The organism is Ruegeria sp. BHSA191 (assembly GCF_059613325.1).
In genome coordinates, this window is sequence record NZ_JBXWSH010000012.1 from 56,785 (window position 1) to 108,913 (window position 52,129).

The window sequence follows — 52,129 nt, forward strand, 5'->3', positions numbered from 1 at the left end:
CTGGCCGCAGTCCTGATCCAGACCAGCGCCGAGGAGATTCTGTTCCGCGGCTACCTGCAACAGTCATTGGCGGCACGGTTTCGTTCACCCGTGATCTGGATCGGCGTTCCCGCGGTTCTGTTCGCGGCCGGCCACTATGCGCCCAATGCCGCCGGCGAAAACGCGGCGCTGGTTGCGGTCTGGGCCTGCGTGTTCGGTGTGCTCAGCGCCGATCTGACCGCCCGCGCCGGAACCTTGGGGCCGGCCATCGCCCTGCATTTCGCCAACAATGTCACGGCATTGCTGATCGTGTCCCTGCCCGACAGCCTTGGGGGGCTGGCGTTGTTTCACCTGCCGTTCGACATGTCCGATACCGGGTTTCTCCGGCAATGGCTGTTTGTCGACTTCGGCGTGATGATCGTCGGGTGGCTGACGGCTCGACTTGCGCTCAGGCGCTGATTGCATTTCCTTCCGTAGCGTCTTATTTGACTGCAACCCGCATCAGCAAGGTTCCGACATGAACTGGATCACGAACTACGTCCGCCCCCGGATCAACTCGATTTTCTCCCGCCGTGAGGTGCCCGAGAATCTCTGGCACAAATGCGACGAGTGCGGAACGATGCTGTTCCACCGCGAACTGGCGGACAACCAGAATGTCTGTACCCAGTGTGGACACCATATGCTGATCACCCCGCGCGAACGGTTCAAGCATCTGTTCGACGGTGGCATTTTCTCCGAGGTCGCGGTGCCCGCGCCCAAGGATGACCCGCTGCAGTTCCGCGATCAGAAGAAATACCCCGACCGCATGAAGGCGGCGCAGAAAAAGACCGGCGAGAAAGAAGCGATGCTGGTCGCCACCGGCGAGATCGGCCGCACGCCGATCGTGGCTGCGGCGCAGGATTTCTCGTTCATGGGCGGGTCGATGGGCATGTATGTGGGCAACGCCATCATCGCCGCCGCGCAAGAGGCGGTAAAGCTCAAGCGCCCGCTGATCCTGTTTTCCGCCGCCGGCGGCGCCCGGATGCAGGAGGGCATCCTCAGCCTGATGCAGATGCCGCGCACCACGGTCGCGGTAGAGATGCTGAAAGAAGCCGACCTGCCCTACATCGTGGTGCTGACCCATCCCACCACCGGCGGCGTGACGGCCTCCTACGCGATGCTGGGTGACGTGCATATTGCTGAGCCGAACGCGTTGATCTGTTTCGCCGGCCCCCGCGTGATCGAGCAGACGATCCGCGAGAAACTGCCCGAAGGCTTCCAGCGCGCCGAATACCTGCTGGATCACGGCATGCTGGACCGCGTCACCAAACGGACCGAGCTGCGGGACGAGCTGATCACGATCACCCGGATGCTGATGGGGCTTCCCCCGGCGGTCAAAGGCGATCTGCCCGCCCCGAAAGAGGGCGCAACCGAACAGCCCGATGCGCAGGCCAAGCCTGCCGAAAACAAGCCCAAGAAATGACCGCGCCCACATCCGACGTCATCCTTGACCGGATGATGGCGCTGCACCCCAAGATCATCGACCTGACCCTGGACCGCGTCTGGCGTCTGCTCGAGGCCTTGGGCAACCCGCAGGACAGGCTGCCCCCGGTGATCCACATCGCCGGCACCAACGGCAAGGGCTCGACCCAGGCGATGATACGCGCCGGGCTGGAAGGGGCCGGGCTGACGGCCCATGCCTATACCTCGCCGCACCTGGCGCGCTTTCACGAGCGCATCCGCTTGGCGGGCGAGCTGATCTCGGAGCCCGACCTGACCGCCGTTCTGGATGAGTGCTACACCGCCAATGGCGGCGAGAACATCACCTATTTCGAGATCACCACCTGCGCAGCCCTGCTGGCGTTTTCCCGCGTACCCGCCGACTACACGCTGCTCGAAGTTGGGCTTGGCGGACGGCTCGACGCCACCAACGTGATCGAAAAACCCGCCGTCACGGTCATCACCCCAGTCTCGATCGACCACGAACAGTTCCTGGGCAACACGCTGGCCAAGATCGCCGCCGAAAAGGCCGGCATCATCAAACGTGGCGTGCCCTGCATCGTCGGCCCGCAGCCGGACGAAGCGATGGAGGTCATCGAGGCCACCGCCGCCCGCCTCGGCGCACCGCTTCTGGCTTACGGACAGCACTGGCACGCTCACGAGGAACATGGCCGCCTGATCTATCAGGACGAAACCGGCCTGCGCGACCTGCCGCTGCCGAACCTGCTGGGCGCCCACCAAATCCAGAACGCCGGCGCCGCACTGGCGGTCCTGCGCCACCTCGACCTGGGCGACGAGGCCTACGAGGCAGCGGTCACCCGGGCCGAATGGCCGGCCCGGATGCAGCGCCTGAAGACCGGCCCGCTGGTCGAACAGGCGCCCCGGGCCGAACTCTGGCTAGACGGCGGCCATAACGCCGCCGCCGGGCACGCGCTGGCGGATGTCCTGGCCAAACTGCCGCCGCGCCCGACGCACCTGATCTGCGGCATGCTCAACACCAAGGACGTAACCGGCTACCTCGCGCCTCTGGCCGAAAGGGCAAGCTCCCTGACGGCCGTGTCCATCCCTGGTGAAGCCAACACGCTCCCTGCCGCGGAAACCGCCGCCGCCGCGACTGCCGTGAACCTGCCCGCCACCACCGCCGACAGCGTGGCCGAGGCGCTGGCCGCGATCACCGCCCGCGATCCACAGGCCCGGGTCTTGATCTGCGGCTCGCTCTATCTCGCGGGGAACATCCTGCGCGAAAACGGCTAAGGCTTCATCTGGCTGAAAATATCCCGGGGGAGTCGCGGCCCCGCCGCGACGGGGGCAGCGCCCCTATTTCCCCCAATCCTTGTCTTGCATTTCCCGCAGACGCGAAGCCGTGCGCTCGAACTCGAACGTTCCCTCGCCCTCGACGTACAGCATCTCGGGCTCCGCCGCCGCGGAACAGATCAACCGCACTTCCGCCTCGTACAGCGCGTCGATCAAGGTCACGAACCGCTTGGCCTCGTTGAAATTGTTGCGCGACAGGCGTGGAATGTCCTCGAGCACCAGCACCTTGACCGCCTCGGCAACTGCCAGGTAATCCCCCGGCCCCAGCATCCGACCGCACAGATCATAGAATGAGGCGCGTGCCACACCGTTGCGAAACGCAGGCAACACCACCTCGCGCCCCTTGACGTGCAGGGTCAATGGTTCGGCCGGTCCACCTGACAGGTCGGCCCATACGGCCCGGATCTTCTCCCGCGCCTCGGGTCCGATGGGTGTGAAATAGACCGGCGAGCCTTCGAGCCGGTTTTGCCGGTAATCCGTGGGCGACGTCAGCTCCCACACTTCGAGCTGCTGCTTGATGTGGTGGATGAAAGGCAGGAACAGCTGCCGGTTCAGGCCATCCTTGTACAGATCGTCGGGATGACGGTTCGAGGTGGTCACAACGACGACGCCCCCCGCATGTAGCAGGTCGAACAGCCGCCCGACGATCATCGCGTCGGTGATGTCGGTGATCTGCATCTCGTCAAAGGCCAGCAGCCGCACGGATTTCACGACTGAGGCCGCCACCGGCGCCAGCGCATCCTGCACGCCGGTTTCGCGCGCCTGGTGCATGCCGGCGTGGATTTCCTGCATGAAGGCATGGAAATGGACGCGCCGGGCCGGAACATCGCCCAGCGTTTCGACGAACATGTCCATCAACATGGACTTGCCGCGCCCCACCCCGCCCCACAGGTACAAGCCCTTGGGCGCCGGCAGTGCCTTGCGGAACAGCCCGCGTTTCACCGGCGCGGCCAGTGCTGCCCGGATACGCTCGAACTGAGGCAGAACGGCCTCTTGCGCGTCGTCGCGGTTCAGGGTGCCATCGGCAACGCGGGCCTCGTACAACGAGATCATGTCGGTCATGGCCCGAGCCATAGCGCCCGCCCGCGCCGTTGAAAAGAAGGCATCCTCCGGCACGCATCAATTTTGGTTAATCGTGACCGCAAAACTCCTGAATTGACGAGCGAGCCCAAGCGGATACTGTCGGCGGGCTGAACCCGGAGGCCCCATGACCCCAACCGCCCGTCTGCTAAACCCGGTGCTGATTGTCGGATGCGTGATCATCACGGTCAGCTTTGCCGTGCGCGCTTCGTTCGGCGTGTTCCAGATTCCGATCGCCGAGGAGTTCGGCTGGCTGCGCACCGATTTCTCGCTGGCCATCGCGATCCAGAACCTGGCCTGGGGTATTGGCCAGCCGATCTTTGCCGCCATCGCCGAAAAGATGGGCGACCGGCGGGCGATCATTCTTGGTGCGCTGACCTATGCGGCGGGGATGGTCCTGTCGGCCTGGTCCGTCACGCCCTTCGGGCATCAACTCTATGCCTGGCTGGTGGGCTTCGGTATCGCGGGCACAGGCTTTGGCGTCGTGCTGGCGGTGGTCGGGCGGGCCTCGACGGACCAGAACCGCTCGATGTCGCTGGCGATCGTGACCGCGGCGGGCAGCTTCGGGCAGGTGATCGGCGCGCCCACGGCTGAATGGATGCTGACCTTCCTGCCCTGGCAGCAGGTGTTCATCATCTTTGCCATTGCAATTCTGGCCCTTGTGCTGACGCTGCCTTTCATGCGCGCGCCCGCGCAGGTCAGCAAGGCCGAGTTGGAGGAAAGCATGGGCCAGATCCTGGGCCGTGCCTTCCGCGACCCGTCCTATGCGCTGATATTCCTGGGTTTTTTCAGCTGCGGGTATCAGCTGGCCTTCATCACCGCGCATTTCCCGGCCTTCGTGACCGAGATGTGCGGCCCGATCCAGCCCGGTGGCGTGCTGCATTCGATGGGCATCACCACCACCTCGGCGTTGGGGGCGGTGGCGATCTCGCTGGTCGGGTTGGCCAATATCGGCGGCACCCTGTTGGCCGGGTGGGCGGGTAACCACTTCCCCAAGAAATACCTGCTGGCTGCGATCTATTCGGCGCGTACCGTCGCGGCCGCTGCTTTCATCCTGCTGCCGATCACGCCCATGTCGGTGATCGTGTTCTCGATCGTGATGGGCTCGCTTTGGCTGGCGACGGTGCCGCTGACATCGGGGCTGGTGGCGCATCTTTACGGCCTGCGTTACATGGGCACGCTTTATGGCGTGGTGTTCCTCAGCCATCAGATCGGAGGGTTCCTGGGCGTGTGGCTGGGCGGCCGGATGTATGACATCTACGGCGATTACACCGTCGTCTGGTGGATCGGGGTCGCGGTCGGCGCCTTCAGCGCGATCGTTCACCTGCCGATCCGCGAAAACCGCCCCGCGCAGCCCGCGGCCGCATAGGATCAGGCGGCCTCGTCCGGGGTCAGCAGACCTTCGGCCACCAGCCTTTCGGCCCAGCCCTGCGGACCGTTGAAATGGTGGGTCTGCCAACCACGGCTACTGGCGGTTTCGATGTTGTCGATCCGGTCGTCCGTGAACAGCAGCGTCTCGGGCGGCAGGCCGCAATCCTGTTCGACCATCTGGTAGATCGTGGCATGCGGTTTCACCATCTTCATCCGCCCCGAGACATAGTGCCGGTCGAACTCGTTCAGGAACGGATAGACGGTGGTGGCATAGTCGAAATTCTGCACCCCGAAATTGGTCAGCGCAAAGACCGGCACGCCTTTGGCCCGCAGCGCGCGCTGCAGCCGGACCGAATGCGGGATCTCGGGCGCGGCCAGTTCGATCCAGTTGTCGTGCCACATGCGGATCTCGTCGCGCCATTCTGGGTGTTTCTCGGCCCAGGCATAAATCGTTTCGGTGAAATGATGCCCCTGATCGACCAGGTCGTTCATCCCGTGGAGGTCGACGGCCGAGAACATCTCGCGGCGCCGATCCTCGCCGATCACGCGGTCATAATACCGCTCGGGCTGCCATTCGATCAGAACGTTGCCGATGTCAAAAACGACCGCTTCTACGGGCATGAGATTTCCTGTTCGCTTGTGTTGCGTTCGGGGCCGACTGAACCAACCCGCCGGGCGGGATGCAAGGCCAAACTCAGGTCCGCAGGGCGGCGCGCATCTCGCGCTCGAGTGCGTCCAGAAACCGCGACCGGTCGGCCTTGGAAAACGGTTTGCCACCGCCCCTGGCGCCCAGCGGGTTGGCGGCGCGCAGATCCGCCATCAGATCGCGCATCGCCAGTTGCTGGCCGATATTGGCGGCGGTGAAGGCCTCGCCATTGGGGCGCAGCACCCGCGCGCCGGCCTCGACGCATCTGGCGGCCAACGGGATGTCCGAGGTGATGACGATGTCGCCCGCGCAGCACCGCTCGGCGATCCACTTGTCGGCCTCGTCCGCGCCTTGCGCCACGGTCACGATCTGAACCAGCGAATTGGCCGAAGGGCGCAGCCCGCCATTTGCGACCACCACCATCGGCACCTTGTGCCGCGTGGCGACGCGTTCGGCCTCGGCCTTCACCGGGCAGGCGTCGCCATCGACATACAAGGTCGTCACGCCTGCTTGGCCTTTTTGGGCGCCAACTTTGCTGGCTCGGGCGTGTCCGGTTTGCGCACCTTGAACTCTTCCGGGATCGGCATCCGGTTGAAGGCGTCGAGCCCGGCGATCTTGTAGGCCTCGGCCAGGGTCGGATAGTTGAAGGTGTTCTGCACAAAATAGTCCACCGTGCCCTTCAGGTTCAGCACCGCCTGGGCGATGTGGATCAACTCGGTCGCGCCTTCGCCGACGATCTGCACGCCCAGCACCCGGCGGGTTTTCAGCGAGAACAGCATCTTCAGCATCCCATGCTCGAGCCCCATGATATGCCCGCGCGAGGTCTCGCGGAACCGGGCGACGCCCACCTCGTAGGGAATGCCGCGTTCCTGCAGCTCTTCCTCGGACATGCCGCAGGTCGAGATTTCGGGCACCGAGTAGATGCCATAGGGGAACCACGGGCTTTCGGGCAGGGTGGGGGTGTCCAGCGCGTGGCATGCGGCCACGCGGCCCTGCTGCATCGAGGTCGAGGCCAGCGAGGGATGGCCGATCACGTCACCGGTGGCATAGATATGCGGTACCGAGGTCTGATAGGTCTTGCGGTCGACCGAAATGCGGTTGCGGTGGTCGGTCTTGATTCCAACCGCTTCGAGGTTCAGCGCTGAGGTGTTGCCCATGCGGCCCGCCGCAAACAGCAGCATCTCGGCCCGGACATGGCGGCCATTGGCCATGGTGACCTCGACATGCTTGCCGGCGTCCTCGATCTTCTCCACGGCCGAGCCCAGGCGCAGGTCCACCCCGTTTTCGCGGATCTGGTGGGTGAATTCTTGGATGAGGGTCTTGTCGATGAAATCCAGGAAGGTCTCGCGCGGTTCGATCAACGTCACCCGCACGTCGAGCGCCGAGAACATCGTGGCGTATTCCACCCCGATGACGCCTGCGCCGATCACGCAGAGCGAGCGCGGGATCTCGGCCATTTCCAGGAACTCGTCGCCATCAACGATGGTCTTGCCGTTGAAGGGCACGTAATCGGGGCGATAGGTCTTGGTGCCGGTGGCGATCAGGAATTTCGCGGCCGTCAGGCGGGTGGTGTCGCCCGCATCGGCGGTGACCTCGATCTCGTGCGGGCCGACAAAACGGGCCACGCCGTCCATGGTTTCAACGTGGTTGCGGTTGAACTGGTGTTCCAGCACGTCAACCTCGTAGTCCAACGTCATGTGCAGCCGGGCCTTGAGGTCCTCGGCGCGGATCTGGTCCTTGACCCGGTACGAACGGCCGTAAAAGCTGCGCTCGCGCCAGCCAGACAGGTTCAGTACCGTTTCGCGGAGTGTCTTCGACGGGATCGTGCCCGTGTGCACCGACACGCCGCCCAAACGGTCACGACGGTCAACCACCAGAACCTTGCGTTTCAGCTTGCCCGCCTGAATCGCCGCCGCGCGGCCCGATGGACCCGAGCCGATGATGATCAGATCATAGTCGTATTCGCTCATCCCTTAGTCTCCGTACAGGGCTTCGGCGTGGAAGGTGACGTGGTCCTCCATGAAGGTGGACACGAAAAAGTAGGAATGATCATAGCCCGGCTGCAGCCGGACCGTCGCCTGTTGACGGCGTTTGGCGATGGCTTGGGCCAGGGCCTCGGGGCGCAGCAGGTCGATGAACTGGTCGTGGGTGCCGGTATCGATCAGGATTGGGCCGTCAAAGCCCTTTTCCTTCATCATCAGCGCCGCGTCATGTTTGGCCCAGGCGGCCGGGTCGTCGCCCAGATAGGCGTTCAACTGCTTGCGGCCCCAATCGCTGGCCGTGGGGTTCGAGATCGGCGCGAAGGCCGAGACCGACCGAAACCGGCCCGGCAGGTTCATCGCTAGCGTCAGCGCGCCGTGGCCGCCCATGGAATGTCCGGTGATGGCCTGGCGGTCGCCGTCTATGGCGAAGTTTTCGACCAGCAGCGCGGGCAACTCGTCGGCCACATAGTCCCACATGTTGAAATGCGGGGTCCAGGGGGTCTGGGTGGCGTTCACATAGAACCCGGCACCCTGGCCCAGATCGTAATCCTCGTGGTCGGCGACCCCCTCGCCGCGCGGCGAGGTGTCGGGGAAGACCAGTGCGATGCCCTGTTCTGCGGCCCAGCCCTGCGCGCCCGCCTTGACCATCGCGTTTTCATGGGTGCAGGTCAGTCCCGACAGATACCACAAGACTGGAACCGGGCCGTCCTTGGCCTCGGCCGGTAGGAACAGGCCAAAAGTCATGTCGCACTGGCACGCCGCTGAAGCGTGGCGGTACACACCCTGCACGCCACCGAAACAGGCGTTCTCGGAAAGGGTTTCCATCTGGCATCATCCTTACGTTGGCTTTGCGCCATGGCTAACGGGCAAGGGACGCCGCGTAAAGTGCAGCGGGCCGGGAACGCGGCTTTTTTGTCCTGCTTCAGGGGGTCCCGACCCAGGCGATCACCAAGGGAATGGTCAAAATGCTGACCAGGGTCGACAAGAAGATTGCCGCCGAGGCCCGGTGCGGCGCCACCCCGTAGTGCGCTGCCAGCATGTAGACGTTCCCGGCCACGGGCAGGGCGGCAGCGGAAATGGCCACCGCGGCGGCAAAAGGATCGGTCGGTAGCAGCCACAGCAGCACTACGGCCACACAAGCCGGATGCACGGCCAGTTTGCAAAAGCTGAGCCATAACGCGATCTGAACCCGCTCGGCCGATTTGGTGGCCAGCGAGGCGCCGATGGCGAACAGCGCGCCCGGCGTGGCGGCGCCGCCCAGAATGGTCAGAAAATCGTTCAATGGGGCCGGCACCGGCATCTGCAGGGCCGACCAGATCAACCCGGCCGAGATCGAGACGATCATGGGGTTCTTCAGCAAACCGAGCCCGATCAATCGCAATGTCCCGACGCTCAGCCGACCATCCCGCCCGCCATTGATCAGGATCACGATCAGCGAGGAAAACACCACCAGATCGACCGTCAGAACCAGCATGACCGGCCCGATGGCGGCCTCGGAAAACAGCATGGCCAGCATCGGCAGACCCAGAAAGCCCACATTGCCGATGGCCGCGCATTGCGCTTCGACCGCCGCGGTGGGGATGTCGAGCCCGCGCAGCCAGGCCACCAGCGTCGCCAGCGCGTAAACGCCCGCCGTGCCTATCAGATAGCCCAGCATCAGCCGCGCATTGAAGATTTCGGCAAAGGGCAGCGTGGCGGCAAAGCGGAACAGCATCGCCGACAGCGCGAAGTAGAACACGAACTTGGTCAGATAGGCCGTGGCGTCCTCGGTGAAGAACCGGCTTCGCCCGGCCCAGTATCCCAGGCCGATGATCGCAAAGAAGGGCAGGGTGCGCAGAAAGATATCGACCATGGGCGAAGTGGTAACATGATTTGACCGCTTCGCAAGTCGCGTGTCACCCGCTGCCGATCAATATCCCCGCCGCCAGTACCATCGCCCCGCCTAGAACCACTTGGAAGGCCGCACGGAAGAACGGCGTTTCCATGTACCGGTTCTGAATCCATGCGATGGCCCACAATTCGACGAACACGATGAAGAAGGCGATGATCGTCGCGGTCCAGAAGTCCGGAATCAGATAGGGCAGGGCATGGCCCAGCCCGCCCAGCGTGGTCATCACCCCCGAGGCCAGCCCGCGCTTGACCGGCGAGCCACGGCCCGACAACTCGCCATCGTCCGAGGCGGCCTCGGTGAAGCCCATCGAGATGCCCGCCCCGACCGAGGCGGCAAGACCCACCAGAAAGGTCGTCCACGGATCATGGGTGGCAAAAGCGGTGGCAAAGATTGGCGCCAGGGTCGACACCGATCCGTCCATCAGCCCCGCCAGCCCCGGCTGCACCCAGGTCAGAATGAATTGCCGATGCGCGATGGCCTTCTCGGCCTCTTTCTCGTCATGGCCCAGATGGGCCTGTTCCAATTCGTTTGCCGTGGCCTGATGCCCGGCCTCGGCCGCCGCCAGATCGCCCAGCAACTGACGGGTCGCGGCGTCGGTCGTGCGCGCGGCGGCGGCCAGATAGAACCGCTCGGCGTCGCGCTCCATCATCTCGGCCTCTTCGCGGATGCGCTCGATACCGAGGTTCTCGACCAGCCATATGGGGCGGCGGGCATAGAACCCGGCGACGTGTTCGCGACGGATCAGGGGAATGACCGGGCCGAATCGCTTTTCATGCAACGCGATCAGGCGACGGCGGTGCTCGTCCTCTTCGGCGGCCATGCCGTCGAAGATCTTCGCCGTCGCCGGATAGTCCTGGCGCAGCATTTCCGCATAGGACCGATAGATTCGCGCGTCGTCCTCTTCGGACGAAATCGCAAGCGCGAGGATTTCCTGCTCGGTCAGATCCTTGAAGTGTTTGCGTTGGGTGAAAAACCGCATCTCTGCCCCATTTTTAGAATGGTTCTAATATATCCGGTGCGATCGGGCATTCAACCCTTGTCGAAAACCGTTGAAACTGAACTGTACGGTTTATAGATTTGCAGCACCACCCAGCCAAGGAGACACCATGACCCAAGCCGCCACCATCGTGCGTACCGGACGGAAATTCGACCAGGTTCTGAAAGGCGCCCGTGAGGTTTTCATGGCGGACGGGTTCGAAGGCGCCAGCGTCGATGACATCGCACGCGCGGCGGGCGTATCGAAGGCCACGCTCTACAGCTATTTCCCCGACAAGCGGCTTCTGTTTTCCGAGGTGGCGCAGACCGAGTGCTGCCGTATGGCTGAAAACGTGTTGGCCATGATCGATGAGACCAAGCCCGTGCGCGAGGCGTTGATGATCACGGCAACCCATCTGACCCGGTTTCTGGTGTCGGATTTCGCGCAGCAGGTGTTCCGCATCTGCGTGGCCGAGCGCGACCGGTTTCCCGAACTGGGCAAGGCGTTCTACGAGGCAGGCCCCGCCAACGGCCAGCGCCAGATGGCCGAATACCTGGAAAAAGCCGTGGCCAAGGGCGAACTGGCGATTGATGACGTGCATTTTGCCGCCGAACAATTCGCCGAACTGTGCAAGGTGCGCCTGTGGACGCTGGCGGCCTTGGGGATCCAGACCCGGTTCTCGGACGAGGAAATCGACGAAGTGGCCAGGAACGCGGTCGAGATGTTCATGGCGCGGTACGGCACCTGACGGATCGGCTCAACCCGGCAGCCCAACCAGCGCCACACCGCCCGCCATCAGAACTGCGGCCCCCAGCCTGCGCACCCAATAGCCTTCGTGCAGGAAGACGAAGCCGATCAGGGCCGCAAAAATCACCGAGGTTTCCCGCAACGCCGAGACCGCCCCCAGCGGTGCGAAATTCTTGGCATAGAGCACCAGCCCATAGGCCAGCATCGATACGAAACCGCCCAGGATGCCGATCGCCCAGGTGCGCACCGGAAGCTGTGCCAGAACCTGGCGCCGTCGAAGGCCCACAAATCCGGCGATGAACAGATGCAAAAACGCTCCCCAAGCCCAGTAGCTGAGCGTGTTTCCAGACAGCCGCACCCCGATGCCATCCACAACCGAATAGACCGAGATGCAAAGTCCGGTACCCACCGCAAACCCCAGCGCTGCGCCGCCGACCCCTTGCCGGAGCGAGCTCCAACTGCTGAGCTGGATGCCGACCGCGATCAGGCCGATGCCGATCCAGGCTTGCAGGGGCAGAACCTCATCCAGCAAAAGATAGGCCCACAGCGCCACCAACGCAGGAACGATGCCCCGCGCGATCGGGTAGACGACGCTGAGGTCCCCATGCTGATAGGCTTTGCCCAGCATGTAGTAATAGCCGAAATGCACCACCGTGGACAAAAGGATGTAGACAAAGCTTTCGCCGCCCGGAAAGGGCAGGATAAGGATCATGACGCTGGCCGGGATCACATGCCCGAAGGCCACAAGGCCCAGCGTGGTCGTCCGGTCGCCCGCGGTTTTGACGATGGCGTTCCAGACGGCGTGCAGGATGGCAGCCGACAGAATGATCGCGATGACGAATGGGCTCACCGGCAGTCCTCAGGTGATGGGGCGGCCCCAAGCAGGATCGGCCCGGCTGCAACTTTCTCGCACCGGGCTGTCAGCGGGGCCGCGCCGGTGGTCGATTCCGGTTACATCGGATTGGCCTGCGCGCGCAAGGTTCCTAAGTCTGGAACAGCAAAAGTCCAAAGGCGCGTTGCTGGTCTTAAGCCGTTGCACGCCGTCCGGCGTCGATGCCGGCGATCTTGTCCAACAGGTCGATGATTTCACTCGTTCCGCTACCGCTCCGCAGGTTGGTGAATACGAATGGCCGATCACCGCGCATCCGGGCCGCATCGCGCTGCATCACCGACAGATCCGCTCCGACATGCGGGGCAAGGTCGATCTTGTTGATGATCAGGATGTCCGACCGGGTGATCGCGGGGCCACCCTTGCGGGGGATCTCTTCGCCCGCGGCCACGTCGATCACATACATCGTCACATCGGCCAGTTCCGGGCTGAAGGTGGCCGACAGGTTGTCACCGCCGGATTCGATCAGGACGATCTCGACCTCGGGGTGACGGCGCACCATCTCGGCCACCGCGGCCAGATTGATCGAGGCATCCTCGCGGATCGCCGTATGCGGGCAGCCTCCGGTTTCCACCCCGATCACCCGGTCCTGCGGCAGGATCTGCATGCGCATCAGCGCCTCGGCGTCTTCTTGCGTGTAGATGTCATTGGTGATCACCCCGATCGAGTGGGTGTCGCGCAGCGCGCGGGCGAGGGCGGCGGTCAGGCTGGTCTTGCCCGCACCGACCGGGCCGCCGATGCCCACCCGCAGAGGGCCGTTCATGCTGCTCATGTGCGGAATATCCTCGGTTGTTGAGTTTCATGTTGCATGGCCGCGATCTCGGCCAGAAAGGCGGTGCCGGACAGGGCGGACAGATCGGCCTCCATCGCCGCGTGCGCCTGATGTGCGCACAAGGGCGCCATGTCTCGGACTACCCCTTGCGCAGCGGTCTGGCCGAGGGGCATCAGCCGCTGCGCGGCCGAAACGAGATTGCTGATGAACGCATGCAAATACAGCCGCGCGGTCGGTTCCACCGGCAAACCGGCGTAGCGCGCGGCGCAGCCGACGGCGACGGGATAGGTCAGATCCGTCAGTTCGATGTCCCAGACCGCTGCCGTCACACCGCAGAAGGCAGCGCCCTGTTGCGCGGTCTCGAACCTGCGCTCGAAGGGGCCGGCGAAGGCGCGGGCCATATCGTCAAGTTCGGCCACGGCCAGCTCGGATTTGGCGCGCCAAGCGGCGGTCAGAAACAGGGCATCCGACCATCCGGCACCGTATTCCAGCACGTCGTGCAGCCAATCCCGCAGGCTGGCCGCATCGTGCACCGCGCCCGATTGAACCAGACGTTCCAGACCGTGCGAATAGGCAAAAGCCCCGACAGGGTAGGCGGGTGACAGCCACTGCGTCAGCGTCAGCAGATCAAGGTCAGTGGCTGTGGCCATGCGTCCGCCCGTGCCCATATGCGCCGCCTTCGGGGCTGAAGGGTGCGCGGATGTCCTGGACCGTCGCGCCAAGCTTCAGCAGCATGTCGCGGATCACGTGGTCGCGGCGGATCATGAGGCGGTCGGGCTCGATCTGGCAAGGGGTGTGGCGGTTACCGATATGCCAGGCAAGCCGAGTCAGATCGGGGCCGGTGACGGCGAACAGGTCCTCTTCGGCGGCAACCACCTCGATCAGGCGGCCATCGGCCAGTTCGAACGCGTCCCCCCCGTCCAGCGAGGTCGTCTGCGACAGATCCACCAGGAACTCCTCGTTCTGGGTGGTGCGTAGCATCCGGCGGCGCAGAAAGCGGTCTTCGTAGTTCAGCGTCACGGTGCCATGGGTTTCGTCCCACTGACCGTTGCGGCGGATTTTCTGTGATGTGGCAAGCATCGAGGGCATCCCTTTTCAGAACAGGAAATAGCGTTGCGCCATGGGCAGGGTTTCGGCGGGTTGGCAAGTCAGCAATTCACCGTCGGCGCGTACCTCGTAGGTTTCGGGGTTCACGTCGATTTCGGGCAAGGCATCGTTCAGTCGCAGATCGCGCTTGCCGATCGCGCGGGTGTTGCGCACGGCGACGGTCTGCTTGGCTAGGCCCAGACGCGCGGCGATGCCGTCCTCTTGCGCGGCTTCCGACACGAAGGTCGCCGCGCCCTGCTCGACCGAGCGGCCATAAGCCCCCCACATCGGCCGGGAATAGACCGGCTGAGGCGTGGGGATCGAGGCGTTCGGATCGCCCATCTGCGCACAGGCGATGGTGCCGCCCAGCAAAACCATCTCGGGCTTCACGCCGAAAAAGGCGGGGTTCCACAGCACCAGATCGGCGCGTTTGCCCTCCTCGATGCTGCCGATATGGGTACCCAGCCCGTGCGCGATGGCCGGGTTGATCGTGTATTTCGCGATATAGCGGCGCACGCGGAAATTGTCGTTTTCGCCCGTTTCTTCAGGCAGGCGCCCGCGTTGTTTCTTCATCTTGTCGGCGGTCTGCCATGTGCGGATCAGCACCTCACCCACGCGGCCCATCGCCTGACTGTCGGACGCGATGATGCTGAAGGCGCCCATGTCGTGCAGAATGTCCTCGGCCGCGATGGTCTCGCGCCGGATGCGGCTCTCGGCAAAGGCCACGTCCTCGGGGATGGATTTGTCGAGGTGATGGCAGACCATCAGCATGTCCAGATGCTCTTCGACCGTGTTCACCGTAAAGGGCCGGGTCGGGTTGGTCGAGGAGGGCAGCACATGCGTTTCGCCGCAGATCTTGATGATGTCGGGGGCGTGGCCACCGCCCGCGCCCTCGGTGTGGAAGGCGTGGATCGTGCGGCCTTTCATGGCGGCCACGGTGTTTTCGACGAATCCGCTTTCGTTCAGCGTATCGGTGTGGATCATCACCTGCACGTCCATCTCGTCGGCCACCGACAGGCAGCAGTCGATGGCGGCTGGAGTGGTGCCCCAGTCCTCGTGCAGCTTCAGGGCGCAGGCCCCGGCCAGGACCTGTTCGCGCAGAGCAGCCGGCTGCGAGGCGTTGCCCTTGCCCGCAAAGGCCAGGTTCATCGGAAAGGCGTCGGCCGCCTGCAGCATGCGCCCGATATGCCAAGGGCCGGGCGTGCAGGTAGTGGCTAGCGTGCCATGCGCCGGGCCGGTGCCGCCGCCCAGCATGGTGGTCAGGCCGGAATGCAGCGCATCCTCGATCTGTTGCGGGCAGATGAAATGGATGTGGCTGTCGAACCCGCCGGCGGTCAGGATGCGGCCCTCGCCGGCGATGGCCTCGGTGCCGGGGCCGACAATGATATCGACGCCGGGCTGCGTGTCGGGGTTGCCCGCCTTGCCGATCCGGGCGATGCGTCCGTCCTTCAGGCCCACATCCGCCTTGTAGATGCCGGTCCAGTCAACGATCAGCGCATTGGTGATCACGGTGTCCACCGCCCCTTCGGCGCGGGTTGCCTGAGACTGGCCCATGCCATCGCGGATCACCTTGCCGCCGCCGAACTTTACCTCTTCGCCATATGTGGTCAGGTCGCGCTCGACCTCGATGATCAGGTCGGTATCCGCCAGCCGCACCTTGTCGCCCTTGGTGGGGCCGTACATGGCAGCATAGTCGGAACGTTTGATCTGGGCTGGCATCAGAGGTCTCCCATGACTGCGCCGTTGAACCCTAACACGCGCCGCGCGCCGCCGATCGGGATCAGCTGCACTTCGCGCCGCTGGCCGGGTTCGAAACGCACGGCCGTTCCGGCGGCGATGTCCAGCCGCATGCCATGGGCGGCGGCCCGGTCGAAGTCCAGCGCCGGATTGGTTTCGGCGAAATGATAGTGCGAGCCCACCTGCACGGGCCGGTCGCCGGTATTGGCCACCATCAGGGTGATCGCCGTCGCGCCCGCGTTCAGCTCGATCTGGCCGGGGGCGGTGATGACCTCTCCGGGGATCATTTGCGCGCCTTCAGCCAGATCGCGACGCCGCCGATCGCCAGCAGCAGGACCAGCACCAGCCAGGGGCCCGAGTCATGCGGGTGCAGGTGTGGCCCGTCATGCGCCAGCGCGGGTGCGGCCATCAGGGCGAAGGGCAGGGAAGCCAGGTATTTCATCGTCATCTCCTTCAGCGGATGGGGTTGTGCACGGTGACCAGCTTGGTGCCGTCGGGAAACGTCGCCTCGACCTGCACCTCGTGGATCATCTCGGGGATGCCGTCCATGCACTGGTCGCGGGTGACGACCTGCGCGCCGGCCTCCATCATGTCGGCGACCGAGCGGCCGTCGCGGGCGCCCTCGACCACGGCATCGGTGATCAGCGCGATGGCCTCGGGGTAGTTCAGACGCACGCCCCGGGCCAGGCGCTTGCGCGCCACCTCGGCGGCCATGGCGATCAGCAGTTTGTCTTTTTCACGCGGCGAGAGTTGCATGTCAGATCATCCAGGGTCTTGGTAGGGAATTGCGGGTCAGCCGGTTCAGGATCGGCACAAGGGTCTGGCGCAGCGCGAAACCGTCGGGCGCCAGCAGGCGCATCAACAGCATGTCATCACCCACAAGGCTGACGCCGCCGGTGTCAGGCAAGGTCGCGCGGATCGGGTCCAGATGCGCAGCGGCATCCGGGCGGATCAGTATCAGGCTGCTGAGCGCGCCCGCGCCGTCGCCAACGCCCGGCCGGGCCATTTCTGCCGCCAGATCACCGGTCAAACGCAGCGCGTCCAGATGCGCCAGTCGGCCCGCGCGCCAGATTTCGATGCGGTCTTGGAAGTGAGCCGATGTGACCTGCTCGCCCATCGCCGCGCGGCCGAAGATCAGGGATTCCACCAGCAGTATGCTGGCATCGGGGGCCAGATCGACACGCAGGCGGCGGTCGATCGCGCAACCATCGAACAGGATGGTTTCCTGCGGCAGCCAGTTCAACTGGCCGCCCGTAGCCACGGTCAGATGTGTCCGAAGCTGGCCCGGAGCTGCTCCGGACGCGCGATAAGCGCGCTCGGCCGCCTGCGTGGTTATGGTCAGACGCGAATCTGCCCCTGCGGTGGCAGACAGGTCAAATCTGTCTCCGCCGGTGACGCCGCCGGCGGTATTGACAAGCACGGCCTGCATGTCAGCGCCATCGCGCCGTGGAAACAGCAACTTCAGCGACCCTTGCTGGCGCAGGTCCTGCAACTTGGTCCGGCTCGCGCGCCCAACCACGGACACCACGCCCCGCCCGACGGCACGAGGAGGCGCGGCGATCGCTTGCGCGGGCGTTATTGCGGACAAAGAAGTAATTGGAAGCTCCGGGCGAGAGGACTGTCGGATGCGAAAGCACCACAGCCATTTCCTCGAGTCAGCGCAGCCCGGCAGAGGCAATTGGGTCAGAACACTCGTTAGCCCATTTACCAGGCACTATTTCCTCCATCGCCCGAAAAATAAGCTTAGAGCCAACGCGTTTGATAATCCGGCCATCAGCCCCAAGCCAAAAGAAAAGGGCGACCAGGTTGGTCGCCCAATTCGGTGTCTGTCGTCGGTCAGAGCGTGATGCGGAAGGCCGCGAAACCGTCGGCCCCGTTGCCTGCATCTTCCAGCGCCAACCCTTTGACGTCGCTGATGTAATCACGCGCTTTGGGGCCGGTTTCAAACAGAACTGTGGTGTCGCCCAGCGGTGCGAAGGACCAGTTGCCGTCGGCCTTGGGGTCGATCGTGCCTTGCTCGACGATATAGCGCACGATCACGTCGCGGTTGGTGTCGGGGGCCTCGAACACGATGGTGTCGCCCATCGCGCCCGGGAACGATCCGCCGCCCGAAGCGCGGTAGTTGTTGGTGGCAATGATGAACTCCATGTCGTCGGTCACCGGAGCACCGTTGAACTGCAAGTTCACGACGCGCGCTGCGTCGGGGTTGACCTCTTCGCCCTTTGGGCCAAAGCGCGAGGGCTGAGACAGGTCGATCTGATAGGTCACACCGTCGATCACGTCGAAATTGTAGGACGGGAATTCGGGGTTCAGCAGCAGCGCATCCTTGGCACCCGGCTCGATCTGGTTGAACATCCCGGCCGAACGCTCCAGCCAGCCGCGCAATTGCGCGCCGTTCACGCGAACCGCGCGCACGGTGTTGGGATAGAGATACAGATCGGCCACGTTCTTGATCGCCACATCGCCCACCGGGACGTCGGTATAGTATTCGGGGCCACCCCGGCCACCGGCCTTGAAAGGTGCCGCGGCCGACAGGATCGGCAGGCCCTCATGCTCGGTGCCTTTCAGCATCTCTTCGATATACCATTTTTGCGCGATCGACACGATCTGGACCGAGGGGTCGTCGGCCACCAGCGCGAAATAGCTGTGCAGCGGGGCCGAGGTCTTGCCCACCGCGCGGCGCACATAGGCCAGCGTTTCCTCGTGATCCTGCGCGACCGAGGCCAGCACCTTGGGGTCGTCCTCGACCAGCGCGGTGATCGAGCGGTCTTCGTTGCGCTTCGAAATCGGCCGGGCCTCGGAGGTGGTGGTGACCACGCGCCATTCGTTGCCGTCGCGTTCCAGCAGCAGGTCAAGCACGCCCAGATGCGACCCCCAGAACCCGCCCATGACGGCCGGCTTGCCCATCAGCGTGCCCTTGTCCACGTCAACGCCGGCACGGTCGGCGAAGGTGGGCGAGGGGAAGACCAGGTGGTTGTGCCCGGTCACCAGCGCATCGATGCCATCGACCCCGGCCAGCGGGACCGAGGCGTTCTCCATCCCGTCCGCGTGATCGGCCGCGCCGATGCCCGAATGCGACAGGGCCAGGATCAGATCGCAGCCCTGCTCTTTCATCTCGGGCACAAAGGCTTTGGCGGTCTCGACGATGTCGCGGGCCTGCACGTTGCCTTCCAGGTGGCGGCGGTCCCAGTTCATGACCTGCGGCGGGGTGAAGCCGATGACGCCGATGCGGATCGGCTGCTTGCTGCCATCGCCCAGCTCGATCTCGCGGTCGAGGATGACATAGGGCTGCACCAGCGTCTTGTCTGCGCGCGGATTTGCACCCTGTTCCTTGGCGATATTTGCCAGCACGATCGGGAACTGCGCCCCGGCCAGCGATTTTTCCAGAAAGCTCAGGCCATAGTTGAACTCGTGGTTGCCCAGCGTCGCGGCATCATAACCCAACGTGTTGAACGCGTTGATGATCGGGTGGGTGTCGCCATCGTTCATGCCACGCTCGTAGGCGATGTAGTCGCCCATCGGGTTGCCCTGAAGAAAGTCGCCATTGTCGACCAGCATCGAGTTTGTGGCCTCGGCCCGGATCTGGTTGATGATCGAGGCCGCGCGCGACAGACCTACCGTATCGCGCGGCTTGTCGGCGTAGTAGTCATAGGGAAAGACGTGAACGTGAATGTCGGTCGTTTCCATGATCCGCAGATGCGCCTGGTTGCTTGCGGCGGCGGCGGAAAACGGGTGCAGGGAAACCATGGCGACGCCGGCCGTGGTGGTGGCCAGGAATTGACGCCGCGACATCGCGAATTTGCTGGATAGGGTCATGAAGCACCTCTCGAAATAAATTGGTCGACGCATCATCTGAATGTTAATGACGACAATGATGTGACAGCGCGATCCGCGGGGATCACCCGGCGCGCCGATGGTTCAGACTGACCGCTTTTGACACCCGAGTAAAGCGTCCACGCGGCCATTGAGCTGCGCTCGGGCGGTGCGGCGCCTAACGCGCCGTGGTGCGGGCCCAGGCTGGGGCGCCCGGGCCGCGGCCTCAGTCTTTTTTCACGTCGCCAGCAAACCGCGCGGCGTTTTCCCGCGCAAAGGCACTGGCATCAGCCGAGGCATCCCAGAACTGAGGATTGGCCTTGGGAATGGTCAGCGCCTTCTGAACTGCGGGCCGGGCGTCGATGCGGTCGAACCATGCGTTCAGATGCGGAAGGTCATCGACCTGAACCCTTGCCCAGACATAGGCCCGCGCCCAGGGGTACAGCATCATGTCCGCGATCGTATATTGCCCCGCCGCGATCCAGTCGCGCCCATTCAGGCGATCATTCATCACCTCCATCAGGCGGCGGCTTTCGTCCACGTAGCGGCGGATCGAGAACGGTTCGGTATGGCCGTTGGGGGCGGCAATATGCTGGAAATACATCGCCTGGCCCATCATCGGACCCACATGTCCGACCTGGAACAGCATCCATTGCATCACCTCGGACTGCTGCACGGGGTCAGAGGGCAGGAATCGACCGTATTTCTGCGCGAGGTGCCACAGGATTGCGCCGCTTTCGAAAATCGCCCGTCCTTCTTCTCGGTCCTCGATCACCGGAATCTTGCCGTTGGGGTTCAGCGACAAGAACGCCGGCGTCTTTTGTTCCTGTTTGGAAAAGTCGATGGGGGTTAGGTCGTAGGGCACGCCTGCCTCTTCCAAGAAGATCACCGGTTTGTAGCCATTCATCGTGGCCGCGGTGTACAGGTGAATGTCAGGCCGCGACATGCGCGATCTCCTCGAAATGCTCTTTCAGATGCGCGTCGAACCTCTGGAAATCCTGTTCGATCCGGGGGTTCTTCATCACGTCGAAGGCCGCGAAGGTGGGCAAAGGCTGCATCGCCAGAAACTTGGCGTTCAGGTGCATGGGCCACAGCAGGTCGTCGACGCTGGCCCCGGCAAAGAACGGCTCGGCCGGGTTGTCGAACGCCTCACGCGGGGCGTTGAAGGTGACCGACAGCATGTATTTCGTTCCGTACAGCAGGCCACCGGTGCCGTAGTTGGCTTTGGGCGCCTCGGCGGTCCGGCCGTCGCCGGCCAGCAACCGGCCGTCCATGCCCGCGGTGTAGACCTCGTCGATGTATTTCTTGAACACCCACGGTACACCCATCCAGTTCACCGGAAACTGCATGATGACCACATCCGCCCAGACATGCGCGTCGATCTCGGTGTTGATGTCGTACCCTTCGGCAACCGTGGTCATACGCACCTCGTGGCCCATACCGGCCAGTGCGTCCTGCGCCCGTTGCACCAGCGACGCATTCAGGCGGCCAGGTGCGAACTCGTAAGGCTGCGTACCGTTCACGATCTGGATCTTGCTCATCTTCATATCCTTGGTTTTGAAACTGCTTGCCCCTTGACTTTGGCCGGGGTGAAACCGAACTTGAGAACAGTAGTGAGGAATTGCAACCAGTTTACTTTTAGTAACCTACTGGATTGGAGAAGGCGATGCGTGCCCGTATCGAACAGGACGACCAAGGAAAGCGGCAAGCGGTGGATGCGTGCCGCGAACCATGCCCCATCGAACGCGGCATGCGGATCATCGGCGGCAAGTGGACCGGGTCAATCCTATGGCACCTCAAAGACGAGCCGGTGCGTTTCAATGACCTTTCGCGGATGATCGGTGGGGCCAGCAAAAAGATGATCGCCGAACGCCTGCGGCAATTGGAGCAACAAGGGCTGGTTCACCGCCAAGTGCTCGAAACCTCGCCGGTTTCGGTGCAATATTCCGTTACGGATTTGGGGCGCACTGCACTCGGTTTTCTAGACGAGCTGCGGAAATGGACCGAAACATTACCAGGCGGTGAAACCTGACTGGCGCTATGCCTCGGGGGATTGTTGCAAACCGTTGGAGATCTGGGCTGCGGCGCGCGTGACGCGAGCAGCCATCGCCTCAAGCTGGGCGTCCGAAAAACGGGTTGTGGGCCCGGAAATGGACAGGCCGGCAATCACGCGCCCCAAAACATCGAAAATGGGTGCCGCAATACAACGCATACCCAGAAAGCGCTCTTCATCGTCAATCGCCCAGCCTTGTGCCCTGCATCTTTGCAGTTCGTGCTTCAATTGCGCGACATCGGTGATTGATTTCGGTGTCTGGGCCTCGAGTTTCGACTTGCGCAGTAGGGTCTCAAGACGACCGGGGTCCATGTGTGCCATTATTATTTTGCCAACACCTGATGTGTGAAACTTGGTGGTGGTACCGTTCTTTATCGAGGCGCGGATCGGGTTGTCCGATTCGACTTGAACCAGGTACAGCAACGCTCCTCCGTTCTCGATGGCCAGATTGGCGGTTTCGCCTGTCTCCGCCGCGAGGGTGCGCATGACGGGCGGTGCGATTTCAAGAAGGTTCGAGCCGGGCTCAAACGCGTTGCCGATCCGGTATGCCTGTGGCCCGATGCGCCACATTCCGTCTGTCCCGTCCTGGGACACCAAACCCCGATTTTGGAGTGTTGCCAAAGCCCTGTGCACAGTTGGCGCCGGAATTCCGGTCTCGGTCGAAATCGCCGAAAGCGACGCCCGGCGCATGTCCGCCAAACACGAAAAGATACGCAGTCCGCGGTCCAGCGCCATCACCGGCGAGACATCGTTCGTTTCCATCGGAGATTTCCTGCGCGGACGTCCTCGGCGCGCGGCGGGCGTTTGTTCGGTCATGGAAATCCAAGCATCAATTCGTCAAATTCGTGTCCCTTTAACTTAGCGGCCAGAGCACAGTAAAAAAATGAAAAATATAATAGTGTTCAAAAACATAATGTTATGAGATTTTTTCTGCCTTTTTTTCAGGTATTTCCAAAATCTTTTGAAAAAATGGGATTCTGGCTTATCGTTGAGGCATCCGCAGGAGGGCGGATCGGAGCCAGCACCGCGCAAACGGTCAGTGCCCAACCAAGGGAGGAAACATGACAAAATCTTTGAACCGCAGAAATTTTCTGCGCGGGTCGGCCGTTGTGGGCGCAGGTGCGCTTGCGGCACCCGCGGTACACGCGCAGGAGGGAACCACACTCAAGATGCAGGCGGCCTGGGGCGGCGGCATCTTTCTTGAAAATGCTCAATCCTATGTGAACCGTGTCAACGAGATGACGGGAGGCCGCCTGACCATCGAACTGCTGCCCGTGAACTCGGTCGTGAAGACCAGCCAGATGCAGGACGCGGTTCACCGCGGTGTTCTGGATGCGGCCCATTACGTGCCGGCCTATTGGTATTCGAAATCCAAAACGGCCTCTCTGTTTGGGACTGGCCCCTGTTTTGGCTGGTCCAGCCAAGAAGTTCTGGGTTGGGTCTATTACGGCGGCGGTCAGGAACTGTTCGACGAATTGATGGCCAACTTGGGTCTGAACGTCGTGTCGTTCTTCAACTCGCCCATGCCGGCGCAGCCGCTGGGGTGGTTCAAAGAGCAGATCACCAGCGCCGACCAGATGAACGGTCTGAAATACCGGACCGTCGGATTGGCGGCGGATGTTCTGTTGGAAATGGGCATGTCTGTGGTGCAGCTGCCGGGTGGCGAGATTCAGCCTGCGATGAAGTCGGGCCTGATCGACGCGGCCGAGTTCAACAACCCGACATCAGACCGCGACTTCGGCATGCAGGACGTATCGAAACATTACCATCTGGCCTCGTTCCACCAGAGCCAGGAATTCTTCGAGGTCACGTTCAACAAGGACAAGTACAACGCCCTGTCGCCCGAGCTTCAGGCAATTCTGAAATACGCCTCCGAGGCCGAGAACTCGAACTTCTATTGGCACAACACCAAGCGCTACTCGGAAGATCTGGTAAAGCTGGCCGAAGAGCAGGGCGTGAACGTCTATCGTACGCCCGACAGCGTCATGCAGGCGCAGCTGGATGCGTGGGACGTGGTGGTCGAGCGGATTTCAGGCGAGGACCCGTTCTTTGCCAAGGTCATCGAAAGCCAGAAGGCCTATGCCAAGACGGTCATGAACTATCTGAACCTGAACCAGCCCGACTACAAGCTGGCCTATAAGCACTACTTCAGCTGACCAACGACGTCAGTAGCACCAAAGGAGGTCGCGCCCCGCGCGCGGCATCCTAATACGGGGTAGAACAGGCGAGGGACGGACCTTGATCAAAACAATCCACGCCATCGAAGGGCTGAGCCAATGGGTCGGCAAGGCCTTCGGGTGGTGCATTCTGATATTGACGCTTTCTGTATCGTACGAAGTCTTCGTGCGCTATGTGCTCAACAGCCCGACCGTATGGGCGTTCGACATGATGGTACAGATGTATGGCGCGCTGTTTCTGATGGCAGGCGCCTATGCGTTGGCCCAGGACGCGCATGTCCGGGGCGACGTCCTTTACAGACTGTTTTCCGTCCGCTGGCAGGCGCGGGTCGATTTCGTTCTGTACATCCTGTTCTTTTTCCCGGGTATGTTTGCCCTGTTCTGGTACGGCTGGGAAATCGCAGCCGACAGCTGGCGCTACAAGGAAGTGAGCTGGAACAGCCCCGCGCGGATTCAGATCTATTTCTTCAAAACCCTGATCCCGCTTGCGGGCTTTTTGCTGATGGTCCAGGGCCTGGCCGAGATGGGCCGGTGTTGGTTGGCCATGCGCGATGGCGAATGGCTGCCGCGTCTGGATGATGTCCGTGAAACCGAAGACATGCTGATGGACGAAACCATCGACCGTCTGAATGCGACCCGTACCGAGAAAGGAGGGCGCAGCGATGACTGATCCTCAAGTCGCCATCCTCATGCTCAGCCTGTTCATCGTACTGGTACTGCTGGGCTTTCCGATCGCGTTCACGCTTTTGGCGATGGGCGTGGGTTTTGGGTACTATGCATACTACCAATCCGCCCCCGAAACCATTTCGGACATCTTCAACAACAACATATTCTACTTGCTGAACCAGAACACTTATTCGGTGATGGAAAATGACACGCTGGTCGCCATCCCTTTGTTTCTGTTCATGGGATACGTGGTTGAACGGGCCAATATCGTCGACCGATTGTTCTTCTCGCTGTATATGGCGGCTCGAAACCTGCCGGGGTCGCTGGCAATCGCTGCCCTGATGACTTGCGCGGTGTTTTCGACCGCGTCGGGGATCGTGGGGGCAGTGGTCACGCTGATGGGTCTTTTGGCCTATCCGGCGATGGCCAATGCCGGATACCAGCGCAGCTTTGCGGCCGGCGTCATTTGTGCCGGCGGAACGCTCGGAATTCTGATCCCGCCATCGATCATGTTGATCGTCTATGCGGCAATCGCAGAGTTGTCACCACTGCGCCTCTATGCCGCCGCCGTATTTCCTGGCCTGATGCTGGCAGGATTGTACATCGTATACGTGATGGTGCGGGTATGGCTGAACCCGTCGCTGGCCCCAAAGCCGGCCGAGGGGGACATCCCGCCCAAACGTCAGATCTATATGGATCTCTTGGTTTCCTTCGTGCCGCTGACCGTGCTGATCTTGCTGGTCCTCGGCTCGATCCTGGGCGGGCTTGCAACTCCGGCCGAGGCGGCTGCGATGGGTGCGCTCGGCGGGTTGGTTTTGGCCATGATCTATCGGTCCCTGACCTGGGATAAAGTCAAGCAAAGCGTCTTTCTGACCGCCAAGGCGACGGCGATGGTCTGTTGGCTGTTCGTCGGATCGTGGACTTTCGCGTCAGTGTTTTCCTATCTCGGGGGGCATGACGTCATCGAACACTGGGTCGTTGGCATGAACCTGCAGCCTTGGCAGTTCCTGGTTCTGGCGCAGTTGATCATCTTTCTGCTCGGCTGGCCGCTAGAATGGTCCGAGATCCTGATCATCTTCGTGCCGATTTTCCTGCCGATGCTAGAGACCTTTGGGGTGAACCCGTATTTCTTTGCGATGCTCGTTGCCCTGAACCTTCAAACCTCTTTCTTGACCCCGCCAATGGCGATGTCAGCCTATTACCTGAAGGGGGTTCTGAAGTCGCAGATCGAACTGATGGAGATCTTCCGCGGGCTGATGCCCTATCTGGCGATCGTGATCCTGTGCATGGTGCTGATGTACCAGTTTCCGGGCATTGCGTTGTGGTTCCCGGACTATCTGTTCGGTGTGTGGGTGCCATGACGAAACACGACCTGACCCTGCTTTCGGCGGTTCACGCCGCCGATGCCATCCGAGCAGGCCGGATCACGTCACAGGCATTGGTCGAGGCCTGCCTTGAAAGGATCGAACAGACTGAGCCGGCGATCCGCGCCTGGGCTTATCTGGATGCGGGATCGGCGCTGGATCAGGCGCGGGAATTGGACCGCATTCGCAAAGCCGGGCGACCGACTGGAAAACTGCATGGCGTTCCGGTTGGCCTGAAGGATATCGTGGACACCCGCGACATGCCGACCCAACGGGGCAGCGCGGTGTTCGCCGGTCGCCAACCTGATGCCGACGCACGGTTGGTCGAACGTCTGCGTGACTCCGGTGCGGTGATCTTGGGCAAAACAAAAACCACTGAATTTGCCTTCATGCACCCGACCGACACGACCAACCCGTTTGATCCCACCCGTTCACCGGGCGGTTCATCCAGCGGTTCGGCCGCCGCCGTGGCTGCGCGGCATGTGCCGCTGGCGATTGGAACGCAGACAGGTGGATCGGTGATTCGTCCCGCCTCGTTCTGCGGGGTCTTCGGCATCAAGCCCACCCGTGGCACGATCTCGCGCAGCGGTGTGTTCCGCACCTCGGTCTCGCTCGATCAGATCGGCGGCTTTGCCAACTCGCTCGAAGATGCGGCGCTGTTGATCGACGCGGTGTCCGGCTATGACCAGACCGACCCCGCCAGCTTTGCCCGACCGCGCGGCGAGATGCTGGCCGGCGCGAGGGCTGAAGCCCCGGTCGAGCCCGATTTTGTGTGGCTGGACTTTCCCTTCAACGAGCGTCTTGACGAAGATGCGGCCGAAGGCCTGAACGCCGTCGTCGACGCCCTCGACGGGCGCGTCGAACGCATTCCGGCCTCGGCACAGCTGGCTGATCTGGCAAACGTTCATAAAGTGATCTACGACCATGAGATCAGCCAGAACATGGCCGAGATTGCCGCAAGCGATCCCGACAGGATCAGCGCCGAGATGCACGAGGCCATCATCCGGGGCCATAAGATCAGTGCGGCGCAATACGAAGATGCCTTGGGCATCATGGCCTCGGCTCAGGAGTTTTTCGCAAACTTTTTCAACGATTACGATGCGGTCATCGCACCGGCGGCAACGGGGCAGGCGCCCCTGCTCAGCGCCGGCCATACCGGCGATTCCGTGTTTTGCCTGACGTGGACGCTGGCCGGCCTGCCCTGTCTGAGCCTTCCCTTGCTGGTTGGTGAAAATGACCTCCCGGTCGGGGTCCAGTTGGTTGGGGCCGCCGAAGAGGATGACAGGCTTCTGCGCACAGCCGCTTGGTTGCAGCGCCAACTCGCCGCCGGGCCAGAAACAGGAGTATGAAATCATGTCGCGCTTGACGAACATAATCATGGCCGTGATCGGAACCGGGTTGATGATGGCCTTTGTTCTGGGCCTTGCCCACAGCATCTCGACCGGGTTTGCCGGGTTTTGGGGCGGGTTTCCGTTTCTGGTGATCGCGATCTTCGTGATCGCGCTGGCGCTGTACAACTTCTGGGAAGATGCCATCAAGAAGGACTGACGCCATGAGCGACAAACCCGTCCTGTGGCTTCCGCGTCGTGTGTCTGATGCAACGATCGCTCGGGCGCGACGCGACTATGAGGTGGTGCTGAACGACGCGGACACACCCGGCACAGCCGACGATATCATCAGGATGAGTGCGCAGGTCGATGCGATGATGCCCTGCCATTCCGAGCATTTCACTGCCGAGGTCGTAGCCCAGTTGGATCCGCGGCTGAAGATCATCGCCAACCACTCGGTGGGTGTCGATCATTGCGATCTGGCGGCGCTTGCCGCCCGTGGAGTCGTGGTGACCAATACCCCGGACGTTCTCTCGGACGCCACGGCCGAGCTGGCGATGCTGTTGATGCTTGGGGCTGCCCGCCGTGCGGTCGAGGGGGACCGGTTGGTTCGTAGCGGCGGATGGAACAGCTGGAGTCCGTCGTTCATGGTGGGCAAACAGGTGACCGGGGCCCGCCTGGGGATCATCGGTATGGGGCGCGTTGGGCGGGCTTTTGCAGCCAAGGCCCGCGGATTCGACATGCAAATCCACTATTTCAACCGCACGCGCTTGTCACCGGACCTGGAGCAGGGCGCAATCTATCATGCCAGTCTCGACAGCTTGCTACCTGTTGCGGATTTCCTGTCCTTGCATTGCCCCGCGACGCCGGACACCACGAACCTGATGAACGCCGAGCGGGTTGCCGCTTTGCCGGATGGCGCCGTGCTTGTGAATTCGGCGCGCGGCGCGCTGGTGGATGAGGATGCCCTGCTGAACGCGATCAAAAGCGGCAAGCTGGCGGCGGCCGGACTTGATTGCTTTGCAACCGAACCGGGCGGAAACCCGGGTTTTGCGCCGTACGAAAACATCTTCATGCTCCCGCATATCGGAAGCGCCACGACCACGACGCGCGATGCGATGGGGTTTCGTGCTCTCGACAATCTGGACGCTTTCTTTGCCGGCAAAACCCCTCGGGATCTGGTGTAAGGCGACCTGAAGGCTGCGGATGTCTCGATCATTGCCGCAGTTCAAAGCCGGGAAGTGTTCCCGTTCGGATCGGTCTGACGCTTCTGGGCGACCGGCCCGGTGGTTTCGCGCGCGATGAAGCGGGCCGAGATCTCGGAAACGGTGGCAGGCATGTCCGGATCATTGATCCGGTCCAGCAAGGTTCGTGCCAGTCTGCGGCCCAGCTTTTTGGGCGAAACCGCCATGGTGCTGAGGGCCGGGATCGCGACCGAGGCGTCCTCGGTATCGTCAAATCCGATGATCGACACGTCGCGCCCGGGCTCCAGGCCGGCGCGCATCAACCCGTAACAGGCACCCAGGGCGACCATGTCGCCGTTGCAGACGATGGCGGTCACCTCGGGATGGGCGTCGCGCAGCTTCAGCATCTGCTCCATCCCCGCGCGCTTAGTATCGGGCGAGGGCCAGATGACAGGCGCGGCCAGCGATCTGGCCTGAACGGCGCGTTGATACCCGGCGATCCGGTCCTTGCGGACCGGGTTCATGCCGGTGCCGCCGAAAAACGCGATGTGCCTGTGGCCCAGGTCGGCCAGATGATGCGTGGCCGTTTCGGTCGCCTCAGCATTGCGGATGCCGACATGGTCGAAATCGGGGCTGATGTGACGCAGAAAGGTCACCGTGGGAACCCGATGGGTGCGCAGCAGGTCCAGCGTCTGCGCGCTGGTTTCCAGCGCAGGTACCCACAGCAGGGCGCCGCGCCCGTTGCGGATGAAATCCCGCAGTTGCCTGCCCTGACGGTCCGCGTCGTCGCGTGTATCCAGGATAGAAACCAGATACCCCTCGGCCTCCAGCAACTCGACCGCACCACTGACCACTTCGGCGTTGAACGGGTTTGCGAACTGGTTCAGAACGAACCCGATTTCCCGGTTCTCGCCCGACCGCATCGACGCCGCGCGCGAGTCAGTGACATAGTGCAAGGCCTCGGCCGCCTGCAGCACTTTCTTGCGGGTCTGCTCGGAAATCCGTCCGGTGCCGCGCATCACCTGGCTGACCGTCGGGATCGAGACTCCGGCGGCTTTGGCGACACTGGCGAGGGTGGGTTTGGCGGGCATTACTCGGACTTTTGGTATATCGTTGCATCATCAAAATGCCCAACCCGCATGGGTATTGCAACTTGCAATTCCTGCGAACTTCAAAACATCGGGCCAACCGATTGGCAAAAATTCGTTGACGTAAGATATATCGTTATACCATGCTGACCGCATCGCTTGGGGTGAGTCGCTGCTCGACACGCACAGCAAACCGACCCCACCAGGCAGAACGGGCGAAAGGCCCAATCGAAACTCTGGGAGGAGTCCATGTCAATTCAATCCAAGCTGGTCGGTGCCGCATCCGGCCTTGTTCTGGCCCTGGCCACAAACGTGGCGCAGGCCGAGGTTCTGTTCTGGTCGACGCAGGCCAAGCCGGTCGAAGAGGCGCAGGCCATGCGCGAACAGGTTCTTTCAGGCTTCGAGGGTGGCGTGGACTACCAGCCCAATGACGGCGGCCCCTGGCTGACGCGTCTGCAGGCCGAATTGCAGGCCGGCTCGGGCACGATCGGCGTGCTGGGCGCACTGCATGGCGACTTCTCGGCAATGAACCCCGATGATCTGGTCGACCTGGATGATCTGGGTATCGCTTCGGCCTCGGACACGTTCAACGAACTGGCCAAGCTGGGTACTAACAGCCTGCAATACATCCCCTGGATGCAGGCCAGCTATATCATGGCGGCCAACAAGGAGGCGCTGCAGTACCTGCCCGAAGGTGCCGACATCAATGCGCTGACCTATGACCAGTTGATCGAATGGGCCGCCAACGCGCATGAGGCTGCGGGCGAGCCGAAATTCGGCTTTCCGGCCGGACCCAAGGGCCTGAAGCACCGCTTCTTCCAGGGTTATCTGTACCCGTCCTATACGAACGGCGTGGTGCGGACCTTTGCCAGCGATGAAGCCGTAACCGCGTGGGAAAAATTCCGCGAGCTGTGGGCACATACCAACCCGGCCTCGACCAATTTTTCGTTCATGCAGGAACAGCTGCTTTCGGGCGATGCCTGGATCGTGTTCGACCACACCTCGCGTCTGGCGCAGGCCTTCAACGAGCGGCCTGATGACTTCGTGGCCTTCCCGGCCCCGGCGGGCCCGACCGGGCGCGGCTTCATGCCGGTTCTGGCTGGGGTTGCGATCCCCAAAACCGCACCGGACATGAAAGCGTCCAAAGCTCTGGTCGCCTACATGATGAAGCCGGAAACCCAGATCGCCACGCTGCGTGCCACCAACTTCTTCCCGGTCGTCGCGGTTGACCTGCCCGCGGACCTGCCGCCGGCCGTCAAGGCCGCAGGCGACGCGGTCGCCAAGATGAGCGGCTCGGCCGATGCCAACCCCGGTCTGCTGCCCGCGGGACTGGGCGACAAGGGCGGTGACTTCAACCGTGTCTATACCGATGCGTTCGAGCGGATCGTGCTGGCCGGTCAGGACATCCGCACCGTGCTGGACGATCAGAAAGGCGCGCTGGAGGCGATCATGCAGGAAACCGGCGCGCCCTGCTGGGCTCCGGATGCGCCTTCGGACGGTCCATGCCCCGTCGAATAAGGGTCTGACCTGATCCCGACACCGGGCTTGACGCGGGCCCGGTGTCCCCCGAACTCTCTGCCCGAAACCACCGGAACTTCCGCAAGGAAAGGAGCGATCAGATGAACGCTCGTGTGTTGCCCTATGTGCTGATCCTGCCCGTGACGGCGTTTCTGTGTCTGTTCTTCCTGTATCCTTTCGTTCTGGTCGCCAAACAGGCCTTCAACACCGGGGACGGATTCACGCTGGACAATTTCCGGCAGGTGGTCGGGTACTGGAAATTCCCGATCTCGTTGCAGAACACGCTGCTGCTGGCGGCGGCGGTGGTTCCAGTGCAACTGGCGCTGGCGTTGCTGATGGCCACCATGGTCAACAAGATGCAGCGCGGGCGCGATCTGGTGCTGTATGTGTGGACCATCCCGCTGGGTATCTCGGATCTGGCAGCGGGCATCATCTGGCTGGCAATCTTCGAACAGTCGGGTTTTTTGAACTCCATGCTTGCTGGGCTGGGCGTGGTGGACCGGCCGGTGAATTTCCTCAGCTATCAGCACCCCGGCGTGGTGTTCCTGGCCATAGCCCTGGCCGAGATCTGGCGCGCCACCGCGATCATGCTGGTGATCCTGGTGGCCGGGATCGGCCTGATCCCCAAGGAATATTACGAGGCGGCCGAGGTCTTTGGCGCCTCACCCTGGAAACGCTTCACCCGCATCACCCTGCCGCTGCTGCGCCCGTCGTTGCAGACGGCACTGGTGCTGCGCGTGATCCTGGCCTTCGAGGTGTTCGCCGTGGTGCTGGCCCTGGGCGGCACCCTGTTCCCCGTCCTCATGAGCGAAACCTACGCCTATCAGTTCGACCTGCTTGACAGCGGCGCGGCGGCGGCGATGGCGCTGATCATCCTCGCCATCTCGATCGGGTTCACCCTGATCATCCTGCGCGCCCTGCGTGTCCCGAAAGGAGCCACGATATGACGACCGTCACGACCGATGTCTCCGCGCCCGATACGCGCCGGGCCGGACGCTATGTCTACATCGCCGCGGTGGTGCTGCTGTGCGCCTGGGTGCTGGTGCCGCTATATTTCCTGCTGATCAACACGCTGTCCTCGCCGGAAACGGTGAACAGTTTCCCCAAGCCCTTCATCCCCGAATTCGACTTGGGCAGCCTGGGGTTCTTTGCGGGTTTCGCGGGCATCCTGACCGCGCTCAAAAACTCGATCCTGGTGGCCGGGCTGACGATGATCATGTCGATCCTGATCGGCGCGCCGGCAGGCTATGCCCTGTCGCGGTTCGACTTTCGCGGGAAAGAGGCGTTCCGCCTGCTGATCCTGCTGACCCGTGCCTTTCCGCTGCCGCTGCTGGCGCTGCCCTTGGCGGTGATGTTCATCCAGACGGGGCTGGATGACACGGTATTCGGCCTGTCCCTTGTGCACACCACGCTGGCGCTCCCATTTGCGGTGCTGATCACCTTTTCGCTGTTTTCCGGCATCCCGCTGGAACTGGAAGAGGCCGCTTGGACGCTGGGTTGCACCCGGCTGACCGCCTTCACCAAGGTGGTGCTGCCGCTGATCCTGCCGGGGATCACGGCCTCGGCCATCTTCGCCTTCGTGATCTCTTGGAACGAGGTGTTTGCCGCCGCCGTCCTGACGATCGAGAACCGGACCCTGACGGCCTTTCTGCTGCAGAACCTCGACACCTCCCCGCTGCATCTGAAATTCGCGGGTGGTTTCATCTTGGTCGTGCCGGCACTGATCTTCATCTTCGCCGTGCGCAAATACCTGTTCGCCATGTGGGGCATCGCCAACCGCTGACAGCCCCAAGGAGTTGGAATAATGGCAGAAATTCAAATAAAAAATGTCGCGAAACGCTTTGGCAGCTATCAGGCGCTGCACGACATCAACCTGACCATCAAAGACCAGGAATTCATGGTTCTGCTGGGGGCCTCGGGCTGCGGCAAGACCACTTTGCTACGGATCATCGCCGGGCTGGAAACCGCGACCGAGGGCGAGGTTTGGATCGGCGGGCGCCGGGTGGATCACCAGCCGCCCAAGGATCGGGGCATCGCCATGGTGTTCCAGAACTATGCCGTATTCCCGCACCTGACCGTGTTCGAAAACATCGGGTTCGGCTTGCGGATGCAGAAACTGCCCAATGACGAGGTCAAGCGCCGGGTCGAGCGCACTGCGGGCCTGATGCATATCGACCAGCTGCTGGGGCGCTATTCGGGCGAGCTGTCCGGCGGTCAGCGCCAGCGCGTCGCCGTGGCCCGCGCCCTGGCGATGGAGCCCGACGTGATCCTGATGGACGAGCCGCTGTCGAACCTGGACGCGCTGCTGCGGATGGAGATGCGGGCCGAGCTCAAAGGCGTTCTGGCCGAAAGCAACACCACCGCCATCTACGTCACCCACGACCAGGTCGAAGCCATGAGCATGGCCGACCGGATCAGCGTGATGCATCAGGGCAAGATCGTTCAGGCGGCCTCGCCGATCGAGGTCTACCGCAACCCGGCGGCCGAGTTCGTGGCCGGATTCATCGGCAATCCGCCGATGAACTTCCTGCCCGCCACTCCGACCAGAGACGGCAAATGGACAGTCGCGGGCCAGATCCTCGACGGGCCGTCCCGGACCACGCCGCTACATTTCGCCATCCGCCCCGAGGATCTGCGCCCGGCCGACACGGGCCTGGCCGCCACGGTCAAGGTGGTCGAACCGTTGGGCGCGCACCTTCTGGTCACCTGCAGCGTGGATGGCGCCCTGTTCCGCGCGGTTCTGGACAGCGATCTGACCGTCCGCCGCGGCGACACCCTGACCCTGGCCCCGCAGCCCGACCGGGTGCGCTGGTTCGACCCCGAAACAACCCTGGCCGTGGCCTGAGGAGCGCGCAATGAAACAGGATCTGATCGAACAGGCCCGCGCCGTTCTGGCCCGAAACGACCGGGGCGACTACACGGTGCCCACCCACGGCCTCTATCCGTTCCAGTGGAACTGGGACAGCGCGCTCAGCGCCCTTGGGTTCTCGCATTTCGACGAGGCCCGCGCCTGGCGCGAGATCGAGACCTTGTTCCGGCATCAGTGGGATGACGGCATGGTGCCGCATATCATCTTCCACGAGATGAATGACGGCTATTTCCCAGGGCCGGATGTCTGGGCCACGGGCCGCGCGGTTCCCACCTCGGGCATCACGCAGCCGGCGGTGGCCGGGTTCGCCGTGCGGCGGATCCATGCGCGGGCGAAGAACCGGGAGCTGGCCGATGCGCAGGCCCGCGCCCTGCTGCCCAAGATCCACGCCTGGCATCAATGGTTCTTCACGAACCGCGACCCGCAGGGTACCGGTCTGGTCGCCATCATTCACCCGTGGGAATCGGGGCGCGACAACTCGGTCGATTGGGATGCGGCGCTGGCCCGGGTCCCGACCGAGGGCGTGGCTCCGTTCCAGCGTCGCGACGTAGCCCATGCCAACCCGGCGCACAGGCCGACCGACGAAGAATACCGCCGCTATATCTGGCTGGTGCAACATTTCCGCGACCTTGGCTGGGACAATTCCAAGCTGCATGATGCCTCGCCGTTCCGGGTCGTGGACCCGGGATTCAACGCGATCCTGATCCGCTCGTGCCTTGACCTTGCTGCGCTGGCCGACGACTTGGGCGAGGCCGAGATCGCCAGCGCTTCGCGCGCCTTTGCCCAGGCGGGCATCGCGGCGATGGACGCCCTGTGGAGCGAGACCCGCGGGCAATATTTGTGCTTTGATCGGGCCACCGGGGCGCTGATCGACAGCCCCTCGATCGGCGGCTTGTTGGCGGCGTTCTGTCCCATCCCCGAGCGCCGCGCGCAGGCCATCGCCCAGCGGTTGGACGCCATCGGAGCCGCAGTCCCGTATCTGGTGCCCAGCCACGACCCGGCGGCCCCTGAATTCGACGGACTAAGGTACTGGCGCGGGCCGGTCTGGCTGATCGTGAACTACATGATCGCCGATGGTCTGAAACGCGCGGGCCAGACCCGGATCGTGCAGCGGATCGTCGACGACAGCCTGCGCCTGATCGAGCAAAGCGGCTTTGCCGAGTATTACGACCCAGTCACTGCCGAACCCTGCGGCGGCAGCAGCTTTACCTGGACGGCCGCGATGGTGATCGAGATCCTGAACGCGGAAACCACTCCGGCATGAACGGCGCTGCACCGGTCCCCGCCCAATGGATACCGGACTGACCGATGGCGGGACCGTCCATTGTTTCCGCCCCCGGGCAAGCGGACTGGGTCGAGCAAGCCCTTCTTGCGGAATTGCGGGCCACTGCGCCCCAAGGGGTCAATGACAGCATCACGCTGATTGCGCAGGACGGCGAGGGCCGGGTTGGCGGCCTGCATGGCGCCACCTCCTATGGGTGGCTGCTGATCAAGACCTTATGGATCGACCCGGCCCATCGACGCCGCGGTTTGGGTCGGCAGTTGCTGGACCACGCCTTTGACGAGGCGCGCCGACGCGGGTGTCATTCTGCGTGGCTGGACACATCAAACCCGGCCGCCACACGGTTCTATCAGGCTTCGGGCTTCGAGCCCTTTGGTCGCCTGGCCAACACGCACACGCAAAACCCGCCCGGACATTGCCGCTGGTTCTTGTGGCGCCCCTTGCTGTAGCCGTGGCCACGCCGCCCTCACAACCGTTTGGCCGGATCGAACACCTGTTGCCACCGCTGAGCATAGCGGGATTTATCTGCCTTAGGCGCAAGGGCGGGAACCACCGGAGGCGTACCCGCCAGAACTGCCTCGATCGATTTGCGCCAGGCCTTGGGATCGGATCCGCACGGAATCACACCGCTTGCCCCGATCCGGTCTCGCAGACCGTCGACCATGCTGACGATGACCGGACGCCGCGCCGCGCGCGCCTCATCCGCCACCAGCCCATAGGCCTCCCACCGCGAGGGCATCGCCACCACGTCCACGGTCCGATAGGCTTCGGCTGGGTCGTCGGCGTGGCCACGAAACTCAATCCGCTGGTCGCCTGCGGCCAAGGCCACAAGGCGGTCGCGCTGGCTGCCCTCACCAAAGATCACAAGCCGCGCATCGGGGTTGGGGCACATACGAAACCCTTCGATCAGAAGATCGAAGCCTTTCTGCGGCTCGAGCCGTCCGATCGCACCGATGACCCGGGCCACCTCGACCGGCCCGGCTGCGCGGGCAACAGCGCTTAGGTCAACCTGGGGCGAAATCACACTCAGCTTGGATGCGGGGGTCAACCGCCGTTCAGCCATCCAACCGGCCTGCGCCTTGCTGACGGCGATGACCTGATCGAACAACGAATAGGTCACGCGCAGCATCGCAAAGAACCGCCGCTTGTGCGGCACGTTCAAGGCGGTGAAAGACCGGGTATAGCTGTGCTCGACATGCACCAGCCGCGTGGTGGGATGCATCGCCCGCAAGGCCGAGAAGGCCGGCAGGCAGCGCCAGCCGGGGGCGATGTGGCACACGATGACATTGGCGTCGAAACTGCCCCAGCTGAAGGCGGTCCGCTTGACCGGGCGAACCTCTTGGTGGACTTCGCCGGCCAGTTCGGGCAGCTGCGCAAGATGGTCGAGCATACGCATGACTCCGCCGGCCGTGGTGTCATCAACAAGGTGAAGAACGGTGATCTTGGACATTTGAAAACCTCGGTTCAGATGGAAGTCTGGCGGCGCATGAGGCGACCGGCTTGAACAACAGGCGCTGGCCCGACCGCGCGCAGGGCTGCGGCTGCGATGATGGTGGTCAACGTTTTGGCGGGTTCTTCGATCAGGGGTCGGGCGCTGGTTGAAACCGACCGCTGCGCAAGCTCCCAAGCCTTGTGCGGATCCAGATTGCTGACTGCGCGGCGCGCAAGATAGCGCAGCTGATAGGCGCGCGCCGCCGCCTCGTGCCGGGCAAAGAATTCGGGGTTCAGCGGACGCAGCTTGTCGACCATCCGCTCCCACGCCTGCAACTGCCGGTCCAAAGCCGCCGACAGGCCGGTCGCGTGGATCCGGTAGCGGGTCAGCAACCCTGGTACGCCTGCGATTTGCCAATCCGTCGTCAGCATCAGCCGCAGCCAGCATTCGATGTCCTCGGATTGGCGGAAGGTTTCGTCGAAGACCCAGTCGCGCTTGGACTCGAACGCCGGACGGTAGGCCAGATCGAGCAAGGCGGATTTGCGCATCACCGCTGCCGATCCATTGCCGATCGGGTTGCGTTTCAGGACATGTGCCGCCGTTACGTCCCGCAGGCGCGGCGACTGGCGGACGCGCATCAGCCGACCACCCTCGTCAATCATGGCACTGCCGGAATAGCTGATCGCAAGGTCGGGTTCGGCCTGCAGGTGGCGCACATGGGTGGCCAGCTTTTCGGGCAGCCACAAGTCGTCGGCGTCGCAGAAGCCAACGAACTCTCCCCGCGCGGCCGCGATGCCGGTATTGCGCGCCCCGGCCAAGCCACGGTTTTCCTGCCGGATCAACCGCACTTTTGGGTCGGTCGCATGGGCGCGGGCAATGGCCCGGGTTTCGTCTTGCGAACCGTCATCCACGATGATGATCTCGAAATCGTCATGGGTCTGCGACAGAAGCGAGGCCAGAGTCTCGGCGAGGGTCGCGGCGGTGTTGTAGGCGGGAACGATAATGGATGCCTGGGGCATTTTGGGTCTCCTGGTTGGGATCAGCGGGCAAACAGCGCCTGACGGATCGGGCGGGGCAGGGCGGGGGCCAGTGCCGCGCCAAGTGCAGTGGGCACACCGCGCCGAATGGGGTTGAGAAAGCTGCGCGCACTCAGCGCCAGACCGGCGCGGGCATAGGCGCGGGCCATCGACGGTTCTGCCCCCAGACGCAGCGCGCGGCGGGCCAGATACCGCATGTAAATCGCCTCAGATGCAGGCGATGGTGAAACGCCATAGCGGGCCGCTGTTGCAACCGCCCTTGCGCGCCCGGCCCGCATCGCCTCGAGGTCCGAAGACAGACCGCTGCCGCTGGTCCGGTACCAGACCTGCAGGCGATCGACGCCGATGATCACGTGGCCGTCGCCTGCCAAGCGGATCAGCAGCTCGAGATCCTCGTTGTGGACCGCAGCCGGGTTCAGTCCGCCGACAGCAGCGAACACCTGGCGGCGCACTGCAAGGTTCGACATCGTGCACACCGCATTTTCCGCCAGCAGGTCTGGAATGGTCAGGGGATCGGTGGGAACCGTTGAGCGCGTCGGACAATCGCCGGGGGTTTCGGAAAAGAACCCGATCTGGCCAAAGGCCGCATCAATGCTGGTATCTGCAAACAACCGGTCCAATTGGGCCAGCTTGTCGGTGACCCACAGGTCATCCGCGTCGCAGAACGCGAGGATGTCGCCGGTGGCCACTGCCGCACCATGGTTGCGCGCAGAGCTGGGGCCGCGATTGGGGTTGGCCTCAACCCGCACCCGGGCGTCGCGCGCGCAAAATTGCCGGACAACTTCGGTCGTCTGGCGCGAGGGCTTGTCGCCCACGCAGATGAGTTCGAAATCCGCAAAGCTCTGCCCCAGCAGGCTATTCAGGGTGGCGGCAATGGTTGCCGCGTCATTGTGGAAGGGAACGATGATGGAAAACCGGGTCATTGGGCGCGCGCCTCCTGAATGATAGCAGAACCCCGCGGCAGCAGCGCCCAGGAAGCGGCCAGCATGATGGCGCTGCAGGTGCAGACGTACCCGACGGCGACGGGCATCAGGCCGAGCGGCGCCATCAGGGTAGTGTTGGCGATCAGGCCCACGGCCAGAACCGTGCTGACTCGTAATTCGGTGACGGGGCGGTTTTCCGACCGCAGCCACCCGGCGACCGCCGACCAGATCACCGTCGGCAGGGCCGCAAGGCACAGAACCGATACCACCGGGGCGATTTCGGCCCAGCCCTGTCCCAGCAGCAGCGCCACATAGACCGGGGCCAGTGCCGCCTGCAGCAAAACCAGCGGCGTCAGGATCAGCAGCGACAGGCCCAGCCCGTGGCGCAGCGCCCCGTGCTTGTCCTCGGCCGCGCACAGATGCGGGAACAGAACGACCGAGAAGGCTTGCGTGAACGAAGTGGCCAGCCCAAGGCCCGCATTGAAGGCCATGAAATAAATGCCAAGTGCCTCGGCGCCCATCATTGCGCCCACCACCAGCTTGTCTGCCTGCAGGCGCAGAACCTTGACCAGTTCGACGCCCAGAACGGCCCAGCCGTAGACCGCGAAAGGTTTCAAGGCTGCAAACCCGGCCCGACGATCAGGCGACCACCGACGCAGGCGGCGCATCAGCACCAGCCAGACAGGTGCAGTCAGCAGGCGCGGCAGAACCAATGCCAGAGGCGAGGCCCAGACTACCGCAAGCAGCGCCGTCAGGGCATTGGCCCCCACGACTTGCCCGCCGGCGATCGCGGCGGTCTGCTGCAGCTTGCCCTCGCGCATTGCCAGTGCGGCCTGAACCAGGCCCGCCGGCATGAACAGGTATTCCCCGGCCAGCACCGCCAACAGCATCGCCAGCATCGTGTGGCCCATGGCGAACAGCGCCGCCGCGACAGCCAGTTGCAGCAGGCACAGCCCCGCGCACCAGACCCAGAAGATGCGGTGCGCCGTGTTGCACCGCTGCGCCAGCTCCTCGGGCGGGGCCTGAATGATACGCTGGTTCACCCCGTTCTCGGTCAGCGCCTTGAGGATGTCGCCCGCCGCCAGAGCCGCTGCGGCCAGACCGATCGCTTCGGGGCTCAGGGTACGGGCAACGGCCACCACGACGACCAGCCGCGACGCCTTGGCCGCCACTCCGGAGGCGGTATAGACCAACAGGTGCCGCAGAAAACCGGATTGTGCAAAGCTGTGCGTCATGACGCCGTGATCCCGAAAAACAGTTGTTGGTTCCGTTTTACGGGTGGCCAAGGTCTGTGTCCCGGACGCGGTCGGACGGGGCAGAGGACCGTTCGGAGAGGGACCTATCCGAATGGGACAAGCCGTCATCCCGATGCCGGACTGACGCAGGCCGCGCGGCGGGGTTTATCTTCTGTGACAGATCAGGAGATGAAAATGACCATGAGTTTCAAGACTTTCCTTATTACGGCGGTCAGCGCCTCGACCCTGCTGGGGTGCAGCAGCATGCAGACCCCCCGCAACATCGAAGCCGTATCACGCGGCGAAAGCTATCAGGCGCAATACCGCGAACCCGGACGTCGGCGGGGCGACACGCCATTGTTGCAAGCCGCCGCGATGAACGGCCAGATCTGCATGCCGCAGGCCGGCGACCAGGGCGCACGTGCCTATGCGAAATGGTCTCAACCAGCGCTCAGCCCCTTGTTGGGCGAGAAACTCTCGCGCAACGACATGGTTCAGATCACCATCGAAGGGGATGATCTGCTGAGCGACGCTTATGTCGTTTCGCGTGACGGAGACCTCAAGCTGCCCTACCTGCCACCCGTGCGCGCCCAGGGCCGCACCACCGAGCAGGTCGAACAAGAGGTGGCCCGCGTTCTGGTTGCGGCCCAGTTCTATGACGCCGAACCCCGCGTAACCGTGAGGGTCAGCGATTTTGCCTCGGTGACCGTGGGTGTGCGCGGCGCGGTGTTCGAGCCGCACTCGGTCGAGATCGGCGGTGTTCCGGGCGATTCCCTCGACCGTCGGCGCCAGGGCGCGCTGGGGGCCTCGACCGAAGGGCGCAACCTGTCGGTGGCGCTGCGGGCCGCGGGCGGGGTGCGGCCGGATGCCGATCTTTCGGCGGTCGAGCTGCACCGTCAGGGGCGCATCTATCGCATGGATCTGCGCGGCGTGTTCGAAGGATCGGACCCGACCGACATCATGCTGCTGACCGGCGACCAGATCGTGGTCAACAGTCGCGGGTGCTTCCAGGACGCGCTGATGCGCCCCAGCCCGATCAGCCCGCCCGGCGTGACGCTTTACATGTCGAACCTGACCCAACCGGCCGCGGGCAACGCCCAGTCCGCCATCGGGCGCGACGTGCGCGAGGTGCCGTATGGCACCCGGTTCCTGCAAGCCGTGGTCGACAGCAACTGCGTCGGCGGGTCGAAGACGACAAACGCTAACCGCAGCGCAGTGCTGTTCACGCGCAACCCCGTGACCGGATCCTCGGTCGTGATCGAGCGCAATATCGAAAAGCTGCTGCGTCGCGGAGACCGCGACGACTACGATCCCTATGTTCTGCCGGGTGATGCCGTTGCCTGTTACGACAGCAAGGTCACCGGAGTTACCGAAATCGCCCGGTCGCTGGGCATCGTCGGGGCCGCGGTTCTGCTCAGCCCTTGACCGCACCGGGGGCGGGCAGCGCAGCTTTTGCCCGCTCCCATACTGTGGGCAGACCGCACAACAGGTCAGTGACTTGCTGACGGTCTGCGGATTTTGCGGCCATCTCGACTGCAATCAGCGCATCACGGAACCCAATCGCACCAAAGGTCGCCGCGCTTCCCGCCAGCCTGTGACACTCCTGCGCGACCTGGTGCAGATCGGCTTCACCGGCCTCCAACTGGGCAAGTTGCGCGACGATGGCATCCCCTTCGGACAGGTATTTGGCAAGCAGCTTATCAAACACGTCGGCGCCAAGGCTGGCGCGCAGATCGCCGATGTGATCCGCTTCGTCCTCGGGCTGGATCAAAGCGTCGGGTTCGGTGACCGCCCTCAGGGCCTTGCGCAAGGCATCCAGGGCAATCGGCTTGCCGACAAAGGCCGTCATCCCGGCGGAGCTAAACTCGTCGACCGCATCAGGCAGCACGTTGGCCGAAACGGCAATGATCGGTATGTCCGCCGAAGGCCCTCCCCCGCTGCGGATGTGGCGCGTCGCAGTCGGGCCGTCCATGACCGGCATACTGATATCCATCAGGATCACGTCGAATCGATGCGCTGCCGCCGCGTCCACGCCCAGTTGACCGTTCTGGGCAACCGTCACCCGGTGGCCGTCCAGTTTCAGCATGTTGCAGATCACCTCGCGGTTGATCTCGTTGTCCTCGACCACCAGCACGTCCAACGGCTGGGCGTGCTGAACCTCTGGCTGGTCGCTGTCAACGTTGGCGTCCAATTCCGCGTCCTGCAGCGGCAGGCGAACCCAGAACACGCTGCCCTCGCCGGGCGTGCTTTCGACGCCGATCTCTCCGCCCATGGCCTGAGCAAACCGACGTGCGATGCCCAGTCCCAGACCGCTGCCCCCGGTGGCTCGACCGATGGTTGGATCACTGGTGTGGAAATCATCAAAGATCACGTCGACCTCATCCGAGCCAATACCGTTGCCCGTGTCGATGATGCGGAATTCAAAGATGTTGACCCCCGCAGAGGGGCCAGGCTCGGTCACTTCGACCTCGATCGAAATCCGGCCGTTTTCGGTGAACTTGATGGCATTGCCGACAAGGTTCAGAAGAATCTGCCGCAACCTTTGGGCATCGGCGGCGACGCAGGGGCGCGCCTCGCCCACCCATTGCCAAGAGATAGAGTTCCCCCGCGATGCGGCGTTGCCGCTTTGACCGTCCACAATCTCTTGCAGGATGTCGTTCAGGTCGGTCGGCTGCAACGCGACCGACAGTTTCCCGGCCTCGAACCGGGCGATGTCCAGAACGGAGTCGACGTGGCTCAGGAGGATCTGGCCCGAGATTTCCATGTTCTCGACGAACCGCGCCTGTTCGCGGGTGGTGCGGGTGTTCTTCAACAGCGTGAGGTTGCCCAGCAGCCCGTTCAGCGGCGTGCGGATTTCGTGGCTCATCACGGTCAGGAAATCGGCCTTGGCCTTTTCACCGGCCAGGGCTTGGTCGCGGGCATGGATCAGTTCCTGCTGCGCCGCCACCCGCTGCGAGATGTCACGGACAAAGCCAATGATGATTTCCTGATCACCCGCCCGGGCCGATTGCAGCGCCAGTTCGACCTGGAACTGCTCGCCATCCGCGCGCATCGCCTCCAACTGGACCCGCCCCTTACCGACGACATGCCGTTCTCCACCAGCCTGCATACGTTCCATGCCGGCACGATGAGCCGCGCGCAGATGCGGCGGCACGATCAGGTCACCAATCGCGCGACCCCGTGCCTGATCTGCCGTATAGCCGAATATTGCCTCGGCAGCTGGGTTGAACTCGATCACGTCGCCCTTGGAATCGACCACGATCACCGCGTCCAACGAGGTGGAGAGGATCGTGTTCATCCGTTCATTCGCCTGCCGCAGCGCCCTGCCGCGGCGCGTGGCGCGCTGGTTGACCACCAGAAGATAGGCGCTGACGGCACCCAAGGTCAGAAGCAAGGCTCCCGACAGAATCGCCAATCGCAGAAGATTTGCGGCGGTCTGGGTGCGCTGCTGGTCCGACTCGGTGGCAAAATACGAGATGCCCGAAACGGCCAACGTGCGGACATGCGGACCGATCTCAAAGGCGGCGCGTTTCAGATCGTCCAGTTGTTCGGCCAGCTCCGCATCCGGCCCGTCGATCAACGGGATTGCGGCGTTCAGGTGCTGGGTCACCCGCTCCAACGGCAAGCGGAACCGGTCATCCTGGCGCAACGGTTGAAACACACGGGATTGTGCCAGCGTATCGACACGGCTGTAGAACAGGTCGAACCGCCGGCGCACCAGATCCAATGTGCCATGTTCCGCGTCCTGGGCCGCCGACGCAGTTTCCAGAGCGTTCAGGTAGGACAGATAGTCAACCTCGACCTGCGACAGCGTCCATTGGACATTGTCCGAAAGCGCCGCCCGCCGGTCGTTGAAATCTGTAAACACCTGCGCCGACAGCCACGCTACCGCGACCAGACCTAATAAAACGCCAAAGCCGATGAGCCCGAAGACCCATCGGCGTCGCAAAATGTGCGTGCCGGTACCGCTCAATCCGAGCCCCATCGATAGTTCACTGCGCTTTACTCATTACTGCACTCGGTCCGGTTGCAAGCTATTTAACGACCTCGAGGCGATCGAGTTGCCAAATGCTGCGCGAATAGGTCACCTCGGTCTGGTATTTCGGGTCGCTGTCATAGGGGTAGACGATCCACAGCGGGCCCTTCTGCCGGCGCGACATCTCGGCGCCGTCCATCTCATAAGCCACGATCGGGTCGCTTTCAGTAACTGAGTCTATCGGGATTTCAACCGCATAGTCGTTGATCGCCGTGGCGCGGATCATGCGGCCATCTGCACCGACAGCCTCCAGCAGGACCGACAACGGCACGCCGACAAAGGTGTTCTCACCTTCGGTCCAGATCGTCGAGGTCGCAAAAGTCCGCGCGGGCAGGGCTTTCAACATGTCCATGTCGAACCGCGCTCCGTCCTCGGCTCCGGGCCGAGTCAGGTTGCCGGTGATCGTCAGAACCACCTCTCCGGTGGGTTCGGCCAGATCCTTAGCCTGTGCCTGGCCCAAGGTCAGAACCATTGCCAGAGCTGCAAGTAAAATCCGCATGTCATTCTCCTAGTGTCCATCTGCACAAGATCAGAAAGCTTAGCAGGGCAACAGACGGGCATCGGGATAAGCACCTATCCGAACGGATAGGTGCCCTTCGTTACGCGGCCGGGCGCAGGTGGCCCATGCGCTGCGCCATGATCCGCTCAAACTCTTGGCGCAGCTCTGACCGCTGCAGGGCAAAGACCGCGGTGGCCTCAAGATACCCGGCGACCGAGCCGCAGTCGAAGCGTTCACCCGCGAAGGCATAGCCCGAGCAGCCAGCGGTTTTGATATCCGCAGCGATGGCGTCGGTCAGCTGAATTTCATTTCCCGCACCCGGTGCCTGGCCGGCCAGACGACCAAAGATCGACGGCTGTAGGATATACCGCCCGACGATGCCGAAATTTGACGGCGCCTGCTCGGGGTTGGGCTTTTCAACCAAGCCGCGCAGGCTCTGCACACGCCCGGCCTGCAGAGCGATATCGACCACCCCGTAGGACCCGATCCTGTCGGACGGCACGGATTGGGTCGCAACCATGTGGCCGTTTTGGTCACAATAGCTTTGGACCATCTGTGCCAAGGCTGGGCGTCGGGCGCTGATGACGTCATCGGGTAGGATCACGACAAACGGCTCGTTGCCCACACATTCGCGCGCCAGCGACACAGCATGGCCCAATCCACGGGGCGCGTCCTGCCGGACAAAGCAGTATTTGCCATCCTCCAGATCGGCGCAGCGCAGGTTGTTCAACAACTCGGTTTTACCACCATCCTTCAACTTGCGTTCAAGCGCCGTATTCCGCCCAAAATAGGCCTCCAGCGCGGTTTTCTCGGGCGACGTAATGAAGATGAACTCTTCAATCCCGGCCGCGCGCGCCTCGTCGACGGCATATTGGATCAGCGGGCGGTCGATCAGCGGCAGCATTTCCTTGGCCACGGTCTTGGTCGCGGGCAGAAACCTTGTGCCCAGTCCGGCGACGGGAAAGAAGGCTTTGCGAATCTTGGTCATATCAATTCTCCTTGGGTTTTCTCAGTAGGCGCCGCGGCCGGACACGACGGCCCGCACGGTCATGGCAATCAGCATCAGATCCAGAAGGGCCGAGCGGGACCGCACATAGGCCGTGTCCAGGTCAATCATCCGGTCGAAGTCGATGGCGGCCCGGCCCGACACCTGCCACAGGCCGGTGATCCCGGGGCGGACGGCCAGGCGTTCAAGCGCGCGCGGCGGGTATTTGGCGACCTCCTCAGGCAGGGCAGGGCGCGGTCCGACGATCGACATGTCGCCCTTGAGGACGTTGAGGATTTGCGGCAGCTCATCCAGCGAGAAGCGGCGCAGAAGCTTGCCCACCCGTGTCACACGCGGATCTTGACGTGCCTTGAAGCACACGCCTGCGCGGTCGGACTGCGCCAGCAGGCTGGCCCGTAGTGCTTCGGCGTCGGTGGTCATCGAGCGGAACTTGTAGACGGTGAAGGGAACCCCGTTCCTGCCCACTCGCGTCTGCCGGAACAGGGCCGGGCCGCGGCTGTCCAACCGGACAAGCGCGGCAATTGCCAGCATTGGAAGGGCCAGAACCGTCATGGCCGCCAGCGCAACGGTCAGGTCAAGACTACGGCTGGGCGTCAGCCCGCCGAGAGCCTGGGCGACGCACCGTCCCAGAAATTCGAAATTTCCGATCAGATAGCGGCTGGCCATGCGGCGCGGCTCCATCGCCAGCCGCCACGCCCATTCCATCCGGGCCCGCCGCACGATCCCGGGGGCCCGCCGGACGTTGCCCGCCAGAAAGTCGAACAACGCGCCGACACCCAGCACCAGGTTTGGGTTCAGCCGTGCGCGGTGCCGCGTAATCCACAGTTCTTGCAGCGGAACGCCCATCGCCACCAGCAGGATATCTGCGCCGGACTGGTTGATCTCGTCCAAGGCTACGTCCGCCCGTTCGATGCCCCCAAACCCGTCGCGGGAACCGGCAATCCTAAGGCCGGGCGCCATGTCTTGCAGGCGCGCTGCTGCGGCCTGTGCGGTGCCGGGCGTTCCGCCCAGCAGATAGACCGACTGGCCCAGCTTGGCCGCGCGCCGGACCAGGCGCGGGACAAAGTCGGTTCCGTTCAGGTTCTCGGCCAGGCGTTCGCCCTGCATCGAGGCAGCAAGCTCGACACCGATCCCGTCGGGCAGGACGAGGTCGGCTTGCGTCAGGGCTGCTCGATATTGGTCATCCTTTGCCCGGACATTCGCGCAATGCGCATTCAGGAAAAAAACGGTTCGGCGGTGACCGTCCAAAAGCGTGTTGATGACCGGCCCGGATTCTGCATTCACCACCGGCTGCCCAAGGATTTCGGTGATCGGCAGCGCGGTGCCGGGCGTGGTGTGTGCGCCTTCGAAAAGGGCGTTTACGGCTTGGAAGTGCATGGAACTCTCCGAACATGAATTGAACTGTTGCCCTAAACCTGTCCGCGGTGTCGGCACCGGTACAGACGAGCATCAGGAGAGTTGGCGGAGAAATCGGCTGATCGGCACGGCCCGGATGCGGCACCGCCCGGAAATCCGGCCAGTTGCTCCTATCCGATCGGGTATCTGCCTGTCCGTTCGGTAGGCTTCACCGCCGATCATCAATGCTCTATTAACCTTTTCAGGTCTGGGTGGAGGCACATGGAGTTCATTGATGAAAGTTCTTATCGCCGACGATCACGATCTGGTTCTGGACACGCTTGTCGCCTTCATTGAGGCCACGGGCGGGATCGAACCCACCACCAAGCCGGATTTTGCGACCGCAAAGGCCAAGATCGAATCCGAGGGTCCGTTTGATCTGGTTCTGCTGGATCTGAATATGCCGGGCATGAACGGGCTGAGTGGGCTGGAAACCTGCATTGGCATGGATCGCGCGCGGCATGTGGCGCTGTTCACCGGCGATGCCTCGCGCGGTCTGGCCGAACGTGCGCTCGAACTGGGGGCCGCCGGGTTCGTGCCCAAGACCCTTCCGGCCAAGTCGCTGGTAAACGCCATCCGTTTCATGGCCATGGGTGAGCAATATCTGCCCGTCGGTTTCATGAGCGCCGAGCAGCCGAACGACTCCCATCCGATGGCCAAAAAACTGACCGAGCGCGAGCGCCAGGTCCTCAAGGGTCTGACCGAGGGCAAGTCGAACAAGGAGATCGCCCGCGATCTGGACCTGTCCGAGCCGACGATCAAGCTGCATGTGAAAACGCTGTACCGCAAAGTGGGTGTCAGCAACCGGACCCAGGCCGCAATGGCCGCGCGCGAGGCGGGCCTGTTCTGACCCACGCCCATCCTTTCGGATAGGGGGCCTGTCCCAACCCGCCCCAGTCTAACCCATTGCGCAGCGGAAAGCCCATGCCGCCCCGGTCTATCACTTCTTTGAGAGAGGATGTGATATGCCGAACCAGATTTCCGACAACCATCAGCCCCTTGCGCCCAACCGTTGCTGGGACTGGGCGCGCATCAGCCGCAGCGACATCCGGTCGCTGGGTTGGCGGCGCGTCCTCAAGGGTGGGCGGTTGACCGATGCCGGACGATTGCCGCGATATGTTGCGCTTTTTCTTCTGGGGTCCAGCTGCATCTGGGCCCCGATCAGCGGGTATCTGGCAACCGCGCCGGTCAAATACGCATCCCACGCCTCGTTGATCCTGCCGGGATCGGGCGCGTCGGCCTCGGTCAATCTGGCAAATATCGGGCAGGCCTCGTCCTACGCCAATTCAGCCTTTGCCAACGGGTCGATCAGCCCCACCGAAACCTACAAGCGCCTGCTGTCTGCGGATCGCATCCTGGATGCGGCGGCGCGCGCCGTCGGCGCGGAACGCGATGCGTTCGGCAAGCCGCGCATCCGCCTGGTGGACCAGACCAGCCTGATCCATATCGAAATGGAGGCCGCCAGCCCGGGGGACGCGCAACGCCACGGCGATGCCCTTGTCGCTGCGTTCTTTGCCGAGATCGACGCCTTGCGCGCGGACGAAATCGCCACGCGCGAAGCCAGCAACAGCGGCGCAATAGAAGACTATCAGCGCTCGGTTCGTGAAACCCGCGCTGCGATCGAGCAGTTGCAGCGGCAGAGTGGGCTGCTCTCTGCCGCCCAATACCGTGAGCAGGTGGCCGCCACTGACCGTGCGCGCCAAACGCTGCGGGCCGAGGAAAGCACGCTGGCCCGCCAGGCCGAGCGCGTCGCGGCGCTTGAAGTGGCGCTGGATCTGCCTCCGGATGCCGCTGCGGTGACGCTAAAGCTGTACGCCGACGCGCAATACATATCGCTGCTCAAGGATGTCTCGGCCGGCGCGGCCAAGCTGGCGCAGGCCGATGCCAATTACGGGCCGCGCCATCCGGTCTATCGCACAGCGCGGGAGGAATATGAAGGCGCACGAAAGGTTGCCGTCCAACGCGCGGCCGAGGTGACCGGCCTGTCGGTCGAGCAGCTCTCGGGTCTGGACCGCGCCCCCGAGGGAGAGCGCGCGCAGTTGCTCAGCGAGCTTGTCCGCGAAAACGCCCTGCGCGCGGGGCAGGAGAAGCATGTAAAAACCCTCGCCGCACAGGTCGCGGCCGAAACTTCGCGCCTGTCCGCGCTGGCGCCGGTGGCCGCCGAACTTGAAGACCGTCAAAGGGATTTTGCCGTGGCCGAAGCCGTTTTTGCCTCGGCCATCGCCCGGTCGGAATCTAAAAAGACCGATGTCTATGCCTCGTACCCGCTGATCCAGGTGCTGGAAAATCCGTCGCTGCCGGACCGGCCGTCTTCACCCAACAAGAAGCTGTCGATCGCGGCCGGGATTGCCGCCACGTTGATGCTTCTGATCGGGCTGACGCTGGCATGGGTCCGTAACCCGCTGATCTCGCGGCTGTTGAAAACCACAGGCGAGAACAAGGCATGACCCGGGCCGAGCCGCAGAACCCGGCCGAGCGGCTTGTCTGGTGCGCGCTGGTCTGGACATGGCCGTTCTATGCCATCGGCGCGCTCTATGTCGTGGGGCCGGTGCTGGGATGGTGCTTGGCGGGGTTGGCGGCGCTGGCCTTGTATCTGGGGCCGGCGATCCGTCCGGATTTGCGGGCCACCGGGCCGGTTCCGGCGCTGGCTTGGCCATGGATGGCCGGCATGCTGTTGATGCTGTTTGCACTGTGGGCCGGCCATCTGGATTGGGGGCTGGGGCTGAGCAAGACCATCAAGTCCTCGATCGGCTGGGCCAAGGGCTGGGCGCTTATTCCATTGTTCATCCTGGCCGGGGCCGTGCTGCCGATCCGGCGCGAGGTTCTGGTGCGGGGCCAGTGCAGACTGGGGCTGTGGACCCTGTGCCTTGCGCCCCCGCTGTTGGCGGCACCTTATCTGGGCCTGCCCAGCCAGATCTTCACCTCACCGCTCAAGGCGGTAGGTGGGCCGGGGCCCGAGTATTTCTCAGTCTATCTCTACACGATCGACCCGGCCAGTTGGACGCCCCGGTGGCAGTTCTTCGCGCCCTGGTCGCCATTTGCCGCCCTGCTGGGGGTATGCATGGTCCTGTTCGCACTCGAAGAACGGCACCGGGGATGGATGGCCGTCGGGCTGAGCGCGGGTATTCTCATGATCTTTGCGTCGAAATCCCGCATGGGGCTGGTCGGGCTGGTGGCCTGCACGCTGGGGCCGCGCCTTTTGCCGCTGGTGGCGCGCAGCGTCGGATGGTTTCTGGTGTCGGCCGTGGCGACGGCGTCCGCTGCGTGGGGGGCCGCCGCGATCGATCTCGGCAATCAGGCGCTGCAGAATTTCAAATCGGCGCGCGCCGACAGCACACGCGTGCGCGAAACCCTGCAACGCATCGCCTATGAACGCTGGCAGTCCGACGCGGTGCTGTTTGGTCACGGAACGGTTCAGCCCGGTGCGCATTTGGTCTAATACATGCCCATCGGAAGCCACCACACCTGGTACGGCCTTCTGTTCGTTAAAGGCATCACCGGTTTCGTAGCGTTTCTTGTCCCCTTCGCCGTGCATTTCGGCGTGGTGATCACCGACGCGGTCCGCTCAGCGCGGGGACGGCTGCCGCTGGGCCTATTGACGACCCTTCTGCTGCTGACCTTCGGCGAAAACATCGAGATCGAGGCCTATCTGCTCTGGCCCGCGCTGCTGATGCTGGGGTGCCACCTGCGCGAAATGGCAGAGGTCCGGGCTCAGCCGAGCGCGTAACCGGCCCCGCGCACGGTGCGGATCGGGTCATCCCCCCCACGCACCGTCAAAGCTTTTCGCAAACGCCCGATATGCACATCGACGGTCCGGGTATCCACGTAGATATCGCGCCCCCAGACCCGGTCGAGCAATTGTTCGCGACTCCAGACCCGGCCCGGCTTTTCCATGAAGGTCGACAGCAGCCGGAACTCGGTCGGACCCAGCTTGATGTCCTCGCCCGCGCGGGTCACACGGTGCGTTTCGCCATCCAGAACGATGTCATCGTATTCCAACCGCTCGCCCACGGCAGCGGGGCGGGTCCGCCGGAACTGGGATTTGACCCGGGCCATCAGCTCGATCACCGAATAGGGCTTGGTGACATAGTCGTCGGCACCGGTTTCCAGCCCCCGCACCTTGTCGACCTCGTCGGACCGGGCCGACAGCATGATAACGGGGATCGCACGGGTGGCCGCGGTCATCTTCAGCTGCCGGCAGATCTCGATCCCGGAAACGCCGGGCAGCATCCAGTCCAGCAAGATAAGGTCGGGCGGGGCCTCTTTGATCTGCAGCAGGGCTTCGTCGCCGTTCTCGGCCTGTACGACCGTGAACCCCTCGGCCTCAAGATTGTAGCGGATGATCTCGCGCTGGGACGGCTCGTCTTCGACGACAAGGATCGTAGGGGTGGGCATCACCGGACCTCGGTCATTTCCGTTGGTGTCTGATCCTGACGTGGACGATCATCATCCGGTAACTCGCCGGCGATCAGGTAGATCGTCTGCTCGGCGATACCGGTGGCGTGGTCGCCGATCCGCTCAAGGTTCTTTGCGACAAAGTGCAAGTGCATGCCTGCGGTGATATTGGCCGGTTTTTCCATCATGTGCGTCAGTAGGGTCCGGAACACGTTGTTGTAGACCGAATCCACCTCGGCATCGCGTTCACGGATGCTTTGCGCCGCGTCCAGATCACGCTGCATAAACGCATCCAGTGCGTCGGCCAGCATGGCCTGGACCAACTGGGCCTGGCGTGCGATCGCCGCGGTCACCTCGTCCAGGCTGGACGATGCCGCGATGGTGATGGCGCGCTTGGCGATGTTCTTGGCGTGGTCGCCGCTGCGTTCCAGTTGATTGGCGATGGTGAAGGTGGCCAGAACCACGCGCAGATCGACGGCGGTGGGGGCACGGCGCGCTATGATGTTGGCGGCCTCGGTCTTCACCAGCTCTTCCAACTCGTCGATGCTGCGGTCGGCCTTGACCGTCCGTTGGGCCAGATCCACATCCCGATCGCGCAACGCGTTGATTGCATCGGACAGCCCGGTTTCGACCAGCCCACCCATGCGCATCAGGTGTGCCTGGACGGCCTCCAATTCCGTGTCGAAGGACCGGACGATGTGCTTTTCCTTCATGGCTTCGTCGGTCATCCGATCCTCCCGGTGATATAGGATTCGGTGCGGGGATCTTCGGGCTTGGTGAAGATCTGGCCGGTGTCACCGTATTCGACAAGGCTGCCCAGGTGGAAAAACGCGGTTTTCTGGCTGACGCGGGCGGCCTGCTGCATCGAATGGGTCACGAT

General features: G+C 63.2%; 53 protein-coding genes and 2 pseudogenes (1 of these 55 cut by a window edge). 23 read left to right on the plus strand and 32 right to left on the minus strand.

The window, feature by feature from the left end:
• The 3 genes in view from AC2FNS_RS12605 to AC2FNS_RS12615 are tightly spaced (at most 58 nt apart) and all read left to right on the plus strand, a layout consistent with a single transcriptional unit that may run on beyond the window.
• Window positions 1-438: the 3' end of a CPBP family intramembrane glutamic endopeptidase gene (locus AC2FNS_RS12605; RefSeq protein WP_496711960.1), read on the plus strand. The gene continues 465 nt to the left of window position 1, outside the view; the window shows 438 of its 903 coding nt (coding positions 466-903); the start codon falls outside the window, past its left edge; the stop codon is at window positions 436-438.
• Window positions 439-496: 58 nt separating this feature from the next.
• On the plus strand, window positions 497-1,441 hold the full coding sequence (gene accD / locus AC2FNS_RS12610; protein WP_496711961.1) for an acetyl-CoA carboxylase, carboxyltransferase subunit beta: 945 nt from the start codon (window positions 497-499) through the stop codon (window positions 1,439-1,441).
• On the plus strand, window positions 1,438-2,712 hold the full coding sequence (locus AC2FNS_RS12615) for a bifunctional folylpolyglutamate synthase/dihydrofolate synthase (protein ID WP_496711962.1): 1,275 nt from the start codon (window positions 1,438-1,440) through the stop codon (window positions 2,710-2,712). The genes accD and AC2FNS_RS12615 overlap by 4 nt, the downstream gene beginning before the upstream one ends.
• Window positions 2,713-2,775: 63 nt before the next feature.
• Here the strand turns inward: AC2FNS_RS12615 and zapE are convergent, their stop codons facing one another.
• Window positions 2,776-3,834 (minus strand): cell division protein ZapE, encoded by a 1,059-nt coding sequence (gene zapE, locus AC2FNS_RS12620; RefSeq protein ID WP_496711963.1) that lies wholly within the window; start codon window positions 3,832-3,834, stop codon window positions 2,776-2,778.
• Window positions 3,835-3,979: 145 nt separating this feature from the next.
• Here zapE and AC2FNS_RS12625 point away from each other — a divergent pair, with 145 nt between their 5' ends.
• Window positions 3,980-5,221 carry an MFS transporter gene (locus tag AC2FNS_RS12625; protein WP_496685489.1) on the plus strand — a complete coding sequence of 414 codons (1,242 nt, stop codon included), beginning with the start codon at window positions 3,980-3,982 and terminating at the stop codon, window positions 5,219-5,221.
• 2 nt (window positions 5,222-5,223) lie between these two features.
• Here AC2FNS_RS12625 and AC2FNS_RS12630 read toward each other — a convergent pair whose 3' ends face one another.
• From AC2FNS_RS12630 to mbfA, 6 genes are all read right to left on the minus strand, one after another.
• Window positions 5,224-5,844: an HAD family hydrolase gene (locus AC2FNS_RS12630; RefSeq protein WP_496711965.1), complete on the minus strand. Its 621-nt coding sequence runs from the start codon at window positions 5,842-5,844 to the stop codon at window positions 5,224-5,226.
• 73 nt (window positions 5,845-5,917) lie between these two features.
• Window positions 5,918-6,373, minus strand: a complete 456-nt coding sequence (locus tag AC2FNS_RS12635) for a YaiI/YqxD family protein (RefSeq protein WP_496803875.1) — start codon at window positions 6,371-6,373, stop codon at window positions 5,918-5,920.
• Window positions 6,370-7,839, minus strand: a complete 1,470-nt coding sequence (gene sthA, locus AC2FNS_RS12640) for a Si-specific NAD(P)(+) transhydrogenase (RefSeq protein WP_496685496.1) — start codon at window positions 7,837-7,839, stop codon at window positions 6,370-6,372. Before sthA ends, AC2FNS_RS12635 begins: the two co-directional genes overlap by 4 nt.
• A gap of 3 nt (window positions 7,840-7,842) precedes the next feature.
• Window positions 7,843-8,676, minus strand: a complete 834-nt coding sequence (gene fghA / locus AC2FNS_RS12645; protein WP_496711966.1) for an S-formylglutathione hydrolase — start codon at window positions 8,674-8,676, stop codon at window positions 7,843-7,845.
• A 97-nt stretch (window positions 8,677-8,773) separates the two neighbouring features.
• The gene (locus tag AC2FNS_RS12650; protein WP_496685499.1) at window positions 8,774-9,703 is read right to left on the minus strand and encodes an AEC family transporter; all 930 of its coding nucleotides are present in this window, start codon (window positions 9,701-9,703) and stop codon (window positions 8,774-8,776) included.
• A 43-nt stretch (window positions 9,704-9,746) separates the two neighbouring features.
• Entirely contained in the window at window positions 9,747-10,721 is a 975-nt protein-coding gene (gene mbfA, locus AC2FNS_RS12655; protein ID WP_496711967.1) for an iron exporter MbfA, read from the minus strand.
• A gap of 127 nt (window positions 10,722-10,848) precedes the next feature.
• Here mbfA and AC2FNS_RS12660 point away from each other — a divergent pair, with 127 nt between their 5' ends.
• Entirely contained in the window at window positions 10,849-11,466 is a 618-nt protein-coding gene (locus AC2FNS_RS12660) for a TetR/AcrR family transcriptional regulator C-terminal domain-containing protein (RefSeq protein ID WP_490362398.1), read from the plus strand.
• A 9-nt stretch (window positions 11,467-11,475) separates the two neighbouring features.
• Here the strand turns inward: AC2FNS_RS12660 and AC2FNS_RS12665 are convergent, their stop codons facing one another.
• The 12 genes from AC2FNS_RS12665 to AC2FNS_RS12720 all read right to left on the minus strand — a co-directional run bounded on the left by AC2FNS_RS12665 (window position 11,476) and on the right by AC2FNS_RS12720 (window position 21,303).
• Window positions 11,476-12,315 carry an EamA family transporter gene (locus AC2FNS_RS12665; protein WP_496797673.1) on the minus strand — a complete coding sequence of 280 codons (840 nt, stop codon included), beginning with the start codon at window positions 12,313-12,315 and terminating at the stop codon, window positions 11,476-11,478.
• 175 nt (window positions 12,316-12,490) lie between these two features.
• Window positions 12,491-13,126 (minus strand): urease accessory protein UreG, encoded by a 636-nt coding sequence (gene ureG / locus AC2FNS_RS12670; RefSeq protein WP_496684218.1) that lies wholly within the window; start codon window positions 13,124-13,126, stop codon window positions 12,491-12,493.
• Window positions 13,123-13,776 carry an urease accessory protein UreF gene (locus AC2FNS_RS12675; protein WP_496711969.1) on the minus strand — a complete coding sequence of 218 codons (654 nt, stop codon included), beginning with the start codon at window positions 13,774-13,776 and terminating at the stop codon, window positions 13,123-13,125. The genes ureG and AC2FNS_RS12675 overlap by 4 nt, the downstream gene beginning before the upstream one ends.
• Complete coding sequence (locus AC2FNS_RS12680; RefSeq protein WP_496711970.1) at window positions 13,760-14,206, minus strand: urease accessory protein UreE; 447 nt, start codon at window positions 14,204-14,206, stop codon at window positions 13,760-13,762. Before AC2FNS_RS12680 ends, AC2FNS_RS12675 begins: the two co-directional genes overlap by 17 nt.
• 15 nt (window positions 14,207-14,221) lie before the next feature.
• Complete coding sequence (gene ureC / locus AC2FNS_RS12685; RefSeq protein ID WP_496797671.1) at window positions 14,222-15,931, minus strand: urease subunit alpha; 1,710 nt, start codon at window positions 15,929-15,931, stop codon at window positions 14,222-14,224.
• Complete coding sequence (locus AC2FNS_RS12690; RefSeq protein ID WP_496711972.1) at window positions 15,931-16,236, minus strand: urease subunit beta; 306 nt, start codon at window positions 16,234-16,236, stop codon at window positions 15,931-15,933. The genes ureC and AC2FNS_RS12690 overlap by 1 nt, the downstream gene beginning before the upstream one ends.
• Window positions 16,233-16,391, minus strand: coding sequence for a hypothetical protein (locus AC2FNS_RS12695; RefSeq protein WP_496711973.1), 159 nt, complete (start codon window positions 16,389-16,391; stop codon window positions 16,233-16,235). The genes AC2FNS_RS12690 and AC2FNS_RS12695 overlap by 4 nt, the downstream gene beginning before the upstream one ends.
• Before the next feature lie 11 nt (window positions 16,392-16,402).
• A complete protein-coding gene (locus AC2FNS_RS12700; protein ID WP_496684206.1) occupies window positions 16,403-16,705 on the minus strand; it encodes an urease subunit gamma in 303 nt (100 codons plus the stop codon).
• A gap of 1 nt (window position 16,706) precedes the next feature.
• Complete coding sequence (locus tag AC2FNS_RS12705; RefSeq protein ID WP_496727613.1) at window positions 16,707-17,468, minus strand: urease accessory protein UreD; 762 nt, start codon at window positions 17,466-17,468, stop codon at window positions 16,707-16,709.
• Between the two features lie 317 nt (window positions 17,469-17,785).
• On the minus strand, window positions 17,786-19,765 hold the full coding sequence (locus AC2FNS_RS12710; protein ID WP_496685519.1) for a bifunctional 2',3'-cyclic-nucleotide 2'-phosphodiesterase/3'-nucleotidase: 1,980 nt from the start codon (window positions 19,763-19,765) through the stop codon (window positions 17,786-17,788).
• Window positions 19,766-19,988: 223 nt separating this feature from the next.
• On the minus strand, window positions 19,989-20,708 hold the full coding sequence (locus AC2FNS_RS12715; RefSeq protein ID WP_496711975.1) for a glutathione S-transferase family protein: 720 nt from the start codon (window positions 20,706-20,708) through the stop codon (window positions 19,989-19,991).
• Window positions 20,695-21,303 (minus strand): NAD(P)H-dependent oxidoreductase, encoded by a 609-nt coding sequence (locus tag AC2FNS_RS12720; RefSeq protein ID WP_496711976.1) that lies wholly within the window; start codon window positions 21,301-21,303, stop codon window positions 20,695-20,697. The genes AC2FNS_RS12715 and AC2FNS_RS12720 overlap by 14 nt, the downstream gene beginning before the upstream one ends.
• Window positions 21,304-21,428: 125 nt before the next feature.
• Between AC2FNS_RS12720 and AC2FNS_RS12725 the strand changes: the two genes are divergently transcribed.
• Window positions 21,429-21,794, plus strand: a complete 366-nt coding sequence (locus AC2FNS_RS12725) for a winged helix-turn-helix transcriptional regulator (protein WP_496685524.1) — start codon at window positions 21,429-21,431, stop codon at window positions 21,792-21,794.
• Between the two features lie 6 nt (window positions 21,795-21,800).
• Here the strand turns inward: AC2FNS_RS12725 and AC2FNS_RS12730 are convergent, their stop codons facing one another.
• Entirely contained in the window at window positions 21,801-22,631 is an 831-nt protein-coding gene (locus tag AC2FNS_RS12730; RefSeq protein ID WP_496685526.1) for an IclR family transcriptional regulator, read from the minus strand.
• A 102-nt stretch (window positions 22,632-22,733) separates the two neighbouring features.
• Here AC2FNS_RS12730 and AC2FNS_RS12735 point away from each other — a divergent pair, with 102 nt between their 5' ends.
• The 7 genes from AC2FNS_RS12735 (at window position 22,734) to AC2FNS_RS12765 (ending at window position 28,537) form a co-directional block, all read left to right on the plus strand.
• The gene (locus tag AC2FNS_RS12735; protein ID WP_496711977.1) at window positions 22,734-22,880 is read left to right on the plus strand and encodes a hypothetical protein; all 147 of its coding nucleotides are present in this window, start codon (window positions 22,734-22,736) and stop codon (window positions 22,878-22,880) included.
• Complete coding sequence (locus tag AC2FNS_RS12740) at window positions 22,877-23,971, plus strand: TRAP transporter substrate-binding protein (RefSeq protein WP_496684525.1); 1,095 nt, start codon at window positions 22,877-22,879, stop codon at window positions 23,969-23,971. Before AC2FNS_RS12735 ends, AC2FNS_RS12740 begins: the two co-directional genes overlap by 4 nt.
• A gap of 82 nt (window positions 23,972-24,053) precedes the next feature.
• Entirely contained in the window at window positions 24,054-24,662 is a 609-nt protein-coding gene (locus AC2FNS_RS12745) for a TRAP transporter small permease subunit (RefSeq protein ID WP_496685530.1), read from the plus strand.
• Window positions 24,655-26,019 carry a TRAP transporter large permease gene (locus AC2FNS_RS12750; RefSeq protein WP_496684519.1) on the plus strand — a complete coding sequence of 455 codons (1,365 nt, stop codon included), beginning with the start codon at window positions 24,655-24,657 and terminating at the stop codon, window positions 26,017-26,019. Before AC2FNS_RS12745 ends, AC2FNS_RS12750 begins: the two co-directional genes overlap by 8 nt.
• A complete protein-coding gene (locus AC2FNS_RS12755; RefSeq protein ID WP_496711979.1) occupies window positions 26,016-27,371 on the plus strand; it encodes an amidase in 1,356 nt (451 codons plus the stop codon). The genes AC2FNS_RS12750 and AC2FNS_RS12755 overlap by 4 nt, the downstream gene beginning before the upstream one ends.
• Window positions 27,372-27,375: 4 nt before the next feature.
• Window positions 27,376-27,570 (plus strand): hypothetical protein, encoded by a 195-nt coding sequence (locus tag AC2FNS_RS12760; protein ID WP_496685534.1) that lies wholly within the window; start codon window positions 27,376-27,378, stop codon window positions 27,568-27,570.
• Between the two features lie 4 nt (window positions 27,571-27,574).
• Complete coding sequence (locus tag AC2FNS_RS12765; RefSeq protein WP_496711981.1) at window positions 27,575-28,537, plus strand: 2-hydroxyacid dehydrogenase; 963 nt, start codon at window positions 27,575-27,577, stop codon at window positions 28,535-28,537.
• A gap of 41 nt (window positions 28,538-28,578) precedes the next feature.
• Here the strand turns inward: AC2FNS_RS12765 and AC2FNS_RS12770 are convergent, their stop codons facing one another.
• Window positions 28,579-29,625, minus strand: coding sequence for a LacI family DNA-binding transcriptional regulator (locus AC2FNS_RS12770; RefSeq protein WP_496711983.1), 1,047 nt, complete (start codon window positions 29,623-29,625; stop codon window positions 28,579-28,581).
• 246 nt (window positions 29,626-29,871) lie between these two features.
• Here AC2FNS_RS12770 and AC2FNS_RS12775 point away from each other — a divergent pair, with 246 nt between their 5' ends.
• The 6 genes from AC2FNS_RS12775 (at window position 29,872) to AC2FNS_RS12800 (ending at window position 35,740) form a co-directional block, all read left to right on the plus strand.
• Window positions 29,872-31,140: an ABC transporter substrate-binding protein gene (locus tag AC2FNS_RS12775; protein ID WP_496685540.1), complete on the plus strand. Its 1,269-nt coding sequence runs from the start codon at window positions 29,872-29,874 to the stop codon at window positions 31,138-31,140.
• Between the two features lie 101 nt (window positions 31,141-31,241).
• Window positions 31,242-32,087, plus strand: coding sequence for a carbohydrate ABC transporter permease (locus tag AC2FNS_RS12780; RefSeq protein ID WP_496711985.1), 846 nt, complete (start codon window positions 31,242-31,244; stop codon window positions 32,085-32,087).
• Complete coding sequence (locus tag AC2FNS_RS12785) at window positions 32,084-32,923, plus strand: carbohydrate ABC transporter permease (protein WP_496683710.1); 840 nt, start codon at window positions 32,084-32,086, stop codon at window positions 32,921-32,923. Before AC2FNS_RS12780 ends, AC2FNS_RS12785 begins: the two co-directional genes overlap by 4 nt.
• A gap of 21 nt (window positions 32,924-32,944) precedes the next feature.
• A complete protein-coding gene (locus tag AC2FNS_RS12790; protein ID WP_496711987.1) occupies window positions 32,945-33,985 on the plus strand; it encodes an ABC transporter ATP-binding protein in 1,041 nt (346 codons plus the stop codon).
• 10 nt (window positions 33,986-33,995) lie between these two features.
• Window positions 33,996-35,273, plus strand: coding sequence for an amylo-alpha-1,6-glucosidase (locus AC2FNS_RS12795; protein WP_496711989.1), 1,278 nt, complete (start codon window positions 33,996-33,998; stop codon window positions 35,271-35,273).
• 44 nt (window positions 35,274-35,317) lie between these two features.
• Window positions 35,318-35,740, plus strand: coding sequence for a GNAT family N-acetyltransferase (locus AC2FNS_RS12800; protein WP_496797780.1), 423 nt, complete (start codon window positions 35,318-35,320; stop codon window positions 35,738-35,740).
• Window positions 35,741-35,757: 17 nt separating this feature from the next.
• Here the strand turns inward: AC2FNS_RS12800 and AC2FNS_RS12805 are convergent, their stop codons facing one another.
• The 4 genes from AC2FNS_RS12805 to AC2FNS_RS12820 are packed head-to-tail and all read right to left on the minus strand — an operon-like array spanning window position 35,758 to window position 39,918.
• Window positions 35,758-36,741, minus strand: a complete 984-nt coding sequence (locus AC2FNS_RS12805) for a glycosyltransferase family 4 protein (protein WP_496742532.1) — start codon at window positions 36,739-36,741, stop codon at window positions 35,758-35,760.
• Window positions 36,742-36,755: 14 nt separating this feature from the next.
• Window positions 36,756-37,742 (minus strand): glycosyltransferase family 2 protein, encoded by a 987-nt coding sequence (locus tag AC2FNS_RS12810; protein WP_496742531.1) that lies wholly within the window; start codon window positions 37,740-37,742, stop codon window positions 36,756-36,758.
• A 20-nt stretch (window positions 37,743-37,762) separates the two neighbouring features.
• Window positions 37,763-38,683 (minus strand): glycosyltransferase family 2 protein, encoded by a 921-nt coding sequence (locus AC2FNS_RS12815; RefSeq protein WP_496742530.1) that lies wholly within the window; start codon window positions 38,681-38,683, stop codon window positions 37,763-37,765.
• Window positions 38,680-39,918 carry an oligosaccharide flippase family protein gene (locus tag AC2FNS_RS12820; RefSeq protein ID WP_496797779.1) on the minus strand — a complete coding sequence of 413 codons (1,239 nt, stop codon included), beginning with the start codon at window positions 39,916-39,918 and terminating at the stop codon, window positions 38,680-38,682. Before AC2FNS_RS12820 ends, AC2FNS_RS12815 begins: the two co-directional genes overlap by 4 nt.
• A gap of 195 nt (window positions 39,919-40,113) precedes the next feature.
• Here AC2FNS_RS12820 and AC2FNS_RS12825 point away from each other — a divergent pair, with 195 nt between their 5' ends.
• The gene (locus AC2FNS_RS12825) at window positions 40,114-41,343 is read left to right on the plus strand and encodes a polysaccharide biosynthesis/export family protein (protein ID WP_496797778.1); all 1,230 of its coding nucleotides are present in this window, start codon (window positions 40,114-40,116) and stop codon (window positions 41,341-41,343) included.
• Here the strand turns inward: AC2FNS_RS12825 and AC2FNS_RS12830 are convergent.
• From AC2FNS_RS12830 to AC2FNS_RS12845, 4 genes are all read right to left on the minus strand, one after another.
• On the minus strand, window positions 41,333-43,891 hold the full coding sequence (locus AC2FNS_RS12830; protein WP_496797777.1) for a hybrid sensor histidine kinase/response regulator: 2,559 nt from the start codon (window positions 43,889-43,891) through the stop codon (window positions 41,333-41,335). The two genes, AC2FNS_RS12825 and AC2FNS_RS12830, sit on opposite strands and share 11 nt — an antisense overlap.
• A gap of 61 nt (window positions 43,892-43,952) precedes the next feature.
• The gene (locus AC2FNS_RS12835; RefSeq protein ID WP_496685562.1) at window positions 43,953-44,453 is read right to left on the minus strand and encodes a putative pterin-binding protein; all 501 of its coding nucleotides are present in this window, start codon (window positions 44,451-44,453) and stop codon (window positions 43,953-43,955) included.
• 100 nt (window positions 44,454-44,553) lie between these two features.
• Entirely contained in the window at window positions 44,554-45,441 is an 888-nt protein-coding gene (locus tag AC2FNS_RS12840; protein ID WP_496797776.1) for a UTP--glucose-1-phosphate uridylyltransferase, read from the minus strand.
• A 21-nt stretch (window positions 45,442-45,462) separates the two neighbouring features.
• Complete coding sequence (locus tag AC2FNS_RS12845; protein ID WP_496797775.1) at window positions 45,463-46,836, minus strand: WecB/TagA/CpsF family glycosyltransferase; 1,374 nt, start codon at window positions 46,834-46,836, stop codon at window positions 45,463-45,465.
• 253 nt (window positions 46,837-47,089) lie between these two features.
• Here AC2FNS_RS12845 and AC2FNS_RS12850 point away from each other — a divergent pair, with 253 nt between their 5' ends.
• From AC2FNS_RS12850 to AC2FNS_RS12860, 3 genes and pseudogenes are all read left to right on the plus strand, one after another.
• Window positions 47,090-47,704 carry a response regulator transcription factor gene (locus tag AC2FNS_RS12850; protein WP_496797774.1) on the plus strand — a complete coding sequence of 205 codons (615 nt, stop codon included), beginning with the start codon at window positions 47,090-47,092 and terminating at the stop codon, window positions 47,702-47,704.
• A gap of 115 nt (window positions 47,705-47,819) precedes the next feature.
• The gene (locus tag AC2FNS_RS12855; RefSeq protein ID WP_496797773.1) at window positions 47,820-49,301 is read left to right on the plus strand and encodes a GumC family protein; all 1,482 of its coding nucleotides are present in this window, start codon (window positions 47,820-47,822) and stop codon (window positions 49,299-49,301) included.
• A pseudogene (locus AC2FNS_RS12860) lies at window positions 49,298-50,581 on the plus strand (O-antigen ligase domain-containing protein). Before AC2FNS_RS12855 ends, AC2FNS_RS12860 begins: the two are co-directional and overlap by 4 nt.
• Here AC2FNS_RS12860 and phoB read toward each other — a convergent pair.
• From phoB to AC2FNS_RS12875, 3 genes and pseudogenes are all read right to left on the minus strand, one after another.
• The gene (gene phoB, locus AC2FNS_RS12865; protein WP_496684579.1) at window positions 50,566-51,249 is read right to left on the minus strand and encodes a phosphate regulon transcriptional regulator PhoB; all 684 of its coding nucleotides are present in this window, start codon (window positions 51,247-51,249) and stop codon (window positions 50,566-50,568) included. The pseudogene AC2FNS_RS12860 and the gene phoB sit on opposite strands and share 16 nt — an antisense overlap.
• Window positions 51,249-51,977 carry a phosphate signaling complex protein PhoU gene (gene phoU, locus AC2FNS_RS12870; protein ID WP_496711996.1) on the minus strand — a complete coding sequence of 243 codons (729 nt, stop codon included), beginning with the start codon at window positions 51,975-51,977 and terminating at the stop codon, window positions 51,249-51,251. Before phoU ends, phoB begins: the two co-directional genes overlap by 1 nt.
• Window positions 51,974-52,129: pseudogene (locus tag AC2FNS_RS12875) on the minus strand (phosphate ABC transporter ATP-binding protein); the annotation flags it as partial. The pseudogene AC2FNS_RS12875 and the gene phoU, both read right to left, overlap by 4 nt.

What these genes read in the sequence shown, in the direction of transcription:
- AC2FNS_RS12810 (WP_496742531.1), bottom strand. Translation starts at nt 37,742, where the DNA reads ATGCCCCAGGCATCCATTATCGTTCCCGCCTACAACACCGCCGCGACC.
- AC2FNS_RS12775 (WP_496685540.1), top strand. Translation starts at nt 29,872, where the DNA reads ATGTCAATTCAATCCAAGCTGGTCGGTGCCGCATCCGGCCTTGTTCTG.
- AC2FNS_RS12855 (WP_496797773.1), top strand. Translation starts at nt 47,820, where the DNA reads ATGCCGAACCAGATTTCCGACAACCATCAGCCCCTTGCGCCCAACCGT.
- zapE (WP_496711963.1), bottom strand. Translation starts at nt 3,834, where the DNA reads ATGACCGACATGATCTCGTTGTACGAGGCCCGCGTTGCCGATGGCACC.
- AC2FNS_RS12755 (WP_496711979.1), top strand. Translation starts at nt 26,016, where the DNA reads ATGACGAAACACGACCTGACCCTGCTTTCGGCGGTTCACGCCGCCGAT.
- AC2FNS_RS12650 (WP_496685499.1), bottom strand. Translation starts at nt 9,703, where the DNA reads ATGGTCGATATCTTTCTGCGCACCCTGCCCTTCTTTGCGATCATCGGC.
- AC2FNS_RS12675 (WP_496711969.1), bottom strand. Translation starts at nt 13,776, where the DNA reads ATGGCCACAGCCACTGACCTTGATCTGCTGACGCTGACGCAGTGGCTG.
- AC2FNS_RS12710 (WP_496685519.1), bottom strand. Translation starts at nt 19,765, where the DNA reads ATGACCCTATCCAGCAAATTCGCGATGTCGCGGCGTCAATTCCTGGCC.
- AC2FNS_RS12850 (WP_496797774.1), top strand. Translation starts at nt 47,090, where the DNA reads ATGAAAGTTCTTATCGCCGACGATCACGATCTGGTTCTGGACACGCTT.
- AC2FNS_RS12840 (WP_496797776.1), bottom strand. Translation starts at nt 45,441, where the DNA reads ATGACCAAGATTCGCAAAGCCTTCTTTCCCGTCGCCGGACTGGGCACA.
- AC2FNS_RS12765 (WP_496711981.1), top strand. Translation starts at nt 27,575, where the DNA reads ATGAGCGACAAACCCGTCCTGTGGCTTCCGCGTCGTGTGTCTGATGCA.
- AC2FNS_RS12735 (WP_496711977.1), top strand. Translation starts at nt 22,734, where the DNA reads ATGAGATTTTTTCTGCCTTTTTTTCAGGTATTTCCAAAATCTTTTGAA.
- mbfA (WP_496711967.1), bottom strand. Translation starts at nt 10,721, where the DNA reads ATGCGGTTTTTCACCCAACGCAAACACTTCAAGGATCTGACCGAGCAG.
- AC2FNS_RS12785 (WP_496683710.1), top strand. Translation starts at nt 32,084, where the DNA reads ATGACGACCGTCACGACCGATGTCTCCGCGCCCGATACGCGCCGGGCC.
- ureC (WP_496797671.1), bottom strand. Translation starts at nt 15,931, where the DNA reads ATGCCAGCCCAGATCAAACGTTCCGACTATGCTGCCATGTACGGCCCC.
- AC2FNS_RS12695 (WP_496711973.1), bottom strand. Translation starts at nt 16,391, where the DNA reads ATGAAATACCTGGCTTCCCTGCCCTTCGCCCTGATGGCCGCACCCGCG.
- AC2FNS_RS12615 (WP_496711962.1), top strand. Translation starts at nt 1,438, where the DNA reads ATGACCGCGCCCACATCCGACGTCATCCTTGACCGGATGATGGCGCTG.
- AC2FNS_RS12750 (WP_496684519.1), top strand. Translation starts at nt 24,655, where the DNA reads ATGACTGATCCTCAAGTCGCCATCCTCATGCTCAGCCTGTTCATCGTA.
- AC2FNS_RS12630 (WP_496711965.1), bottom strand. Translation starts at nt 5,844, where the DNA reads ATGCCCGTAGAAGCGGTCGTTTTTGACATCGGCAACGTTCTGATCGAA.
- AC2FNS_RS12800 (WP_496797780.1), top strand. Translation starts at nt 35,318, where the DNA reads ATGGCGGGACCGTCCATTGTTTCCGCCCCCGGGCAAGCGGACTGGGTC.
- AC2FNS_RS12815 (WP_496742530.1), bottom strand. Translation starts at nt 38,683, where the DNA reads ATGACCCGGTTTTCCATCATCGTTCCCTTCCACAATGACGCGGCAACC.
- AC2FNS_RS12740 (WP_496684525.1), top strand. Translation starts at nt 22,877, where the DNA reads ATGACAAAATCTTTGAACCGCAGAAATTTTCTGCGCGGGTCGGCCGTT.
- AC2FNS_RS12760 (WP_496685534.1), top strand. Translation starts at nt 27,376, where the DNA reads ATGTCGCGCTTGACGAACATAATCATGGCCGTGATCGGAACCGGGTTG.
- AC2FNS_RS12660 (WP_490362398.1), top strand. Translation starts at nt 10,849, where the DNA reads ATGACCCAAGCCGCCACCATCGTGCGTACCGGACGGAAATTCGACCAG.
- AC2FNS_RS12770 (WP_496711983.1), bottom strand. Translation starts at nt 29,625, where the DNA reads ATGCCCGCCAAACCCACCCTCGCCAGTGTCGCCAAAGCCGCCGGAGTC.
- AC2FNS_RS12715 (WP_496711975.1), bottom strand. Translation starts at nt 20,708, where the DNA reads ATGTCGCGGCCTGACATTCACCTGTACACCGCGGCCACGATGAATGGC.
- sthA (WP_496685496.1), bottom strand. Translation starts at nt 7,839, where the DNA reads ATGAGCGAATACGACTATGATCTGATCATCATCGGCTCGGGTCCATCG.
- AC2FNS_RS12725 (WP_496685524.1), top strand. Translation starts at nt 21,429, where the DNA reads ATGCGTGCCCGTATCGAACAGGACGACCAAGGAAAGCGGCAAGCGGTG.
- phoU (WP_496711996.1), bottom strand. Translation starts at nt 51,977, where the DNA reads ATGACCGACGAAGCCATGAAGGAAAAGCACATCGTCCGGTCCTTCGAC.
- AC2FNS_RS12700 (WP_496684206.1), bottom strand. Translation starts at nt 16,705, where the DNA reads ATGCAACTCTCGCCGCGTGAAAAAGACAAACTGCTGATCGCCATGGCC.
- ureG (WP_496684218.1), bottom strand. Translation starts at nt 13,126, where the DNA reads ATGAGCAGCATGAACGGCCCTCTGCGGGTGGGCATCGGCGGCCCGGTC.
- AC2FNS_RS12845 (WP_496797775.1), bottom strand. Translation starts at nt 46,836, where the DNA reads ATGCACTTCCAAGCCGTAAACGCCCTTTTCGAAGGCGCACACACCACG.
- AC2FNS_RS12820 (WP_496797779.1), bottom strand. Translation starts at nt 39,918, where the DNA reads ATGACGCACAGCTTTGCACAATCCGGTTTTCTGCGGCACCTGTTGGTC.
- AC2FNS_RS12805 (WP_496742532.1), bottom strand. Translation starts at nt 36,741, where the DNA reads ATGTCCAAGATCACCGTTCTTCACCTTGTTGATGACACCACGGCCGGC.
- AC2FNS_RS12835 (WP_496685562.1), bottom strand. Translation starts at nt 44,453, where the DNA reads ATGCGGATTTTACTTGCAGCTCTGGCAATGGTTCTGACCTTGGGCCAG.
- accD (WP_496711961.1), top strand. Translation starts at nt 497, where the DNA reads ATGAACTGGATCACGAACTACGTCCGCCCCCGGATCAACTCGATTTTC.
- AC2FNS_RS12690 (WP_496711972.1), bottom strand. Translation starts at nt 16,236, where the DNA reads ATGATCCCCGGAGAGGTCATCACCGCCCCCGGCCAGATCGAGCTGAAC.
- AC2FNS_RS12730 (WP_496685526.1), bottom strand. Translation starts at nt 22,631, where the DNA reads ATGACCGAACAAACGCCCGCCGCGCGCCGAGGACGTCCGCGCAGGAAA.
- fghA (WP_496711966.1), bottom strand. Translation starts at nt 8,676, where the DNA reads ATGGAAACCCTTTCCGAGAACGCCTGTTTCGGTGGCGTGCAGGGTGTG.
- phoB (WP_496684579.1), bottom strand. Translation starts at nt 51,249, where the DNA reads ATGCCCACCCCTACGATCCTTGTCGTCGAAGACGAGCCGTCCCAGCGC.
- AC2FNS_RS12720 (WP_496711976.1), bottom strand. Translation starts at nt 21,303, where the DNA reads ATGAGCAAGATCCAGATCGTGAACGGTACGCAGCCTTACGAGTTCGCA.
- AC2FNS_RS12795 (WP_496711989.1), top strand. Translation starts at nt 33,996, where the DNA reads ATGAAACAGGATCTGATCGAACAGGCCCGCGCCGTTCTGGCCCGAAAC.
- AC2FNS_RS12625 (WP_496685489.1), top strand. Translation starts at nt 3,980, where the DNA reads ATGACCCCAACCGCCCGTCTGCTAAACCCGGTGCTGATTGTCGGATGC.
- AC2FNS_RS12790 (WP_496711987.1), top strand. Translation starts at nt 32,945, where the DNA reads ATGGCAGAAATTCAAATAAAAAATGTCGCGAAACGCTTTGGCAGCTAT.
- AC2FNS_RS12825 (WP_496797778.1), top strand. Translation starts at nt 40,114, where the DNA reads ATGACCATGAGTTTCAAGACTTTCCTTATTACGGCGGTCAGCGCCTCG.
- AC2FNS_RS12780 (WP_496711985.1), top strand. Translation starts at nt 31,242, where the DNA reads ATGAACGCTCGTGTGTTGCCCTATGTGCTGATCCTGCCCGTGACGGCG.
- AC2FNS_RS12680 (WP_496711970.1), bottom strand. Translation starts at nt 14,206, where the DNA reads ATGCTTGCCACATCACAGAAAATCCGCCGCAACGGTCAGTGGGACGAA.